Genomic DNA, 53,591 nt, shown 5'->3' with positions numbered 1-53,591 from the left:
CCCTTATAGTCAATACCGCCTGTGCTCTTGACTGTGAACTGCTCACTGGCTCTGAGTGTCAGATTCAGCGAAGTTGCCGGGGACATGAGTTTGAATGCGTCCTCATCGAGGATGCGGAACGGAATCTCCAGTTCCATGCTTCCGAACTGTCCGATGATTACTTCCTCGATTTCTCCAAGGATACCGGGACCGCTCAGTGTCTCGGTCATTCCCTCGAAGTCCGGCAGGGAGATTTCCCCTGTCAGACCCACGAGTGCTGTTCCGTTGTTGTAAAGGTTGAAGTTATTAATAACTCCGGGAATACCTAATGCGCCCATTCTTATTCACCTCCGTTTAATGCTGCGGATAACATATCCGGGTCAAATTCCAAAATGTTGAGGATATCCTCTGCAGGTACATACGGTGCGAGGTACTGGTGGAACTGGATCTTGCCGTTGAGGATGTCCGTTACCGGGTTTTCGTCCTCGCTGAATTCAATTCTCGCCCCTGCACACTTGCCCTGTGATACATAGGAGTTTCCTCTGATGTTCTCGCTGTCTACGATGGACTCGATGAGACGGTAGTTGCCCGGTTCATCGACCTTCTGCTTGTAGGTCAGAATGAAGCTGTTGCCCCACCATGAGAAAAATCTACGGCAGCAGAACCATCTGTCTTTCGGGTCTGTATTCGCCGGATAGCACGCTGTGTTGTTGCCCCATGACTTCCATCCGGAATCATTGATTGCGGTAATGATTCCCTGTCCGTTTAAGAGGTTCGCCTGCGGCTGATCCAGTGTTACCTCTGTTCCATCTTCCAGACAGAGACCAGTAATTCCGATCAGCTTATTGGAAGGGGAGAGGTTCGGCACATCATCGTTGCTTGCGTCTGTGTACGCTGTCAATGCTCCGAAGATAGCGGAATATGCATACTGCTTCGTTCCGACCTTTACCTGCGGCCAGAGAAGTGCTGCGTGCTTGTTGGTGTATCCGTTCTTATTCTTCCAGTCATTGCAGTCTGTGTACTTGGTTGCTTCTGCGGTGTCGATATCGAGGATGCATTCGCAAGTGAATACTCCGTTGATTTCCTCGCACTTTGCTGCAAGGGCGATACCTACATTCGGCTTCTGCGTCCATCCTGGTGCTAAGAGCAGACCCGGTGTCATGCTGAATTTCGGATAGATGTGGCGGATTAACTCCATACCAGTCTCTGCTCCGGTGCTTGCATTGTATCCACCGATGATGTCGCTCTCTGTTACGGCAGTCGGGTCGATGCTTGTGCTATTGACTGTGAGGGTCTTGGCTGATGCACCCTTGCCTCCTGCGGTTAATGTGATCACAAGGTATCCGTCATCATCGAATGTCGTGATGTAGTCCGTTCCGGCTGTGAGTGTGGCTTCGTTTGCCTTTACCTCTACGGTATCTGCGAGGATGCCTGCCACCTTTACTGTTGCCTGCATTTTCTCCACATTCACGGTCTGTTCCTCGTTTGCTTTCTTGTGTTTCTTCGGGTCGAGCACATTGATTAAGATAATCGGTGCGACATTGAGAACACGGAAGCAAGCGTCCATGCTCTGGCAGAGCGTGTAATTCTTGAAATCGTCACTGTATCCAACCTGCTCCACGGCTTCACTGAAACTGTAGGCGATCATCGGTACATTGGTTGCCTTGTACGGGTCGGCTGCGAGGTTCACAGGTGCTGTTCCGATGATTACCTGCAGTCCGGCTGTTCCTGTAACGGGTGCGACCAGGCTCGTTGCCTGCTCTTTTACCCTTACTCCATGATTGTAAGCCATTGCTTTTCTCTCCTTCCTTAAGCCTTATACTCGGCTGCTTTTTTATAAAATACATAAGCGGCACCGCTCTGTGATGCGATGTCTGCGTTCACGGCCGCCAGATTGCTGATCGGCACGACCAGATTGTAAATCGCAGGTTCTTTCTCCATTGCGGTTTTCAATCCGTCCGGCAGTCCGTTGTTGAAGAACTGATTGTGTGTTGCCACTCCCAGAATTGTTGGGCCGGCATACACCATCGTTTCCTGTGTCTTGGCTACCGTCTTTGCTTCCTGCTTGGCTTCCGCCTGCACTGCTTTTGTCTTTGCTTCGCTCATGCGAATCTATCCTCCTTCCTTATTGCTGCTGTTGCAAATGTCATGCTCGCTGCTCCGAAGAAGTAAGGGAATGATTCTTCGTCCTGCAGTGCCCAGTCGAATGGGTGCTGCTCATCATTCATAAAATAGAATTGCTTTGCGAGCATTGGTTCTTTCATGAACCGTTCCTGTATCTTCTGGATGATTCCAAGGACACCCTTGTGTCCGTTGTTTCCTGCGTCATCGTCAAAATATCCGATCAGCAGTGTGACGAACACTTCCTGCGGTTCTACACCGCCCTTGGCTTGCCCTGTTTCCACTCGGACGATCACATACGGAATCGGGTCCGGTGCATCTTCGTCCTGTCTGATGGGGAGGTTCTGCTCATAGACATTCATCTTGATGTACTCCCCTGCGGAATCCTTGAAGAGGTCATCCCTAAAAATAACCCCTATTTCCTTTACAAGTTCTTCCTGTAAAATCTGCGCCGTCATTTACTTGCCTCCCAGTATTTTGTCGATCTGCTTCTGGATGTTCTTCTGCAGGTTCTTTTCTATGTTAGGCTTTACGATGCCATATACCTTGGCTTCGTTTCCTACCATGGTAGGAATGGACGGACTGAGTAATTTCTTAAGTGGCAGCCTTGATGTTCCTTTTCTCTGAACTACAGAAACATGACCACTTCCGAATTTGGTAATAAAAGCCTTGAGGTTACCCTTTTGCAGACTTTTCAGTCCACTTGCTTTCAGTACCTTACCTCTGGCCGCATCTGTTGAAGTATTGTCTTTGTACTTGAAGTCCGCCAACTCATTCACTGCCCCTGTAATTTTCAGAGTGGCTGTCGGATTGGATGCCGTTGCGTTCTTCTGGGCGATAGCTTTCTTAAACCTTGGACTCTTTACCGCATAGGTTTCCTTGGCTTTGTCAGCCAGATCCTTTTTGGCATCTCTGGCGGTAGCATTCACGGCATTCTTCAATGCCTGCGGTGCTTTCGCTTTCATGTCCTTCAGTTTCAGTTCTATCCTCTGGAGTTGAGTCTGGTCGACTTCAAACTCTATCATTCCGCTCTGCAATCCCATTACTTCGTCCTGTTAGCCTCCATGGTTATTGTGTATACTCCGCCCTCGTCTGTGGAATCGGTTACCATGTACCTCTTTCCATCAAAGACAATCTGCCGACCGATGGCAGGCAGTGATCCGAAGTCATCCGCCTTGACATAGATTAGTTTCTGCTTCACATACACACCGTCCATGTTGGATTTCATCTTCTTTTCTCTTTCGATGATTTCATTGTCATCTACGAGAACCGGGATTTCTTTTCCGTCCACGGTGTGCATATCTGCGAATTCATCCACATTCATGAAGGTGTTATTCACATCGTCCTTCATGACTTCTTTGAATGATTTTCTAACCATTCTTTTTCGCCCCTTTACTTCGGGTCGGTGTCTTTGGCACTCTGCCGACTACATTCTCCGGGGTTTCTCCGTTCTTGGATTCCCCTGCCAGTCCTGCTGTGGCGGTGGCAGGAGTCGCTTTCGCTTTCTCCTGCTTGCCTTCGCTCCACACGGCTGTTCCTGCGTCAAGCCATGCCTGCACCATTGATTCATCGTCTGCCGGGAGGCTGTCTCCGACTTCATACTGGTGTGATCTGTAAAGGATAGGGTATGTTGCTACCAGTTCCATGGCTGCACCTCCTTATCCAATTTTTACAAGTACCTTTGCGTCTCCTGCGGCCGCTGCCTTGGCTGCGAAACCTGCAGGTGTGTATGCGACCTTGCTTCCGCTAGTCTCTCCGTTGTTCGCTGCGTCTGTGATGCCTGTCTTGTCGAAATAAACAGGCTGTCCGAATGCGATCTCGTTCGTTCCAGTCTTATCGAACTCAAAAACACCGCACACATGAAGGTCGCCTTCTGCTCCGGGTGCGATGTCAGTTCCTGCGATACCCACTCTGCCAGTAAGTTCTACGACTGTATTGGCTTCGATGGTGGATGATCCAGTATTTTTATAATCGAGGGTTTCCCCTCTCTGCCAGTAACTTGCTTTGCTCATGGCTGCATCCTCCTTCTGTTATGCTAACTCAATCGGGTTCTTTACTTCGATACCAGGGTTCTTGATTGCTCCACGGTAATCCATGACGCTGATACCCCAGTCGAGGTAGATATCCCATACGAATCCCAATGTGCCCGGAGTCTCCATTCTTCTGATTGTCGGGATCTCCTGTCCGTTCAGATAGTCAACCTCGATGAAGTCTGTGTCGTCCTTTGCTCCAAGTAACCACCAAGGCATTACATTTCCAAAACCACCGCAGAGTGCGTTGATTGTAGGATCTTCCACTACCGTGATGCTGTCCTTGTATCTGTAGAGCGGGTTCACTGCCTGTGTGTTGCCGGATGTGCTGATTGTCGGGCTGTAGAACAGCGTGTACATATCGAACATATATCCGCTCGGCACGATAATGATTGCAGGTCTGATGATAGTTGCTTCTCCGAACTGGTCTGTCTGGTTCTGGAGTGCGAGGATCATTCCCTGCACGGCTTCCTTCGTGATTCCTGTACCCTTTGCCAGTAAGTTGGAGTGTGCGCTGCTGAATAATGCAGTACCGTCATAAATCGCCGGGTTGTTTACGAGGATCTGGTAACACTGCTTATTCTGGGTCTTTCTTGCGCTCGCTGCGTACTTGGCAGGAATTCTGGTTACAAGATCGATATCATCGTTGATGAATGCCTGTCTTGTAAGCGTGAACTGGCGGCCGTATGTTTTCAGCTTTCTGGTCGGGAGTTTCTCATCTCCGAACACATCATGCTTTAACTCTCCACCCTCCGGCACTTCGAGGAACTCGCCTACCGGTCCTGCTAAGTAGTTGTTGTCGTGGGTCTTGAAGTCCTTAAGAGTTCCCTTCTTTGTCCACTGGTCGAATGTTACGGCTACAGTCTTGTGTCCTTCCACATATGCCTTGTTGATGGCATTGTCGAGGATAGCAGGGAACGCTGCTGTCGGATTGTAGAACTGTCTCTGTAACATACCGTAGAGTTCATCAGAGGATCTTCTGTTGAGTCCGGACTGTCCTTCATTGGTCAGACACTCAATGGCTAAGTCACGGAGCGTCATTCCCATCATCTGTCTTGCACCGTCTGCCGGTTTCTGGAGTTCCATCCCGCTTCTCATCACGATAGCGTCTGCTGCTGCCGCTCTGAACTTGTCCTCGGCACTTTCTGTGATACTCACTCTACCGTTTGCCGGAATCGGTGCACCGTGCTGTCTTACGTGCTCCAGTGCTGCTTCTCTTACGGAGTCCAGTGTCGCACCGCTCTCGATATAGCTTCTGGCTTCCATTCCGAACTCTCCGCAGAGTTCTGTGATGGAGCGGATTCTGGCTCTTTCTTCCTGGATTGCTCTCTGGGTGTCTGCTTCCGGGTTTGCCGGATTCTGCGGAGGTGCGTTTGCAGGCGGATTCATACCTCTCTGCTGCTGTTCCTCTGCTTCAATCTCTCCGTTCAGTCTCTCGATTTCTCTCTGAAGGGAGTCGAACTCTGTCTGCTCCTCCGCAGTAAGATCTCTGCCTGCTTCTTTGGCGGCATTTACGATTTCCTGCTGACGGAGCATTTTCTGCTGTCTCTGCTGCTTTTTGTTCATCGTCTGTTACCTCCTTGGTTGATGATATTTTTATTTATTTGAAGTTGCCTTTCGAACCAGTCTGTAGAGCGGCTCTGCGTTCCCTGCTCGGTTTCTTCCTCCAGTTCCCTGCCTACACCGACCGTTGGGTCCGCAGGCACGCTCACGATACTAATTTCGTAAGGTGTCCACTTTCTTGCGATGTCTGCCGGTCCTGTGAACCTGCCATCTGCTGACTGTTTGTTTGGCATTACTTCCTCCCATGAGTCTATCTGATAGCCTACGGACGTTGTTTTCAGCGTTCCGCTTTTGACTTTCTGATAGATGAGGTCTGCATCTTCATCGCTGTCGAATTCAACCTCTGCCATTCCACGCAAGTCCTCAATCCATGCCCGGTTTACTTTTCCAATGACACGGTTGCGGTCGTGGTTAAAGAGCAGCACACCAATTTCATTTAATCGTGTAAGGTCTACTGCTCCATCTGAGTGGTCGAGGATTTCTGTTCCCCACCATCTCTCGTATGGTTCTTCAGAGGAAAAGGAAAGAATGAACTTTCGCTCATTCCCCTCTCCTTCCATGGCTCTGATAGAATTAACTGTCAGTTCCCTAGTCGTCTGTTTTTCCTTCTTCCTCTGCTCCATCGCCTTCTTCTGATTCCTGCCCTGTTTCTTCTCCGGTTTGGTTTCCGTCTGTCTGCTGAGGATTGTCGGCAGGTGTTTCCTCATCCTCGTAGAGTTCTGCTGCTGTCTGGTCAAAAATCACACCTCCTAAATCGATACCCTTATCCTTTGCGTATTCGAGTACCTCTGCCATTTCATCTATCTGCTCTTTCCAGTCACGACCCTGTTCTGCGGCAATCTGCTTGAAGGTCTTTTGTCCTGTGTTCAGAGCAATCTTGTTTGCGTTTGCTTCCTTCTGAGGGTCAATCCATTTCTTCGGTGCTGTGATCCATGCGTGCTCGAAGTATTTATCCTTGTTATCCCAGAAGTCCTTTGCGTCCAGTTCCCCTGCGAGCCACAGCGAAATAATAAAAGTTTCATATATTTCGTCCATGACTTCCATCAGCATCTCTTTTTCCTCTGCGTAGGTCATGTCATCTTCGATGATGCCCTGTCTGGTTGAGGAGTAATTGCTCTCTGACATATCACGGCTTGTGGCTTCGTAACTGATGCCCTGTCCTGCTCCGACAAGTCTCTGCTGCAGCTTGATGTAACTCGCCGCATCCGTTGCCTGTCCGGTCGGGTTTACGACCTGTATCTCATCTCCGGCATTCAGTTCCTTTATCATGCCGGGTGCGATGGATTTGCCCTGGTAGTCCTGGTGCGGTCCCGGTACGCTGCCGTTCTGACGACCGATTCCGGTTGTCGGTAACTGCTTTTTGATGAATACTGAAAGACAGGCCGCTATTCGCTCTTTGACCGATACGGCTATCATGAATTCGTTAGCGTCTCGGATTCTTGTGATTGTCGGACTCATATCGGACATCTCACGCACCTGCGATGGGCGGTGTTTTGTGTATAAAAAAATGACATCTTTCGCATCCACATATACGGGATTTGAGAGTGCCATTCCGTCCACGGAATACTGTCTGATCCAGTACCCCATCGGCTTGTTATACTCATTCATTTCAATACCACCGACTACCTTGTTCCCCTTTTTCTTCGGGAGCATCTGCGAGTTGTCCAGTTCGTCCACCTCGAATGTCTGAAGCTTGAATGGGAGGTATCCGTCCTTGGTGTATCTCTTTATGATAAGGATTCCGCCATCAACCTTCTTTCGCTTCACGCACATTCTCATCATCTGCGTGAAGGACTGCGTTCCGGTCACATCGCAGTTCTGTTTCTTGCACCATTTCTTCCAGGCGGTCTGGATAATCTCGTTGGTCTTGTCGCTGCCTGTCTTTGCCTGCAGTGCGTAACCGCCGCCAATGACATTTCGCTTGTATGCCCCGATGACTGAATTCATCATGTCGGAGTTTCGCTCCAAGTCTCTGGCTCTGGCTCTGACATTGTCACGGCTGTACCGGTCCGTAAATTCTGCCGACTGGTTGAGTACCCTCCAGTTTGCATTGCCCCTGTCATAGTTGCCTGCATCGTAGTTCCTCATCTCAGTCAGACTCTGCCGCCATGCTTCCCTGCGTGCTCCCCACTCCGGGGATATAAAACCTATAATTCCATCTAACCAGTTCATGTTCTACCTCCCATCAAATACTGCGACATAGGTATCATCCAGTAAACTGGTTGAACCCTCTGCTGCAATCTGCGCTGTGAGGTCGTTCCTTAACTTGTAGAGCAGACTAAGGTCGGCACGGGTGAGCTGTCTCGTACCAATCTTGTAAGACTGGCCGCCTACGAGCACTGCGTAAATGGCATTATTTACTTCGGTCAGCATTTCCGAAGCATTGTAATTGGATTCTACTGCTGCCATGCTCTGCCTCCTTTATACCCATGACCCTTCGTTCTGACTGATCCAGTGTTCTTCCGGGGTGTACTGGGTTGTTTCCTGTTTCTTTGGTTGCTCATTTTCCTGTATCTCATTCAGATGCAGGGTTCGTACTCCGAGGATGTCTGCCGCTGCTGTTGCGTATACCTCGCAGTCCAAGTAGTGGTTGTCTGCGTGGGAGGTTTTCTGCTGCCATTCCTGTTTGACCTTGCCGTTTCCCATTTTGACATTCACTTTATGTTCCGCAGTTACCTGCTCTGCGTACTCTCTGTCACATCCCTGGTAAACCATCCATGATCCGCTGCCGTTCTTTTTCTGCATTCGTCCGGCGATCATGTCCTTATATTTTCCGGTGTCTACCAATACCAGATTCATGCCGTATGCCTTGCTGTCGCTCTTATTTACCTTGGACAGTTTGTAGTGCGACAGCATCGGGTTTGATGAACCCTTGCTTGGCAGTGCCCATTCTGAATTGTTGGCGCAGAAATCGTACACCGTATCTGCGTCATTACCGGAGTCGATCAGTGCCAGTGCTACGACCAGTGGTGTGCTGTCCGGCATCTGGTATTCGAGGTTCATGATTCTCTCTACTTCCTGGAATGAGAAAGCCTGTCCATGTGCTATGTTCTGGCTTGTGAGGTAGTTGCCCCACGCTCTGATGCTCCAGTACAGGCAGTTCTCCTGTACATCGACTCCTGCCGTGAGCAGTTTCGCCCACTCCGGCACTACCAGTTCCTCGTACTCGGTCTGTCTTTCCATGACGAGGTCTGCGTTGGTCTTTAGCTTGGTATCCTCCCACGGCTCTGCAAGCCATGAGTTGACGAAGTTCTGCAGCTTCTCCGGGTCGTCCTTACTGTCCAGAAATTCTTTTACAATCTCCGAAAAGCGAACAAATGGAGAGTACAAAGTGTTCATCCAGAATGCTACCTTGCGGACGAACTTGGTGTTTTCCTTGACCGTCCGCCACTCTCCCTTGCGGAGCATCTCCGGCTTGTCCTGGTCTGTGATTACGCATCCGCACTCCTGGCATACATAAGTTGCGAATTCTGCACGGTCTGCGTAACTCATCCCTTCCTCTTTGGGGAAGTGTATCTGCTTCCACTTGAGTTCGATGTATTCCCCGCAGTGCGGACATGGAACGAAGTAGTGCTTCTCTATGTCTGCATCTTCCTTGGCTTTCCAGATATGCCCTGTTTTCAGTGTCGGTGTGCTTGTGATGAATATCTTCCTGTTGTGGAATGTCTTGGTTCGTTCCCTTGCCAGACTGACAGGGTCGGCTTCCTTTTTGGATGCCCCCGGATATTTATCCACCTCATCGAGAAACAGGAATCGGATTGCCTTACTCGCAAGGCTTGATGGGGAGTTCGAGCCTGCCAGTGTCAGATACATTCCATCAAACTGTAATTCCTGCAACTGCGAGTTCTCATCAAACCTCTTTCGGAGTTCCGGTGCCGCTTTGAACATCGGCTGCAGTCTGTTCTCCGATATGGATTTTGCGAGCGTATCTGTCGGATATACGATCATGGTCGGCGCAGGGTCCTGTTGGACGATGTAACCTACCATGTTCTGGAGGCACTCTGTTCCACCTACCTGCGTAGGCTTCACGTAGACGATTTCCTCTGTCTCATAATTGTTGAACTCATCCATGATGCCTTTAAGGTATGGGGTGTGTTCTGTCCGCCATGGTCCCGGCATTGCAGAGGTCTTGGCATCCAGTACCCTGTACTTGTCTGCCCACTCCGATACCGTGATGTCCTCTGGTGGCTGTAGGAACTTTAAGGCTTCCTTCTGGTATTCTGTGACCTCGTATCTACGATACGGATTTCTTGCCACGCTTTTTCTTTTCCATTTCTTCCGGTGTGCAGCCTGCCACCACAAAGCTGTTTAATAACCGGATGATTTCTGCGTTCAGATCCTTTTCTATCGAGCGAATCTCCATCGGGTCGCAGTGACCGCTGATTCTGCCGGATAGTCGGCTCGGCAGGGATAATGCAAACTTTTTGAATGAAACAAAAAATCGGCTATAGTCCATCTTCACTTCCTCGATGTCGATGTACTTACCCGATGCGATTTCTGTCTTTAATCTATGCATTTCTCCCTGGGATTCCTTGAGGGCGATCTCTGCCTGCAGTTTCTGTTCCCTCAGTTCGGCTTCCTTTTCGGACTTGCTTTTTCCGTATGCCTTGTCTGAAAGGTATTTGACATACCTCTGAATGGTAGGTGCTAATTCATACCGATTCCCCTCTTTGGTCTTGGTTGTTGATATGATGCCCTCTTGAGTAAGCTGCTGCACCCTTCGCACCGTTACTCCGAACAGAGAAGCGATGACCTCTACACGGTAGAAGCCGCCCTGCTGTTCCTCTGCCATTCTACTTTACATCCTCTGCCGGGATTCGGACTGCCTGCTGCCCGGTGTAATCTTCCCACCGTTTCACGATCACATCACAGAATCTCTCATCCAGTTCCATGATGAATGCCGTCCTTCCCAGTTGCTCTGCGGCCATGAGGGTGCTGCCGCTTCCACCGAACAGATCCAGTACATTCCATCCGGACTTACTGGAATTGGTTATGAATTTTCCGACCAGTGCGATTGGCTTCATGGTCGGGTGTATGTCATTCCTTGTCGGTTTGTTCTCGTAAATAACAGAGGTCTGATCTCTGTTTTTCCTGCGGAGTTCTTCCAGATATGCCACAAGTTCGTTTTTCTTCATGGCACTGAAATCTATATCATCTTCCAGAATGACGGTATCCTGTGTCCTGTCATTGATGAAGTAATGCGCCGCACCCTCTTTCCATCCATACAGACACGGTTCGTGTCTCCACTGGTAGTCCTGTCTGCCGAGGACGAATGCGTTCTTTTCCCAGATTAAGCACTGGGCGAGTTTCAGTCCTGCGTCAAGGAATGCCTGTCTGAATATGTGCCCGGTACTCTCTGCGTGGAATACATAGATTGCTGCCCCGGCTCTCATAAATTCATAGGCACTCTGATAGGTTGCCAGTAAGAACGAATAGAAACTCTGGTTGTCCATATTATCGTTCTTGATGTGATTGATGTTGCGGTGTCCTTTGGCAGGGAGGTACTCATCGAGCATCTCTGCCTTGTCTCCGTAGTTGACATTGTATGGCGGATCAGTGACGACAAGGTCTGCGATTTCTCCATTCATCAGAACCGCCATGTCATCCTGCGATGTACTGTCTCCGCACATGAGCCTGTGTCTGCCCAGTAGCCACACATCTCCGAGTTTGGTTACTGGTTCGGCTTCCGCCTGCTCCAGTGCTTCGTCCTCATTGAAGTCATCGTCCACTGCTTCCGGCTCGATAGCGAGTTTGTCCACCAGTTCCGTGAGGTCGTTCTGCTCGAAGCCTGTCAGTGATATGTCGTAATCTCCGAGGTCGAGGTCAAGCAGGAGGTCTTTCAACTTCACTTCATCCCATTCGCCTGTAATCTTATTCAGTGCGATGTTCAGAGCCTTCTCTCTCTGCTTGTCCAGAGCCACCACGACCACGTCCACTTCCTGGTATCCGAGGTCTTTGAGGACGGTTGCCCTCTGATGGCCGCCTATGATAGTTCCATCCTCGTTTATGATGATGGGGTCAACGTATCCGAATTCTTCAATGCTCCGCCTTATTTTCTGGTATTCCGCATCGTCCGGGGTCAGTGCTTTTCTTGGATTGTATTCTGCTGCCTTTAAGTCAGCCAGTTTCCTGCGTTCAGTTCTCAGTTTCTGGTCCATTTCCAAGCCTCCTTCCCGCTTTGCGTAACGAAATGGTTAAAAATTTTTTTATTTTATCGGCAAAAAAGCCGCGCCTTCCTCGCCCCGCATTGCATTTTGGGTCTGGGTAGTACCTACGGCGATGCCGTGCCCCGCCTGCACGCAAAAGAGGACACAGCGCAGGCTCTGATGCCTTGTGCCATGTCCTCTCTGAGGGGAGCAAGTGGAGTGGTTGGGTGTGACCGTGTGGTCTGTCCCCTTGTGCTCCACGCTACTACTATAGCACACCTCGATGTACTCTTGTGTACTCTCTTGTTCTTTCTTCTGTGTGCTGTGCTTCTGTGTGGTGCTGTGCCCCTGTCCTGTGGTGTGCCCTGTGCCTTGCCTGCCCTGCCTGTGGTGTGGCTGCGTGGTGCTGTGTCTGTGGTGTGCGGGTGCGTCCTAACCCTGCTCTCCCTGCCCCTGTGGGTGTGTGCTACGGTGTGCCCTGTACTCCCTGTGTCTTGCCTGCCTTATTTTCTTGGGGTAATACCTGCCCTATATATGGGGTGCTATATGCGGGCCTTGTACACTCCCTATATACGTGCCCTATTTTTTTAGGCTTGCTATTTATGATCCGTTCTGTACATACAGTAAAAGCCGGCCCTTGGATTCCGAATGCGGATTTCCAAAAGTCGGCTTGAATTTTCGATGTTCTGTTTTTCTTTTTGCGGAATTTTCCCGGTAAAATTTCCGGCTTGATATTCTGCAATATATTAGCCTTGAATTATTCCACCTTTTCCACATCTCCTGTGTTTTTATCCACATTGTATTCTGCGTACTTAGTGCCTGTGAATAAATTCTCCGCATACTGTTCTTCGTCTTTGATGTGCTCGTATATTCTAACATTGAGCGTATCTCCTACGCAGGTTATGCAGGCTGTGGTATTAAGCGTGAAATTGACGACTGCATGGACTTCATTATCCGCCTTGAAATATTGCTTATAATAATCCGCTGCGTATTCCTCTGCTGATTTATCCCCTGTAACTTTTGCCAGTCTCCAATTTCCTGTCTTGTCATTTCTTACTGTGTCAGAGAATATGATGTCTACTCCATCAATTTCTGCGGGTTCGTCTTTTTCCTCTGTTTTTGGTTCGGTAGTTTCCGAAGCCTGTTCCGTGACCTCAGTATTCTGCTGCTCTGTCTGCTTTGGATTGCCATCATCCTTTTTATCATCGCTTGGCGATGCAATTATTCCGATGATGCATAAAACAATGATTGCGATCAGTACAATGCCGACCTTTTTTCGCTTCTTCTCTTTCATAAGAGACCTCCTTTTGGGGTAGAATTTTGTTTGTGCTAAATTGGCTATAAATAAGCCTTTTTGCAACTACAATTCTACCCCCCCCCCTACTCCGAAGTCAAGCAATTTCAAGGCTTTGAGGGTTCTTGGGAGGAGGCGAATTCCTGTAAAATTGACTGTACTTTTTTGTATGTAAGCAGCTTGTCAATTCCTGCGTTGTAGTATTTGTTGCACGGGGTCCTTGTCATGTTTGCTTCCTTGCACACCTGCTTCCAACTCAAGCAGTCAATGTGTCTGTATTCCAGTATGCTTCGTTCCGTGGAGTCCGTTGGTAAAAAATCCATGATCTTCATCACATTCAGCATGGTCTTTGCCATCTCTGCTTTCTGTGATTCGATTCTGTCCTCGATCTCCATTGCACGGATGACCTGCGTTGCCGGTCCGTCTCCTACGCTGTTGGTTTGGCTGCGTGGCACTGGGGAGTATTGCATCCCCTTTGTGCCGAGCATATTTTCTCTGAAAGTACGAAGTCTGGCTTCCAACTGCTTCTTTTTCATCTTGGCATAATAATATTGTCCGAGGTACTGTTTGAGAAGCAGTTTTTGTTCTTCTACCTCATTTGCCATGCTGTCTGGTGTCATAGTTTTCCTTCTTTCTAATCCCTGGGTTTGTCCTCCGCAAGGAAGTATGCTTTTCCGCCGAGTATCCTTACCTGCTTGAGTACCCGGTCTTTGTTCTCCCAGTCTCGTATCTCTACTCCACGCTCCTGCAGGATGTTTATCTGCATTTCTATGGATGAGAGCATTGCCGACACCGGAAGTTGTCTCATTACCTGCGTTGCGTCCGCCAGACTGGAATTCATCCCGAATGGCTTACGCTTTGGTTTACCTTTTGCCATTGTTTCCACCTCTTTTCCACCAGACTCCTCTTTTCATGCATTCACATCTCACGATGTAATACCAGAGGAAAAATCCGATGATTGTGTCCTCGTTACTCGGTCTGGTTGCTCCATAGAACCACAGTTCTAATCCTTGCCATAGCATACCGATCAGCAGCCACTTGAATGTTGCTTTCATGAGTGCGTACTCACGGATTTCGTTCTCGTTCATTTCTTGCCACCTGCCATTTCATGGATTATTGTGCGGACGACATGACCGATTACCTTCGGCTCATCCCAGTCGTCCGGTGCGCTTAATACGCACCCGCATATCTTATGCTCCCCGAACTTCTCCACATTGAATGGGCAGCCACCACATGATGGGTGTGTATACTCATAATCCGTTCCCTTGCCTTCGATTACCTCATGCGTGTACTTCCTGCAGATGGTCGCCGCTTCTGTCATAAACTTTGCCCAGTAGAATGCCCACTTTGCATTGATTGCCTTTTTGAATATCTTACTCTGCCTGCTGATTTTCTTTTTCAGTCTCATCCTCTGCCTCCTTTAATTTCTGCCCACACCACGGACAGTGCGGATATAATTCCCTGTCTTTTCTGTATGGATTGATTTTTCTGTATGGATTGATAACGGCTGCGTTTTCGCAGTTTGGGCATACCATCACAATATCTCCGAATGCTGCTTTCTGTATGAGTGGTTTCGGGATGTCTTTCTCGCTGATCGTTCTGTAGCATCTCAGCCTTCTCTTGATGATATTATGATTAAATTCCACACCGCAGCCATTGCCATCCCCGTACCATACTCCATGCAAGAACGGAATTCCTGCCCATTGCCCGATTTTGTCGCACATCACAATTCCGTATGCTTCCTCATCCGGACACCACACTGGCTGTCCTGCCATTTCCTTTAATTCCTCGATTGTCAATGGTTTCTGCTCCATCATCGCTCCTCCCATTCTTCACAATCCTTGCCGTCATTGTATGCCGTTTCTAATGCAAAGCCTTCTGCACTCTCATTGAAACATTGAAACTCTCCACAGCATTTTTTGTGCCAGTAACAGGTGCCGCAGCACTTATTCTCATTGTCCATCCTGTATCCCTCCTTCCCAGTTCCACAATCCCTGCTTGCCCCTTGCCGAAATTGGCTTGTTGAATAATATTGCATCTGCCATTACCCATGCGTACCTGCCGATGGTATAATCTCCGAATGCTAATTCTGCCGGATTCTCTCTTTGCAGTTTTCTTCGATAGGCTTCATCGATTTGGAAACAGTCCACGAGGTTTGCTTTTCCAACGATTACTCCTGTTGGTAGCTTATTGACCACTCCCGCTTTCTGGAAGTGTTTCAATTCTTCCATCGGGATATGTAGCAGGATTCCACTGTGATCTGTTTTGGCTGCGTGGATGAGGATTTCTCCACGATAGCTTGTTTTCCATGACCGTGTTTCGTTATGTTTCTGCCCAGTCGCCAATAGCGTTGCCCATGGTTGCCATACTGTTATTGCTTTCACGATTCTTTCACTTCCTTCTTCTGCATTCTTCTGTAATATGCCTTGATAATCTGTCTATATCTGCGCTTTGGCTTTTTGAGGATTATGATGTTGAGGTGTTCGTCAGACACCGCCATATCATTGACTGGCTTTATTTTTACTCTCATCTTCCGCTCACTCCCTTCTTTAAAGCGCACATGGTGCAGAGTCCTTTTGCTCCCTGCTCCTTGGCTACTTCTGCCAGTGGCAGTTCCCAACACTGTGCACCGCACTCCGGGCACTTGGTCAGCTTCCAGTCCTTGCGTCCTGTTGGCACATTTACCTTCAGCGGCATACAGTAATATCCGCCACGGTCAGTTGCTTTTCTCGGTTCGATTGCTACTCTCATTCTGTTTGCTCCCTTGCTATTTCTGTGTCAGTTCCGGCAGCAGGATTTCTGCTACTTCCTTTTCCGAAGTGACTACCCATGCCCTACCGCCTGCCTTGCGGATCTGCTTTATCGTCTGCTCCTGCATCTTACTCAGTACCCCGATGAATGGCCGCTTGACCTCGAATCCGTAATACCTGCCATTGATGATGCAGGTAATGTCTGGGATTCCCTGTCTGGAGTACGGGCCGGCTGCTTCTTTCCATGCGATGGCATTTGGTGCGTTATCCTTTATCCAGTCGAGGATTTTCTTCTGGAAGTAGCTTTCCTTTGGCATCTTCTCCCGGATGAATTTGTCGGCCGCTTCCCTGGTGCTTATGCCCTTATTATGCTCTATGGTATAGTCTTGCAATTCTTCGTAGGTTCTGAAGGAGGTATAATCCAGTTTTCCTCCACGCATTACATGGCGGATTGCTTCCTCTGCTGTTGGGTCTGGATACCCTTCTGCGTTCTTTGCTGTCATCGTCTGCCTCCTTAAAATCTGGCGGACACTCTCCCTGTGATGTGGAGTTTTCCGTTTTTCTCTACTGCATTGAAGTATCGGTGTCCTTTTGCCACCTCTGCCGCCAGTTCGTCTGTGAGTGTGACGATTCTACGGTAATTGCCGCTCTTGGTTGTGATGAGTACTCTTTCTCTATCCCACACTGGCTGATTGTTTTCTCCCATGATGACTTTCTCTACTCCATCTTCCACTACCAGTTTCGGTACTGCTTCAATCTTGATGATCATGTCTCTCCATCTCCTTTTCGATTTCTTCTTTATGTTCCTCGTAAACCCTGCACTCAGTACAGGGTTTTTCCGGCTCTACGCATTTGTCCGAAAGAATGATACAAAACCACGGCAGGCTTCCTTTGCGCTGCTTCTTGGCTCTGGCTCGCTCTCTCATCTGGGACAGCAGTTCCATCATGCTCATACTGGTGTCGCCTCCTCAAATACTGGGGCGGTTGCCTCCTGCATGGTCGGCTGATCTGCGTATTCCGCTGATCCGTTGTCTGCGTATGCCAGCTTGTTCCCCTCATTGTTTTCCATGAAGTGACTTGCCTGTGTGTCTGCGGAATGCAGTGCCCAGATCATCGGGTATCTGTCGATTGCATTGTTGAATGATAAGGTGTCGGCTTCGGTGTATCCCATGTGCCATCTGATTGCATATCTTTCTACTGGCTGAAGCTTCATATATTCCTCGATCATCATTACAGACTTTTCTCCGTGACCGTATGGAATCTTGTCGTCCACTGCGAATGCTTCGTACTGCTCCCACTTCCCACCTACCTTGCGGTTTCTGATTTCCGTTGTGTAGAAGTAGGTCTTGCAGATGTCATGGAGCAGTGCCATGATGATCACATTTTCCTCTGTCACTCTGGCTGCCGGAACTCCTGCGACCTCGTATGAGTATGTGCCGTCATCGTTCTTTGTGAGGTTCGCCCTCAGTGCATCCAGTACATTGAGTGAGTGCTGCAGCAGTCCGCCTGTCACTGAAAGGTGGAATCTGGTACTTGCAGGTGCTGCGTACATATCACTCTTTCTGATAAATGCCATCAGCTTGTCCACTCCGTCTCTTGTTACCTTTGTCATCTCTGCTTCAAATCTGTTGATGTTTGCCTGTCTGTTATCCATTGTTTTGCTCCTCCTGTTCTACTGCATCTGGTCCTTCGCCGTATTCTTTGGCACATCTTTTACTGTCTGGGTGTAAAAACATACACGCTCCCTCTGTTATTTCGCACTCCCATCCGTGGTACTCATCTGTTGGTATCGCTGCTTTGCATCCCATCTGCTTCCTCCTTATTCTTTAATCCCTCAGCCAGAATGTGGCACGCTCCGGCTGTGATGATCATTCTGCTTTCTGTTTCCCACTCTGGTTTCTTCTCCCAGATGTTCTGTTCCTGGTCTACAAGGAACTCTTTTGTCAGATCGTTATAAATCTTCGGTGGCGGTCCGTCCTCATCGAAGCACTCCGGTGCTGCGTATAAACAACAGTGTTGTTGCCAGTAAGGTATCCACAGATTCCAGACTGCTATTCTGATTTCTTCCACCACCTGTAGAAATTTCTCGACACTGTATTCCTTGTAGAGTGTCCTGCCGAGTTCCTTGCCTGTTCCGGCTCTCCGTTTTTCCTCAAGCATTTCCTGTATCTGCTTTATGAGAACTTGTCCGGCATCATCGTTTTTTATAACGATGTCCTGTCTGATTCTCCTGCCGGAGATCTGATCCGCTACTTCCTTGATGCTATCCTTTAGTTCCCGGTACGGTTTCTTGTACTTGGTCTTTAGGAGTTCCTCTGGCACATTCTCGTCATTCTTTTTCAGTGTCTCCAGTAGCGATTTCAGCTTTTCTTCATCCTTTTGGATGCTTTCATCTTCCATTCGCACCACCCTTTCTGTCTCCGAACACCTAATGCTCCATTTTTCTACCGCACACCTACGTGTTCATTTAGGTGTGCGGTGTGAAACCCTTGATTTTACTGGCTTTATCGGGGTTACTAAACACCTAACACCTAATTTTTGAAATACACCATGTTTTTTTAGTGATTTCTGTGACTAACCCTTCATGCAGTCACACAATTTTCCGTAAATACAATAAAAATAGTGATTTAGGTGTTTTAGGTGTTTAGATGTTATTAAAAGCCTTGATTTTACTGGGTTTTTTACTAAACACCTAACCGAACACCTAACTAAACACCTAATTTTAGGTGTGCGGTTTTTTAAGGTTTTTTATAACTTTTTAGCGATTTTGGTCACATAATTTCCAGTCACACAATTTTTTCTGCTCCATGGTTTTTGTGACTAAATCGCAAATTCTGTGACTAATTGAACGGCAGCTTATCTGCTTCCTCATCGGGTATGGTCTGCCATCCGTCATTTGTTCCCGGCAGACTCATCTGCTGCGGTTTCATCTGCTCTGCGATTTCTTCCTCCTCCAGTAGCGGGTCCTTTTCCTCTGCGAGGTCGCCCAGGTGGAATTCCACGAAGCGACAGTTTCGGTTGTTGAACCATTTTGTCACTGAGTTCTTGGTGCTGCCATCCTTAAGGACTGATACTCCGATCAGACCCTTATCTGCGAGGTATTTCAGTGTCTTTCTGGATGAGTACCCTGCTTTCGTGAGTGCCTGCGTCAGCATGGATGGGAAGATGTATGCGTTCTTGTTCTGGATCATGCCAAGGCACGTTCCGAAGGCTTTCTCCCCGAAGCTGTCCTTGTTTGACAGTATCCAGTCCACGATGTACTGCGTGGCATTCTCGTTTACATCTCCGGTGTCTGCGTTCATCTGCTCCTGCAGGATGTTCCTTGCCATCTCTTTGGCTCTTTCCCATGATTCCGGGTCGATTTGCAGGTTTTCCGTGTTTGTTTTGGCTGATTCCGTATCAAATTCTCCATTTTCGTACCGTTTCAGCCATTCTCCGTTATTAAATACCCATGTGTCGATGATTGCGTCTGCCAGTGCCACCGCTGCGATGCCCGCTATGTGTGATCCGCTCTTTCCTTTGCTGATCTGGTATACATACTGCATCATTTCATCGTATTTTTCCGTGATGCTTCTTTCGTCTGTGTGCAGGAGCATTCCGATGTAAGCCGGCCCTGCCCATCCGCAGTTCATTCCAGACTGCTGATGCATGACAGAGGCTTCCCTCTCATCGTCAAATGGTCCGCCGTATATTTCAAGCACACGGGTGCTTACACCTGTCTGCGATGTTTCTGTTGATAGTGGTTCTTCTCCGGTTGCCAGTGCCACGGTTCTCCATGTCTGTGTTGCCTGGATACCGCCGCTCTTTGCACCTCGTATCTTTCCTGTACCACTGGCGATCATGTACACGATTTTCTCCAGTGAGTTCTGGTTATTTCCTGCCAACTGTCGCTCATCAATTCCGAGCGGAAGGTCGCAGTAAAAGGATGCGGTTCTCTCCAAGCCTACCTGTGTTGCGTTAAAATTTACCATCAGTCTTTCCGGGTCGCCCCATACGGAGAGTGCTGCCTTAAGTGCTGCGGTCTTTCCGCCTTTTGAACCGCCCCAGTTGTACACGAAGAATATTCGCTGCTTTATGATCCGCAGGAGCGGTGCTGTGAAACTGGCCGCCAATATGAACCGGAACTTGTCTCTGCTTCGGTGTGGCTTTATCATTTTGAGCCAGTCCGCCATTGTTCCGTTCTGGCAGTATGCCGCTGCCATGCCCCTCTGCGATGGGTCAATGTCCAGAACGATATCCTTGTCATGCCCCGGCACGAACCGCTTTCCGGATTGCCATCCGAATGTACTTGTGGAGTCTGCTTTCTTTATGATGTCTATGTTCTCGGCTTCCAGTGCCGCCAAGAATTTTACGATGTGCTTTGCATTCTCCGATGTGACGGTGCATCCTAAGTCTGCCAGTGCTGTGATGGCTCTGGATGTGAAGATGGTGCTTCGTGGGTAGATTGCCTTGTGCCACTGCCCATCCCTCTTGAATGCTACCTCTATCTTCTCCTCTCCTGTTTCCATGCTCCGCAGTCGCTGCGTGATAATGATCGGGGTTCTGCATACCATGACTGGTGCATACTTCTTTTCATCGATCACACTGATTCCCTTTTCTGAATAAATCCAACCTTCCGGCTGCCTTAAGTTCACAGGTGCTCCCTCGACCGCTTCTGGGATGTTATCTTCCTCGATGTCTATCTGCTCTGCGTTGCTGATTGCTTTTCGGATCTTCTCGGCCGCTTCCTCTTTGCCATACTTCATATAAACTTCCGATGGGTCCTTGCATCCGAGTGTTCGACAGCTCCATTTGTATACTTCTCCTACGAACTTTCCTTCCCGGAGTGCCCTTGTGACTTTTGCGAGGAATGCTTCCCCACCCTTGTCCGGCTCTACATGGATGTAAAGTTTCAAATCCTGCAGGACTCCTGCCCAGTCTGCTCGCATCATGGACGCTCCCGGTATTCCGAGTGTGCTGATTCCCATGTACCACATGGACTGGGAATCGCTCTCGCCCTCGACCAGTGCTGCGTATCCGATATTCCTTATGGCTTCTATCTGCCATAATCCATACATACACAGCCTGTCTGTCTTTCCATATTCCCACCGGAACTGCTTTCCGCCGTATCTCTTACGGTGCAGTGCCAGATTTCTTTCTGCATCAAAGTATGGTATGTATAAATACTGGACTCCGTTTCGGTCTTTCTTTGTCTGCAGGCAGCATTGCTCTTTCAGCCAGTCCTCTGGGAGACGCTTCTCGAATGAATACTGGGACACGGTGTAGTGATCCAGTCCTGGTTTCTTCTCTTTTGGTTTCTCCTGCGGCTCATTCAATGCTCCATACTTTTCCAGTATCTGCTTATAGGCTTCCTTGGTATCCAGTCCATTCAGCTTTGCATAAAATGTGACGAAGTTTCCGCCCTCATCCTCTGCGAAGCAGTGCCACATTCCGGTCTTTAAGTCTACCGAGAATGAATTTGCACGGTCGTCATGGAACGGACACAGACCTGTGAGGTTGTCGCCTGTGATCTTGTGCTTTTTGATAACGGAGCAGTATTCAGTTTTATAATCTACCAGACGGTCTAAATCGACCTCCGCTGCCTGCTGCATATTATCGCTCCAATCTACTAAGTATTACCTGTTCCAGTCCAAGTCTTGTGAAATTGATTGACTTGCCCTGCATCATGAGTTTGTTCGTCATGTAGTCGATCTCCTCATTCATTCCCTCGCTGATCACATTATCCACGGTCACTACAAGGAATTCCTTGCACTGCATCATCAGACGCTTGCCTGCTTCCATTCCGAAGTATCTCTCTCCGGCGATGGAGTCATCCATAAATCGTGGAAAGTAAAGGTGTGGTGCAATCGGTATCTTTCCTTCACTGACTACCTTATTTGCTGCCCACTTCGCCACTCTGATGTTTTCTTCCAGTTCCTCTCTGGTATCTGCCCTGTATCTGCTGCAGATATAGCACATCGGCATGAGTGCCGGATTTCTATTCTGTAACTCTCCCGGATAGCACTGTCCTGCGTACTTCCATGGCGAGTATCTGTTCTCTTTGTATATGGTGTCATAGATTGGCAGATTGCCTACGATGTCTGCGACCTCGCTCATCTGGATCATAGTATCCGTCTGGTTTCCTGCGTTCTCTCTAAAGTTGTAAACCATAGCCGCTTCCACGATATCTCCCGGCATTAAGCATTCGTCATCGTATCTGCCGGTCCAGTTATCAAATAATATCTGCATACTGTGCCTCCTTTGGATAATGCCAGGAGCGTTTCCGCTCCCGGCTTAGTCTGCCTTAGTTGAACGGCAGGTTTGCGTCTCCGTCTACGCTCTGGAAGTCTGCTGCATCCACGGCAGCTCCGGTGTTGTAGTCTGCTTCGTCAATATCCGGGATATTGTCCGCCTGTGCCTTGATCATCTCTACCATTGCCTTTGTTTCGGCTCTCTGTTCGTCCGTCAGCTTACTCACAAATGCGAAGGCTGCTCTGGAGTACGTGATGCCGTCTGCTGACTTTTCCTTCTTCAGCGTGATCTTGGTTACGGCATCGTAGCAGCGGAGTCCTTTGAGGAGGATTCGCTTGCCGATGTAATCTCTGATGTATTTCAGAGAGGTTGGCGGTAAAGCGAGGATAATCGGTACAGGGTTGCCTTCCTGCAGGATGTAACATCTGTGAATGTTCTTGCAGGCTTTTCCAGATCCGTTCTTTCCGCTTCCGAACTGGTTATGCGGACACTTGCTGCAATCATGGATTTCCCCAGTCTCACGCTCCACTCCCTGCTTTCCGTCATGGCTTGAGCAGTCCGGCTGAACATTGCCGCCTGCGTATTCCTCTTTCCAGTATGCGTTTACCGGATGATGATGGATAAGAACTCCGGTGAGGTCTGTACTCATTACAGGCTCATCCTCAGTCTCTCCCGGCAGTTCAAATGCCAGACCGCCACCGCTTGGGATCTTTGCTCTCTCAAATGGAAGAGTGCCGAGACCATCCAGTTCTTCTGCTACTGCTTCCTTCAGTTCTCCGGTCAGCGTGACCAGATTGAAATTCTTTTCTGTTGTTGCTACCTCATTCTTTGCCATGTCTTATTCCTCCATTTCCTCTGCATCTTCTTTGTTATTGTCTGCTTCCTCGAAGCCATCATCCTCTGACGCTCCTGCTTCCTGCTCGTCCATGTATTCTTCCATCGGTGTCGGCTTTCCGCTCTCTCCGTAGTAGAGGTCGTCCATGATCCTCTGTGCCTGTGCTGCCAGTTTGATGGACTCCACAGCTACCTCAACCGCTGAATTGTAAAGGCTGCCGATTACATTGAGGACATCGCCGTCTCCATTCGGCAGGAGTTTTAAGAGGTCATCCATATCTGTCTTGGTGGATTTCATCTTGCCCTGCAGGGACGCATATCCCTCTGCTGCGATGCCGTATCCCTCATGGCGGTTCTTTACCTTGGTCGGGTGCTGATACTCCATAATCTGCCCCAGTGCGAACTTGGCAGTCGCCTGCATATTCTCTTTAAGGTCACGGTCACTTTCCAGTGTGATGTCAATTTCCATCTGTTCGTAGTCCATCTTTATACCTCCTGTGCTTTCTTTGCTCTGTTCAGAGCCTTGGTGTTGGCTTTTCTCTTGGATACCTTAAGTTCCGAATAAACGGAGAGTACCTCTGCCATTTCTTCCGGCAGTTCTCCATCGTTCTCGGCCGCCAGATTATTCATCGCAGAGTCGAGGGTTCGTGAATCTACTCTTTCCGTGATGAGGTGTCCGAATCCCTGCTCTCTCAAGACATCGAAGAATACCAGACCTTTTTCCATCAGCTTTTCTTCTGAAATCTTGGAGTATCTCGTTTTCTCCTGCAGGCTGTACTTGAAGCCATCCACCGTAGTATCCGGCTTTTCCTCGTCCACCATCTGCTGTGCGATTTCCTGTTCGAGGTTTTTGAGTTCCTCATTGTTTGCCTTGGTCTGCTCTGCTAATTCATCTTTCTTGTCGAGCAGTACCTTGAAGGCTCTGACCTTGTCGTCTAATGTTGTGACTGTTTCCATGTTGTTGCTCCTCCTTTTGTTTTATAATTCATTTCCCCACTGGTCCCAACCGTCACGCTCCGCCCTTGCGAAGAGTTCCAGTTTCTTTGCTTGTGGGAAAAATGTTTCTAACATCTGATAGGCACATTCCGGCTTCTGGCTGTGATGCCGTTTGCTGTTTTCTCTGAGTACCGTGGAGAATGCTCCACGCTTGTCCTTGTCTGGGAGGATGATATTTCCCTTCTTGTAGAACCAGAGCAGGTACTCATGTGCGAAGCGCACCGTGTAGGCGGGTGCCGGTCCGTTGCCCTTATCCCATATCAGCCTTGCGTGGAGTTTATATCCAAGCAGGCTCATGATTTCCTCTGTTTGCGGCAGGTACTTGTCTATCGTCCACATGAATACATTGTGCTTTTCATTCATGAGTTCGTTTGTGACATAGCGGTGCAGTTCCATAATTCCGGGGACGTCCATTGTCTCGTATGGTACTGTTGTTCCGCTGCTGTTCGGTCTGGCCGCTTTCTTTCCGCCCCTGCCTTGCTGCCACGGTGGGTCCGTGTAGAGGATGTCGTATTTTTCTTCTGCGTTGAAAATATCAATCTTCATTGTTCAGTCTCCTGTTAGTGTATAATCCGCTCCGATTTCGTGAAGCCAGTCATCTATTGTCATCTGATTCGGATCTGTCTTATCTTCCATCCACCATCTGAACACAGACTCTGCGTCAGTCCATCCGCACTTGTTTTCGAGCCCTGCCTGTTCCCTGGCTATCAACATCTTTTCAAATGCTTTTATGTACGCTCGCTTATATGCAGGATATCTTTCAAACTCCCACGCTCGATGCTTTCCTGCCATCGGGCATCCTATACACCCGACTCTTTCCCATCCACAGCCATACAAGGGATTGATTTCTATTCCTTCGTGCTTGATGTACCACCACAGGAATTCGTCATCCCAATCTATCAGAGGATTGATTAACACCTTTTGTGTTCGATAGCAATGTTCGACCAGTCGTCTTTTTTCATCATTATCTAAGTTTAGAATGACCACCCCCCCTTGCCTGTTAAATGAAAATTTTCATCGTCTACCATTTCTCTCACATTTTTGTGCGGCTTTGGGAATGTAACTACTCCCTGGTTCTTTGCTCGGTTTACACTCTCCGCCTTCCGCACTCCTGTAACCATTTTCTTTCCTGCGCCATAGCTTTCCTTTAACTCTGAACAGCAATACCGTATCAGCCTTGTCGGTGGTGTCTTTTTCCTTACGATAAGCTGCCACATTGTTTCTTTTGGCATAACGATTTCTGCTTTGATTCCGGCTGCTCTCAGTCTCTTGAATTTTTCACGAATGAAATATACCGTCTCTGGTGCATCAACTGTTGTGTGGTTATGGACCACCTCAAACGGGCATCCTGCTTTCATGGCAATATGTGTCAGAACGCTACTATCTTTTCCACCACTATCCGCCACTGTAAAACCGTTATTGCTTCCGATCATTCTCAGGATTTCTATGGCATTCTTTTCGTAATCCATTAGAAATAATCCCTCCATGTATCCACGACTGTTTTTGCCAGATCCTCTTTTTTCGCCAGTGCTTTCAGCACCACTTCGTCTATCGTTCCCTCTGTGATGAGGTGGATATAAGTGCAGGCATTCTTCTGCCCGATACGGTGGATTCTGGCAAGGCTCTGACTATATGCTGCATAGTTGAAGTTGACCGAATAATACACACAGGTGTCTGCGGCCGTGAGTGTGATTCCCAGTCCTGCAGTATCGATCTGTGCGAGGAATACCATCGTTTCCGGGTTCGTCTGGAAGTCCTTGACGATGTCGCCCCTGTCCTCCAGTTTCACATCTCCATAGATTTCTCCGTAGCGGAGTTTCTTCTTTTTCAGCATCTGCCCGATGATGTCTATCTCCGGTCTGAAACGTGCGAAGATTACCAGTTTCTTTCCTGCGTCCACCACATAATCGTCCACGATTTCTTCCAGTGCGTTCAGCTTGCCCTTGCTGACCAGTTCCGGCTTTTCCTCGCCGTCTGCCACTAAAAATCCGCCAGTGAATTGCTGAAGGCGAAGCAGCTTTGTCAGCACTGTCGTTGCGCTGATCTGCCCGCCGCTTTCCAGTTCTGCGAAACTCTCACGCTTGATGCGGTCGTAGATGTTCTTTTCCTTTGCCGACATCGTTATGTATCTCTGCAGGAATGTCTGCTCCGGCAGGTCGAGTGCTTCGTCCTTGGTCACTCGGTATGCGATGGAGTGCTCTTTCTGGATTAACTGGTCGAGGTCTTTGTATCCCACGATCTGGTGTCTGTTAAATCCGCCCATGATGGCATATCTGTTTCGGAACTGATAGAAGTTCGTTCCGAAGATTGTCGGGTCAAGGAAGCGGTACTGGCTATACAGGTCGATTGCATTATTCTGTACCGGAGTTCCGGACAGGATAAGTTTGTACTTTGCCTGGTCGCCCAGTTTGTGCATTGCCTTGGACTGCTCTGCATCGTGGCTCTTGATTCTCTGGCTCTCATCGCAGATGATCATGTCTGCGTTCCATTCATACAGTGCGTCAAAGATGCCTTCTCTCCATGTGGATTCGTAATTGATAACGGCTACCTTTAATGCCTTGAATGGGAAGTTGTCGAGATCGTTTAACAGCTTCAGCCTGCGGTTCTTGTCTCCGAGCAGTACCTTGATGTTTGCCTTGAAGTCTGCAAATTCTGCGAAGTCCTTGGGCCATACGGAGCAGACGGAGGTTGGTGCTACCACCAGTACCTTTTCCACCTTACCCATCTGGTAAGCCGTGCCTGCTATCATGATTGCTGTTAGCGTCTTTCCGCATCCCATTTCAAAAAGCAGACCGAAGCCTTTATGCGTTTCTGCCATTGGTTTTTACCTCCTTCCTGTGATTTTCTTTTGCTTTGCGGTGCTCCAAATCTCGCACCATCCTGTTCCAACCTGCCTCCTGCTGCTTGGTTGCTGCGGGGTTGCGACAGGATATGTAATCTCTGTTATTTCTGCTCATCTGTATCCTCCCTGCTTAGTATCATGGCGATACCTTCCATCACAAACATTGCACACGGAAGTGCTATGCCGTTGCCCCACATCTTATATTTGGCTGAGTCGCTCTCCGGGTCTTTCAGCCATTTGCAGATCTGGTTGTCTGTCTTTTCCTTTTTGCTCTCGCCCATGGCTTCCATCTGCGTTCGGAACACCTCTCGCCAGTGATCGATATCTTCCTGCGTTGGCTCTGTTATCCCCAGTTCCTCTGCCCAGTTATCTGGGAAACCTTGCAGTCTGCAGCATTCCAATGGTGTGAGCCTGCGGATGATGTACTCCCAGAGAATGAGGTCGGTGCTGTCCTTATAATCCCTGCGTTTCAGACAGGAGGCTTTCTCCGATTCCTCATATTCCCCGATTGCTTGTTGTGCGAAGCAGGCTACTCCGTGCCTGTCTGCGGCCGTGAGTGTGTTGGCAGGTGCTCCCGGTTCTCCGATACCAAGTCCATTGGCAGAGCCGTCATTGTTTCTGGTGCTCCCACCACCCTTGTATCGGGTCGCCTTATCTGCTATCGGAATAGCGACTCCAACTGTCGCTTGTCCGGTCTTTGGATTGCCCTGTGTAAGGCATGGAGCTTTTCCTTCGAATACAGTCGGGTCTTGTGTGATATGAAGTGCCATTGGTTCGATGATTGTTCCAACCGAACTCCCATGACCGCTTCCATGGAGCGTCTCCGATTTATCGTTTCCCAGTGAGAGGTTTCTCTGATCCACTGCTCTAACTTCATTCATTATCATTGGCACATTGCCCCCCCCCTGTTCCCATTCGACTGGTCAGCGTTGGTACATTGCCGTCCTCTGCTATCGTCACTCTGCTGTCCTGTGGGTGGTTTTCTAATACGATGGGTACATTGTTACCGCCGGTCCCCATCTTTGTTGTGAGCGTGGGCGATACCTCGCTCTTATCAGCTACCCTGCGTCTGTCGCTGATGTCATAGCACTCGACATCATCTGTGCCTGTCTTATGAGTGCCAGTCTTAATATCTCCGGCAGTTCTTTGCCACGCTTCTCGGCTCTCCGTAAAATTCCCAGACAAGCCTTCTCGCTCAAATAATATTTTTGGTGCGGTGTTTCCTCCAAAATCTGCGACAAGGTAGATACGCTTTCTTCTTTGGGGCACTCCCCAGTATTGGGCATCAAGCACTCGCCAAGCGATGGTGAAATGGTCGCCCATGATGCATCCGGCTGTCTGCCATTTTCCCTTCGGAGGGAGAGGTACATTGGATTCTTCATCTGTGATGCTGACGATTTCTTGGAGGACTGCCTGGAAGTCTTTGCCCTTGTTGCTACTGAATGCTCCAGGCACGTTCTCCCAGACCATGTATCTCGGTCTGATCTGCGTTCCTGTTCTGCCTGCTGCTCTGTCACTTTCTCTCATCTCCTTTATGATCCGTATCTGCTCACGGAACAGATTGCTTCGTGAACCGTCCAGACCCTCACGCTTTCCGGCTATGCTCATGTCCTGGCATGGAGAGCCGCCTGCGATGATGGTCACTGGCTCTAAGTCTGCGCCGTTTAATTTATTGATGTCTCCGAGGTGTTTCATTTCCGGGAAGTTCTTTGTGGTTACCAGTATCGGGAATGGCTCTATCTCGCTTGCCCATATTGGTCTGATTCCGAATATCGATCCTGCCAGTTCAAAGCCACCGCTCCCGGAGAACAAAGACCCCATTGTTATTTCCTGCGTCATTTGTTATCCCTCCCCATTTGCCACAAAAATTGAAAGGACTTGCTTTCCGTCTGGTCGTGAACCATCGCTGACACGAGCATTGCTGCCATGCGGAGTGAAAGGTTGATATTGCCTTTTGTGTACTTCATTGCTCTTTCATACGCATCGAAGAACAACTGCAGTATCGTTTCCTCGGCTTCTATTAATTCTTTCTTTTCTCGATCTGTCATCTTTACCACCCTAGTTTCTTTCCGCACCAGTGGCAGTGCGTATGATTTCGGGAGGTTCTCTTTCCGCAGGCAGGGCAACAGTAAAAGTCCATACCTCTCTTTATTACTGGTGCTTCTGTCTCGTATTTTTCGACCATCCGCTTATGCTCATCTGCCATGCTCTGGTAGTCATATATGATGTCCATCGCCTGCGTGAGTGCTTCCTCGACCTTTTCCGCCAGTTCGACTTCCATTTCGAGATCCCCCTCGCTGATCATCTTCGTATATCCTGTCTGTGCAGTCTTAAGGAATGGGATGATTTCTGTTTCCTTGATATGTATCACTTCTCCGCCTCCTTTGGTTTCGGTGGGTCTACCAGTCCGAATGTCATGAGTGCCATATTATATCCTCGCACCTGGTGCGTGAATGGCGACACCTTGACTGGTGGTGGGATGAGTGGCTCTGGCTTCGGGTTCATGCGTTCCCGGTCGACTGCTGCCATTACTTCGTTCAGCTTCTTTCGCTCTGCTTCGATGGACGGTGGCAAGTTTACCAGTCCTGCCAGTCTGTTCAGCAGCTCGATGTCAGCCGGTCCGCTTAGCGTCTGCGTCTGCCTGCTCCACTTCATCTTTCCCCAACTCTTTATGATTGTGAACTGGACATTGTCTGCTTCCTTTATGAGGATCTGTCCGTCCTTCATTGCCATTTTCATTGTTGGTTACTTCCTTTCGGTGTAGAATGTGTGGTTGCCGTGTGTGAATAATTTTTTCAGTGTGGTGTTGTGCCATGTGGCTTCGTCCGTGGTTCTCTCGAAGTATGTCGCTCCCTGGCTCTCATCCCAGTGTTCTACCTGCACCATTTCCAGTGCCCGGTAGCAGTCTGTGTCCGGCTCTACCCTGTCGTATCTGCCGTTTCCGTATGCTGTGAACTGGGTGTCCTCCGTGATCACTCCCTCGATGGTATCTGGGAACTCATCGCTCCATACTCGGTTCAGCACCACCAGTATGACCAGTGCCTTGCCCTCGGTGTCCTCGCCCTCTGCTTCTGCCATGGCGATTTTCGCTAATCTGTAGGAGTCATCCGCATCCCAGTCCAGACTGCCGATTGCTGCGGTTGTTGTCGGTACTGGTGTCTCAGTGCTCTGGAGGATTGCGTTGTAGTAGGATTGTTCCTCTGCCTGCTCTGCTGCCCTGTATGCGTCACGCTCTTTGCACATCTGCTCATATTCTTCCTGCGTCAGCCATGTGTCCGAGCCTTCCACCTGCACCATGCCTATGTGGTTTTCCTCTATGTACTCGCTCCAGTCCGGCATCGGTTCGTTTGCCCATGCGATAAGCAATCCAACAAACATTCCCGCTCCCACTAATACCGCTACTGCATCCCCTGCTATGCGCTTCAGCTTTCTTTTCAGAATTCGCTTCTGTCTCCTACTGAGTTTCAAATCGTCATGCACCTCCTGCTTACTTCTCGACTGCTTCCAGTCTCTTTTCTTTCCTGTTGTAGAGGATCATCTCTTTCTCATCCTCTGAATGGAGCATATAGTCATCCGGGTTCATCCCCTTCTTGACCAGTATCTCTTTCTGATTCCTTGTCAGTTTCTTTGGCTGTTTCATATGCTCTCTCCTTTATACTTACTTGACTTTTACCAGTACCTCATTATGCTCTCTAGGCTTCTTGGGTCTGGCATGGAACAGGTTCTCCAAGGCTTTGAAGAGTAACTGTTCCGTTCATGCTCCCTGAGTATTCTTTGGGGTAGCTGTACTAGTCGCCTGCAGTGCGGTCTTTTTCATTCCCCGCTACCGAGTGTTAAATCGCACCCACGCATCCATGCTCTCGGTATTCTCTCTCTGCGTGTTTCTCATCTGCCTCCGAACCGTTGTTGTTTTACTTGGGTCTGCGTTCCCTACCCCAATTACGACAGCCATTCATGCAGGCTCATGTCCTGCTGCCGGAGCGATTTACTGCGGCGGCTCGCTCCTACCTATCGGTTTTTATTCTGGTCGATGCTTGCCAGTGTGTTTCTTCGATATTCAGTTTTTAGGTATGATGCATACGCATCGTTCTGTTTTCTTGGTATCTGTCGCCTGCACCGGGCAGGTGTAGTTGATCTTGCCATTGTCAGTGCTGCTTCGGAGCATTCCGCTTTCGTACAGGTGCTTCCTTGCGTATCTGGCACTCACTCCCTTTGTGCTACAGAAGTGATTAAACTCTGGAACTCTGATACGGTATTCTCCGTCCTCCAGTTCCTTGCCCTTGGTCAGTTCTGTTACAAAGGCATCTGTGTCAATCAGTGCGGCCTGCTTATCCAGTGCTCTCCATTCCGCCAGTTCATCAAGTCCGTTGATGTCAACCTGCGCCTTGCTGAATACATCCAGTATCATGGGGATTCTTTCATCCGGGGCCGCTGCCAGTATCTTTGCTATCTGTATGGCAGTCTTGATATCCAGTTCTTCCATTCCACTTGCTCCTCTCTGTTAGATGGAATGCTGTGCGACCTCTGCCTTGTACGGTTCTCCACCTCTGGCGAGTTCACGGTACATGGTAGCCGAGTGGACACCGATTGCCATCGCCATCTCATCTACTGTTTTGCCCTGTGCGTTCAGTGCTTCGATTTTCTTTCTGTCCTCGAATCCGATGCGCTTGTACGCTTTTCTCGGTCGCTTATTGGTTGCCATTGCTCTCCACCTCCTCTGTTTTTAGGCAAAAAAATAAATGCGCCAGAGTGATTATTCACTCTAACGCATTTATCAATTTCTTATAAAAATTAAAAATGCGAAGTGAGTTATATCACTCATTTCGCATTTATCTTATTACTTCACGAATTTCTGACACATCTGACACATTTCGGATTATATTCTGAAAATACTTTCTTATCATGCACCCGGTCACTATTATTTCACAGTAATTTAATTGAACTCATACTGATTATATTTTATAATTATTACATATGGGCGATAAGCAATATTTATGGTATTTATCATTTACAGAATGGGGCTGTAAAATTACAAATTATATATGACAAGGAGAAGAGGCATGAACATTTTATTTTTTCTTACACCTAAGAGCGATGTAGCATATATTGAGGACAGTTTTTCACTCAGACAGATACTTGAGAAGATGGAGATACACAGATATTCTGCAATACCGATACTATCCAACACCGGTGAATATGTCGGCACCATAACGGAGGGCGACATTCTCTGGTACTGCAAGCGCAATTCGATGAACGCGCTCAAAACCGCAGAGAGCATCTTCCTTAATGATATTCCAAAGAAATTCGAGTACGCCTCCGTATCCATCAGTTCCAACATGGAGGATCTCATAGCCAGAGCCATGGTCCAGAATTTTGTTCCGGTGGTTGACGATCAGAACAAGTTCATCGGCATAGTTACACGAAAGGATATCATCGGTTACTGCTATAAGAAACTTAAGACCAGCGAATCATAAAAAACACCCGGATATGTAAGCATTTCGCCTGCACATCCGGGTATTTTAATGTAATTCAATATATCTTAATCCCTAATTTAATATCTAATTGAGATCTCCCGTTCTGTTGACGGCGCTCACGAGTGCATGTACAGATGCGTCTATGATATCGTTCTTTATTCCTGCGCCCCATGTAACCTTACCATCGACAGTCTCGACTCCGACATAGGCAACTGCCTGTGAGTTTGAGCCAGTCTGGAGTGAATGCTCCTCGTAGCATACGACCTTGAACTGTATGTCAAAGTGCTTCTTTATAGCGTTGCTCACGGCATCCAGACGTCCATTTCCCTTGCCGTGGTAAACCTTCTTCACACCGTTCTTCAGAATAGTTATCTCTGTGGATATTCCATCTCCCTGTACGAAGTGATTCTCAAGCATCTTGATAGGGCCATCTATATTGACATATGTATTCTGGAATATATCCAATACTTCCTTTGGACTGAGCTCCTTGTGCTCCTTATCTGACACATCCTTTACTGTGTAGCCCAGATCCTCTCTGAACTTTGCAGGAAGGTCAAAGCCGTACTTTGTCTGGAGGATGAATCCAATTCCACCCTTTCCTGACTGGCTGTTTATTCTAATAACATCGCCATCATACTTTCTTCCGATATCCTCAGGGTTAAGCGGCAGATATGGACAGGTCCACATTCCGTCACCTTGCTCTTTTCTGAACTTCATTCCCTTGGCAATGGCATCCTGATGTGAGCCTGAGAATGCGGCAAATACAAGCTTTCCTGTATATGGTGAACGCTCGTAAACCTTCATTCCTGTAACTCTCTCATACATCTCTGTGAGCGATGGTATATCGCTGAGATCTATCTCAGGGTCAACTCCATGGGTGAACATGTTCATGCAGAGTGTGATCACGTCCACATTTCCTGTTCTCTCACCATTTCCAAATAATGTTCCCTCTATTCTGTCTGCGCCGGCAAGGATACCAAGCTCTGCATCTGCCACTCCACAGCCTCTGTCATTATGAGGATGAAGTGACAGGATAATATTCTCCCTGTCGTGGAGGTTCTTGCTCATATACTCTATCTGGCTTGCGTAAACATGCGGAAGTGACATCTCGACTGTTGCAGGGAGGTTGATTATAACCTTTCTGTCCGGTGTCGGCTTCCATACATCGATAACTGCGTTGCAGACCTCAAGTGCATAGTCAACCTCTGTTCCGGTGAAGCTCTCCGGTGAATACTCAAAACGATATGGAACGCCGTACTCATCAGCCATCTTGTTGAGCAGCTCTGCTCCATCCACTGCTATCTTAAGTATCTCTTCCTTTGACTTTCTGAACACCTGCTGTCTCTGGGCAAATGATGTTGAATTGTACAGATGTACGATCACGTTCTTTGCACCCTCTATAGCCTTAAATGTCTTCTCTATGATATGTGGTCTTGCCTGTGTAAGTACCTGTATCGTGACATCATCAGGTATGAGATCCTGCTCTATAAGTGTTCGGCAGAACTCGTACTCAGTCTCGGACGCTGCAGGAAATCCGATCTCTATCTCCTTGAAACCGATCCTGACAAGCTCCTTGAAAAATTCCAGCTTCTCATCAAGGCTCATAGGTACGATCAGGGCCTGATTACCGTCTCTCAGATCCACGCTGCACCAGATAGGTGCTTTGTCAATATACTCCTTGTTTACCCAGTCTGTGCACTGTACCGGCGGCATGTAATAGCCACGCTTGTAATTCTGATAATTCTTCATTGATATAACCTCCTACTTAAGCAAAAAAAAACTCACATCTCCTAATCACTATAGAGACGTAAGTTACGCGGTACCACTCTATTTCATACAATAATGTATGCTCTCATCGCAGATACAGATGAACGATATACTTACCGCCGTCTTATACCCTCCTGCTGTAACGGTCAGGCTCCGTCCCTTCCTACTTCACACGATCATCTGACGTGCCATTCAGCGGGCTGCTCCAAGGCGAGTTCAAACCCTATCGATCACCGCCTCACACCAACCGGCGGTTCTCTGAACATCTCCAGAATTCTACTGCTCCTCTTCATCGCATTATCTAGGCTGACTCTAACACATACAAGTGTCAGATGTCAACCCCTTTTAGCTATAATCCTATATATATTAACAGTTCTACCAGACAATAAATCTCTTGTTCTTGAGAGATCTTCCGCCTGCTGTAAGCATCAGTATACCCACTACAAGACCAGTAACTATCGTTATAACCCCAAGTGCTATGTTGAGTGCTCCAACCTGCTTCATAGTCTTATATGCTTTCTCCATACTCATATGCTCCTTTCTATAAGTCTTTATCAATTCTCAGATATAGTAAGTATATCATGTGATATTGCTTCTTACAACTTAAAACTTGAATTAGTTTATTTTACTTTGCACCCCGCCCGTGATAAAATAACTGTGTTTCGGATCATTATATTTGTATACAAAAAGGAGTATCAATATGCCAGCAATAACAAATGACTGGGCTGAATATCTTAAGCCTGAATATAAGAAACCTTACTATAAAAAGCTGTTTGATTTTGTGGGACAGGCATACGCAACGGAAACTGTCTACCCACCAGCCGATGATATATTCAACGCATTTCACACAACGCCGTTATCCCATGTAAAATGTGTGATAATCGGTCAGGATCCATATCATGAGCCAGGGCAGGCACACGGTCTGAGTTTCAGTGTGAAACCAGGTGTCACCATACCACCATCGCTCGTCAACATATATCAGGAGCTTCACGATGATCTGGGATGTAAGATCCCCAATAACGGATATCTTGAGAAGTGGGCCGACCAGGGAGTCCTCATGCTCAATGCCGTGCTGACCGTTCAGGCTCACAGAGCCGGTTCCCATCAGGGAAAGGGCTGGGAACATTTTACCGATGCAGCGATCAGGATCCTGAACGAGCAGGACAGACCTATCGTGTTCATCCTGTGGGGTGCATACGCCCAGAAGAAGGCCGCATTCCTGAACAACCCACACCACCTGATCCTGAAGTCCGCACACCCAAGTCCACTGTCTGTATACAGGGGCTTCTGGGGAAGCAAGCCGTTCAGCAAGACCAACGATTTCCTGGTTGCAAACGGAGTCGAGCCTATCGACTGGCAGATCGAGGACATTTGATTTTGGAGGACTGTACACATGGAGATTTATATTGTAAGACACGGTGAAACCGTATGGAATAAAAAGAAGCTGCTTCAGGGCCGGACTGACATTGAGCTCAGCGACAAAGGACGAGAGCTCGCCAGGATCACAGGAGAAAATCTGAGAGACACACACTTTGATATGGTGTTTTCCAGTCCGCTTAAGAGGGCTTACGAGACAGCCAGCCTCATTGTCGGCGGCAGGGACATTCCAATTGTGAAGAATGACCTCATAAAGGAAATGTGCTTTGGTGACTGGGAAGGGCAGAATATGTCAGAACTTCTGGCAGACGGAGGTCAGGATTTTCAGTATTTCTTCAAGCATCCTGAGCTCTATCACCCGGTTGGAAACGGTGAATCATTTGAGGAACTCTGCCAGCGGGCGGCCAGATTCATGACTGAGTATGTGGAGCCACTCTCCTCAAAATATTCAAGGATCATGATCGTTGCCCACGGTGCGATAAACAAAGCAATGATGATGCATGTAAAAAAGCATCCGCTCGAGGATTTCTGGTCAGGCGGGCTGCAGCAGAACTGCAACGTGATAATGCTTGACTACTCAGACAACGTATATACGATCATCGACGAGACAAAAATTTTCTATTAGACAGTATAATAAAAACAAAGAGCACTGTCCCGGCTTCATCCATGATACAACCTATCATGAATGTTTCAGGTTCAGTGCTCTCTGCACTTCCAGTATCTGCTCTTCTATCTTATCTGCGAGCATATATATCTGTTCATTATATCTTCCGTCTATTCTCCGCATAGCCTCGGGAAGGGGATTGAGAATGTCTGTATACGACTGCTTTATCTTCTTCTGTATCCACCTCACATCAGGCATGTAAACTATCGTTCTGAGATTGTGAAGCCTGTCCGCAAGCTTCACGATCACCGTCTGGTACGAACACTGGGAAAATAACCTCCTGGCATATACGGAAAACGGTTCCCCCTGTATCCTAGTCAGAAGTCTTACCTGTTCGCGTATGTCCGCGCCAAATGCACTCTCTATATCGTCAAGTGTACATTCTGTATCTTCAACCGTGTCGTGAAGGAGTGCAGTTATGAGGATATCCTCGTCGGTTATCCCGCACTCTTCTCTCAGGATATTGTATACGCCAAGTATATGCTCATCATAATAAGGCTTCATACCGCCATTTCCCCGGCGCATCTGCCCTTCATGAAATGCTTTTGCCATATCCATAGCCTGCTGTATGCGTTCTGAAACCTGTACATCCGGTCCAACCATATCATCAACGCCTTTTCCCAGTGTCATGTCAGCCATCTTCTTATCCCTTTCAGTACATCCCAAACTACACAAAGTATAACATAGCAGCCTTGAATAATCTATCCATTTTTTATATACTTAACAAATGTGCTTCTATTAAATTTTACATTTACAATGAAATATTTTTTACTTTGCACATCACACTTTACAAAAGGAGTATATACATGGACATAATCAAGAAAATTGCTCAGGAGATAGGCTGTCGTGACATCCAGGTTGAAGCAGCGGTAAAACTCATCGACGAGGGCAACACAATTCCATTCATCGCCAGATATAGAAAGGAAGCCACCGGCTCCCTCAACGACGAACAGCTTCGTCTTCTTCACGAAAGACTTGTATACCTTAGAAATCTCGAGGACAAAAAGGCTCAGGTCATCGCAAGTATAGAGGAGCAGGGAAAACTTACAGATCAGCTCAGGGCGGACATTGAGAAGGCCGAGACCATGGTTCTGGTCGACGATCTCTACAGACCATACAGGCCTAAGCGAAAGACAAGGGCAACCATCGCCAAGGACAAAGGGCTGGAGGGGCTTGCAAACATCATCATGCTGCAGATGACCAGAACTCCGATAGTCAAGGAAGCTGAAGCTTATGTGTCTGAGGAGAAGGGCGTTGCAGACACCAGCGAAGCCATCGCAGGCGCAATGGACATAATCGCTGAAAATATATCTGACACCGCCGATTACAGGACTCACATAAGAGACCTCACCACCAGACACGGTGTGCTGAGAACAACAGCAAAGGACCCGGAGGCTGAATCCGTATACGAGATGTACTACGACTTCTCCACCCCTGTATCCAAGATGACCGGATACAGAACCCTCGCCGTTAACCGGGGTGAAAAGGAAAAGTTCATCACAGTAAAGATCGAGGCACCGGTCAACGACATAATATCATATCTGAAAAAACAGATCATCGTCAGAGACAATCCTGAGACCGAACAGATACTTTCAGACGCGATCGCAGACAGCTACGACAGGCTCATAGCCCCTGCCATCGAGAGGGAGATCAGAAACGCCCTCACAGAGACCGCTGAGGACGGTGCCATCAAGGTATTTGCATCGAATCTGCAGCAGCTCCTCATGCAGCCTCCTATCGCAGGACAGACCGTGCTCGGCTGGGATCCGGCGTTCAGAACCGGCTGTAAGCTCGCAGTTGTGGATCCGACCGGAAAGGTTCTCGACACCGTTGTCATATTCCCAACGGCACCTCAGAAGAAGGTTGCAGAGGCTAAAAATACTGTGAATGCTCTTATAAAGAAGTACGGCATAACTCTCATATCCGTGGGAAATGGTACGGCATCCAGAGAGTCAGAGATGGTGATTGCCGAGCTCATCAGTGAACTTGACACACCTGTACAGTACGTGATAACCAACGAGGCAGGAGCTTCTGTCTACTCCGCCAGCAAGCTTGCAACCGAGGAATTCCCTCATTTTGATGTTGGTCAGAGAAGTGCGGCTTCCATCGCCAGAAGAGTACAGGATCCTCTGGCAGAGCTGGTCAAGATCGATCCAAAGGCTATCGGAGTCGGTCAGTATCAGCACGATATGAACCAGAAGAAGCTGACAGAAGCCCTGGACGCAGTTGTTGAGGATTCTGTAAATAAAGTCGGCGTCGACCTCAATACCGCTTCTGCCCCACTCATGGAGCACATTTCCGGAATAAACAAGACGCTGGCCAAGAATATCGTGGATTACAGAGAGGCAAATGGACGCTTCAAAACCAGAAAGGAACTCCTCAAGGTTGCCAAGCTCGGACCTAAGGCATTTGAACAGTGCGCAGGTTTCATGAGGATAAGCGGCGGCTCAAATCCTCTGGATGCCACATCTGTACATCCTGAGAGTTACGATATAGCCACTGCCCTGCTGAGCCACATCGGCTACACAACCGATGACATTGCATCCGGCAGGCTCAAGGATCTTTCAAAAGCCGCCGGCAACATCAAAAAGCTAGCTGAGGAGCTGGGAACAGGAACGATAACTCTCAACGACATCATAAAGGAGCTTGAAAAGCCTGCCCGTGATCCCCGTGACGAGATGCCAAAGCCGATCCTCAGAGGAGATGTCCTTGAGATGAAGGATCTGACAGAGGGAATGATACTCAAGGGAACCGTCAGAAACGTGATCGACTTCGGTGCATTTGTGGATATAGGTGTTCATCAGGACGGACTTGTCCACATCTCAGAGATGTCCGACAAATTCATAAAGCACCCTCTTGACGTGGTGAGCGTCGGCGACATTGTCCAGGTAAAGGTCATCGGCATAGACCTCGCCAAGAAACGCATACAGCTCTCCATGAAGGGTATTTAACACACGACAAAATACAGTAACATATTTAAGCCTCCAGCATAGTTTATACAGAGAAAACTTATGTATGGAGGCTTTTATAGTGGAACAAAACAGAAACTGCTGCCGTAACGGCCAGAATCGATGCTACTATAACCAGGGAACCTCTGTTAAATACACCGCCTCATCCGGCTCCAAGCCACGCTCCTGTGACTCCGGCACTGCCACTTCAGTGAGAACCGACAGGCCGCTCGGAATGGCTTATATCCCTGAACAGCTCTTTGAAAATCTGTACGATGCAAAATGCGGACTGATGGAGGGCACCATGTTCAAGGATCTCAATCTGATATTCTGCGGGGTAAGGGGGAAATAGCCATGAATAAAATGAACAAAAAACAGCTTCTGCGCTTTATCACAGAGGTCTCTTTTGCACTTGACGATATTGCGCTCTATCTCGACCTTCATCCCGACTGCACCAAGGCACTTTCGAGCTATGACAACTATCAGAGCATGCGCACCCAGGCTATAAATGATTACGTGAACATGTATGGGCCGCTGAACAAATATCAGGTCACTGACAACAACTATTTCAACTGGGTCAATGACCCTTGGCCATGGGAAGGAGAGTGTAACTGCTAATGTGGGTTTATGAGAAAAGATTACAATTTCCTATAAATATAAAGGAAACCAACGCAAAGCTGGCTCAGGACATAATCAGTCAATACGGCGGTCCGGACGGTGAAATGAGTGCCTCGATGAGATACCTGTCGCAGAGATATTCCATGCCTGACAAGAAGGTCAAGGCGGCTCTGACCGACATCGGAACCGAGGAACTTGCCCATCTCGAGATGGTTGCGACCATCATTTACCAGCTCACAAGGGATCTGAGCATCGAGGAGATCAAGGCATCGGGCTTTGACAAATATTATATCGACCACACCATCGGCATCTGGCCCCAGGCGGCAGGAGGAATTCCATTTAACGCCTGCGAATTCCAGTGCAAGGGCGACGCGATAACAGATCTTTTTGAGGATATGGCCGCTGAGCAGAAAGCCAGGTCGACCTACGACAACATTCTCAGACTGTGCAAGGATCACCCGGACGTATATGAGCCTATCAAATTCCTGCGCGAGAGGGAGGTCGTGCACTTCCAGAGATTTGGCGAATGCCTTGAGGCTGTAAAAGATACCCTCGATCACAAGAATTTCTATGCATTCAACCCTTCATTTGACACCAAGGCACCTTGTTTAAAGAATAATTGAAAATTAGAAATATCGGTGGTAAAATGATGTCACTTTTAACAAGAGAAGAGGCGGTGTTATGTCAGAAAAACAGATCAACCACTCACAGAGATTCGGAATCATACTGGTTCTGTCATGCGGAATCATGTGGGGCATAAGCGGAGTCCTTGGACAATACGTGTTCCAGTCGTCAGATGTAAATGCCACACAGCTTTCCATAATCAGACAGTTTATATCCGGTGTCGTACTGCTTGTCATCGCCGCCGTAAAGGGAGATAAAAGGGCTTTGACCATATGGTCAAAGCCTAAAAGTGTCATATCTATGCTGTTCTTTGCACTCTCAGGTGTCATGGGCGTGCAGTTCACATACTTCGCTTCCATCGAACATTCCAACGCCGCAACCGGCACAGTGATCCAGTTCACATACATAATCATGCTGCTGTTGTACACAACAATATTCATGCACAAGAGACCTCATATATATGAAGCCGCCTCAGTCGTATGTGCATTTGCAGGTATCTTTCTGATCGCCACACACGGCAGCCTGAATTCCCTTGCCATATCCAGGCCGGCGCTCATATGGGGACTCACCTCAGCGGTATGTTTCACTATATACTGCCTTTATCCTCAGAAGCTCTACAATGAATATGGTCTGGTAAATATCATAGGCTGGTCATCACTCATAGCCTCCATTTTCCTTGCGCTGGTCACGAAAACATTCTCACTGCCTCACATGGATGGAAGGATAATTGCAGCCTCACTTGCGGTAGCCATTGTGGGCTCCCTCATCCCATTTACAATATGCGGTCTCGGCATCAGCATCCTCGGAAGCGTGAAGGCGAGTCTTTTTGTCACAGTCGAGCCCGTGTCAAGTGCCCTGCTGACGTGGATCTTTCTGGGAACCCAGTTCACCCGTATGGATCTGATCGGTTTTCTCCTGATTCTTGGATCCATACAGGTTGTTGCCATAATGACATTTCACAATGAAAAACACATAGTAAAAGCTGAACAGACCCATCTGTCATGATGAAAGTCCATCCAGTTCATCTATCGCACATCTCATAACCCGGATCTCCTGAAGCTTTTCATCAAGAAGCTTCTCCCGGTGTGTGAGTTTTTCGTATATATCTCTTCTTCGTCCGTCAAGGCTTTGCAGCCCGGTTCTGCGGCTGTGTATCTCATCCCGCTGTGCACAGAGCTTATCAAGTTCCGCCCTGCTTTCCTCAAGCTCCGCTGTCAATCTCTTTCTTCCACTCTTCTTCCTGAGTCCCCAGTATTTTGACAACGCATATCCAATATAGTATGCAAGTCCCGCAGCTCCGACAGCAAAGAGCATCGCATACACAAGTCGTCCGTCCGGGAGAATATTATCACCCCGTGCGACCAATGCATACATTATAACTATCGACAATATTCCAAGTACCATGAGCGGTACAAGTGCTGTTCTTACTCCAGTCCTTATCCAGCTTCGTCTGTACTCCTTAGGAAGCTCCTCCAGATGACGTCTGAGCGTCGTGATCTCAAGTTCGCTTTTCCGCTCCTGTGCCCATACCGAGTTAAGCTCACCCAGAACATCAGAGCTGACCTCGTAGTCATTTTGCAGGCTCATATATTCCCTGACCGCAGCGTCCGCCTCGTATGTCTGACATTTCATCCTGAGTATCTGTCTGACCTGTCTCAGTGTATCGTGATAAAGCTCCCTGCCCATTTTTCTGCCCGATCTTGCATACAGCCCCGACACCTCTATCATCATGTCGACCGCAAGTTTTATTCCGTCTCTGCTTTCAAGATCGGCAACATTCAGTTTATCGAGCAATCGGCCAAATTCTGTATTTTTGTTGGCTCTGGCGTATTCACTGTAGTCGGATCGTTCAAATCTCTCACCTTCCACCGCCAGGATTCTGTAATCCTTCAGCATGGATGATATATCGAAGTTCTTCTCACAGCCCGCCATACGGTTCAGGCATATGGAATATATATTGTCACGTCCCTCAAGCTCCAGGATACCCAGAATGGCCTCCGTCAGAGCACCGTCCCTTGTATCGTTATCCACCGGATAATCAATTCTTTTATATTCTCTGACCGCAGCAGGCACAAACTTAGTCGAAACCACTCCGTCAGACATTTCCCCATAGATATATCCATGTGCGCCTGTTGACTCTCTCGACACAGCCTCCGGACTTCCAGAATAATAAGCCTTGCCCGGAATCTTCATCTGATACTTCTGGCGGCCGCCAAACGCAATGTAATTAAATCCACTGGCACGCAGCCTGTTCCAGTCAACCGGCATCCGTCTCCGGTCACCCCCACATGCGATCAGCACATTACATACCGCTTCATCCTGCGGTTCTGCATCATCCACCACCCTGGCATCCATCTTCCTGTCAAAATAGCTCACGCCGTATATATCAACGTCCTTGTCCGGAAAATGAATATGATCCAGTGCCATGGTCGCCTGCTCATCCCTGACCGCTGTGTACCCCATATCTCCAGTCTGTTTGTCTCCAATCTGTCTTATTCCAGGGCTTCCGATCACACACACACGGGATTTGAAACCATAGTCAAGAAGCGGCGCATCACTTCCCAGATTATCCTGAAATCCAGCAGCATATATGACCACTGTATGCTTTAAGCTTCCAAATATCTCATCAAGCCATACAAGCTCTTCCTCAGATGGCTGATGGTCAAACAGATTGCCTGCAACCAGAAGAAAATCCACGTCAAGCTCCCCGGCACGTGCCACCACAGCCTCAAATGTCATGTATATTTCGTTTTTCCTCTCGCCGCTCCATACACACTCCCTGTCAGGCAGCGCGCCGAGCAGCACATCGGATATATGTATAAACGTTATCTTTTTCATCAATCTGTATATTCCAATCCCAAGCATGAAAATGCATTATAATCCGTATTTGTTATGTGTGAGCATGACGCACGCCCCACATTTACATACTCTTTTATAATTATATTAGTATATGTCGATACACGCAAGTGCAACGACATAATGTATGTCGTGCACAGGTGCGACAGCCTTCACGCATCAGTGTGCTTCATTATTTCATGTCATCTGACCCTAAAACGTTCATTTCAACAGCCAGAGCATTATTTTGCCAAGTTTAATTTGTTTTTAGCTTGTTTTTCTCAATTGACTTTTAGATATGGCTTGCTTATAATATGTTAATGTAGTTTTTTGAAGTATTAATGGAGGATATAATTATGGCAGTCAAGTATGTGTTTGTCACTGGTGGTGTTGTATCTGGACTCGGTAAGGGTATTACTGCTGCTTCTCTTGGACGTCTTCTCAAGATGAGAGGATATAAAGTCACAAGCCAGAAGTTCGACCCTTATATCAATATTGATCCGGGAACAATGAACCCTATCCAGCACGGCGAAGTTTTTGTCACTGACGACGGCGCCGAAACAGATCTGGATCTCGGTCACTATGAGCGTTTTATAGACGAAAGTCTCAACAAGAATTCTAATGTAACAACCGGAAAGGTATACTGGAGCATCCTTCAGAAGGAGCGCCATGGTGATTTCGGAGGACACACAGTACAGGTAGTGCCACATATCACCAATGAGATAAAAGACAGATTCTACAGAAATCCCGATGCAAAGGATACTGAGGTAGCGATAATCGAGATCGGCGGAACCGTTGGAGATATCGAAAGCCAGCCATTCCTTGAGGCTATCAGACAGTTCCAGCATGAGGTCGGTCCTAAGAACTGCATCATGATCCATGTAACTCTTATCCCTTATCTGAAGGCTTCAGGTGAGATCAAGACCAAGCCTACCCAGGCGAGCGTTAAGAATCTTCAGGGAATGGGTATTCAGCCCGATATCCTCGTATGTCGTTCCGATCTTCCTCTTGATCAGGGCATCAAGGATAAGATCGCACTGTTCTGTAACGTGCCGAGCAGAAACGTTATACAGAATCTTGACGTGGATGTTCTGTATGAGGTTCCACTTGCCATGGAGAAGGAGCACCTTGCCGATGTAGTATGTGAGTGCCTGGATATGGAATGTCCTCCACCTGCAGAACAGGCATGGCTCGAGTGGACAAGCATGATAGATGCATGGAAGCATCCTGAGAAGAATGTAAGAGTTGCTCTGGTCGGAAAGTACGTATCACTTCACGATGCCTATATCTCAGTAGTTGAGGCATTGAAGCATGCCGGCGTTGCCAACAAGGCAGAGGTTGAGATCAAGTGGGTCGACTCCGAGCTTGTAACAGAGGAGAATGTCGCTGAGATCCTCGGCGATATAGACGGAATCCTTGTTCCGGGCGGCTTTGGCGACAGAGGTATAGAGGGAATGATCACTTCTATCAATTACGCCAGAACACACAAGGTTCCTTACCTTGGACTGTGTCTCGGAATGCAGCTCACGATAGTTGAATTTGCAAGAAATGTACTTGGATATTCAGACGCCCACAGCTCTGAGTTCAATCCAAACTCATTCCACCAGGTAATCCACATCATGCCAAACCAGCACGATGTAACCGATCTTGGCGGTACCCTCAGACTTGGTTCATATCCTTGTGTGCTTGCAAAGGATTCAAAGTCATACCAGTTATACGGTACAGAATATATCCACGAGCGTCACAGACACAGATACGAGGTCAACAATGACTATCGTCAGGCTCTGACTGACAACGGAATGGAGCTTGTCGGACTGTCACCTGACGGACATATCGTCGAGATGATCGAGATTCCTGAGCATCCTTGGTTCATCGGGACACAGGCACATCCGGAATTCAAATCAAGACCAAACAAGCCACATCCTCTTTTCAAAGGATTTGTAGCAGCTGCACTTGAGCATATGGATAAATAATATATAGAGACAGGGAGTATATCAACTGCTGATATACTCCCTGTTTTTCTGTTTATTATGTTTTATAGCAGGTCTGTAAATGACCTTCCGGATCACTCCACCACGTCAAGAAGTTCCGCAAATGTATGGATCTCCGCATCCTTATCCTTCACACTGCCAAACCCGTATGCCGCGTGAATGAACTTTATCCCGGCAAATCTGGCACTGTCGCAGTCGCCCTGGATGTCGCCGACATATGCAGCATCCTCTATTCCATTCTTCTCCATGAGTATCTTTATACTCTCGCCCTTTGATACCTTTGTATCTCCCCAGCAGAGTATATCCTTAAAATACTTTCCAAACCCGTAATAATCAAGAAATGCCTCTATATATCCACTCTGGCAGTTGCTGACTATAAACAGCCTGTGTGATCCCGAAAGCTTCGCAATGGTATCCTCTACACCATCGTACAGAACGCCACCATGTTCACGGAGATACTCGTTCTCATAGTCTCCGCAGGCATCTATAAGCTGAGTCATTCTGTCCTCCGAATACGCTCCGAACAGCTTGTCGGCAATGGCATCCATAGGCATACCCATAACAGATTTGATATCGGCCTCTGTCACCTTCATGTCCACATCAGCCTGTCTTTCGAGGACTTCACTCCAGGACGCAGCCACATTTGCCGCGCTGTCCCACAGAGTTCCATCCATGTCAAATATAAGTGATTCTACCTTCATATTCTACCTCTCGTATATTCTATTCAAGTATATGGTCAACACCCTGTTTGATGATGGTCACAACGTGCTCATCGGCCAGGGAATATATTATATTCTTGCCCTCTCTTCTGCTTTTTATCAATTTGGCCTGCTTCAGCACCCTGAGCTGGTGTGAAATAGCCGATGCATTCATCTCCAGACGCTCTGCGATGTCTCCGACACTCAGTTCCTGCTTAAGCAGGGCGAACATGATGGATATACGTGTCGCATCGCCAAACACCTTGAACAGGTCTGCCAGATCTGCGAGATCCGACTGTTCCAGTTCATAACTGTCAAAAAAAATATTTTTATCTTCTGCCATATCTATGGTCCTTTCTGCTCCCAAACAAGCAACTCACGTGTTCCATTTGAACAAGTATTCATATGTAAATTTACTACACTTACTTTTTTGTGTCAAGTCACCTGAATCTCATGAATATTTAAAATGATAACTGCACACAATTACATCATACTGAAACGCCGCATTTGGCGCGATCATATTGGAGGTCAAAAATGAAAACATTAAATTGCATATGTCTCACACTGACCATAATCGGTGCTATCGTATGGGGCATTATAGGACTGTTCAGCTACAACATAGTGGACGGCATCTTCGGTGCCGGAACTGCATTTTCCAGAATAATCTATACTCTGGTGGGTGTTGCCGGACTGTATGCCATCTCCTTCTACTGGTTACTCAACAGGGATTAACGGCATTAATATGCAAATGCCCGCACCTATAAAAGTGCAGGCATTGTATTACATATCATAAAACAAATTCTGTTATTATCATAAATCCTATGCATACGCACAGTGCCAGAACAAGCGGCACAGATATGATCCTCGGTCTCTTGACCTCAGCGTTCCTGTTTCTTCTGAACATCGCCAGCATATCCATATGCCTTCCATTCAGGTACGCCAACAACACTATCATCGCCACAGCCGCACACAATCCCATAAATGCAAATGGAATATATATCAATATCGTCTGCTTGAGCTGATCTGCTGCTATTCCCTCAGAAGCCTGTTTCTCCACCATCTGCTTTAGCACGCTGACATGTGATGCTATATAGCTGATGATGACGGATATCTCATTAAAGCAGAAATGGGCATACATGGTCGTAAATATACTTCCTGTCGCCTCGGCAAGAAATCCCAGCATCATTCCCAGAACCATCGCATATGCCATCTGATTGAAATTCATGTGCATGGCTCCGAACATTATTCCTCCTATGATTATAGCCGCCAGTCTGCTGCCATATCTGTAGCTTCCCATTATGACGCCTCTGTAGGCAAGCTCCTCCACGATTCCCGGAGTGACCGCCATGAGAAGTGTTGACACCCACAGCTTATGATTCGACACAAGACCTGTTGCAAGCTCGGTAGTGGCACTCTCCACCCACAGAAGACTTATGGCATTTATGAGTGTCATAAGAGGCTCAAGAGCCACGACGAATGCCGGAACGATGATTATCGCCAGCCAGTGCGTCTTTTTCAGTCTGAGCGTTTCGCGCAGATCACATTTGCTTATAAGAATATATATGATCGTCGGCACGAATATCATGCTCTGGCTCAGGATCAGATTCTGAACCATGGTTATATGTGAGCCGATATTCGTCTTCCACAGGATCATAACAACACACAGATACACACATATCAGCGACAGGAAAAACCATGACGCTCCGTGTACCTTTCTCTGAACATTGTCCTGTCTCATACGCTTACTCTACTGTAGCGATGGCTTCTATCTCTATAAGCACATCCTTAGGGAGTCTTGCAACCTCCACGCATGAACGTGCAGGGAAATCGCTTGTGAAGAAGTCCTTGTAAATATCATTTATCTTGCCAAAATCATTCATATCCTTGATAAATACTGTTGTCTTCACTACCTTATCCATAGATGAGCCTGATGCCTCTATGAGATTCTTGAGATTGCCGATCGCCTGTCTTGCCTGTACAGTAACATCTCCCTCAACCAGTGTATTTGTCTCAGGATCGATAGGTATAACTCCTGATGTAAAAAGCATTCCATTCACGAGAACCGCCTGTGAATATGGTCCTATTGCCGCTGGTGCCTTTGGTGTACTTATTATTGTCTTCATGTTTTGTTCCTCCTGTTTTTACTATTATATATGATGAACTATTACTCCTCATCCATCTCGCTCAGCTCCGCCATGAGAGCCTTTCTGTTGTTGCGCCTTCCGCCATTGCTTCTGGTAAATTTCACAGTGCCTTTTCTGTCTGGCACGGGCTCCGGTGACCGTCTGGATACCGGCTTCTTCGTCTCAGGCTTTGCACGCTTCACAACATCGGCTTTGGTTGTTCCTTTTTTCGCAAGCTCTGCCCGCTCTTCCTCGGACAGTATCTCAATGTTCTTCTCTGTGATCCTTATCTTACCGTCCTTGAGGAGCTTGCCAACCGCCGTCTTAAATGCTCTCTTGCTTATTCCAAATTCCTTCTCTATCACCTTTGAATCTGCCTTGTCATTGAACGGGAGCACTCCATTATATGAATCGATGATATTCAATATCATCTCTGCATTCTCCCTGATCTGCATCTTTATCGGCTTCTGCATGGTGAGGTTCAGCTTGCCGTCTTCCCTGACTGACGCAACCCTGCCCTCAACGTGGTCGCCGGCATATATGGCACTGTGTATCTCCTTCTTCGGGATAAGTGCTGAATATTTGTTGTCCACAGCGACAAATGCACCATACTCGGAGCTGTACTCTATAACTATTCCCGATATAGCATCTCCCTGCTTATATGGGGAATTGCTGCTCAGATACTCATAAACCTTCATGGACACACACAGTCTGTCCGATTTGTCAGTGTACATTCTGACCAGATATTCATGGTTCTCTCTCACCGGGCCAACCTGCTCCTTAAACGGAAGCAGAATATCCTTTTCAAGTCCCCAGTCCATGAATGCACCGATCTTGGTAGTTCCCACACACCTGAGAACAGCCATCTTACCCATAGTTATATATGGAACATTCACAGTTGCAATGAGTCTGTCGTCAGAATCCCTGTATATGAACACGTTGATGTGCTCGCCTGTCTTTATGCCATTCGGAACCTGCTTTCTCGGAAGAAGCACCTCACTGTCAGAATCCGCACATCCAAGATACACACCAAATTCCTTTTCTCTCTTTACTATAAGATCATTCCATTCGCCTATCTTTATCATCGTCATACCGTCCTCTTAATTTTTTCTGTCGACACAGTATATCATATATCCTTACTGCTCCGTTCAAACTGGACAACACACCTTGTCCTGTCCTCTTCATCTGCCAGGATTATCTGAACATATCTGTCGTCAATAAACCTCTTTACTACTATAACATCATCTTTCACATATTGCATCTTATATTCCGCTCTGACGGCAATAATATCCGCAACATCATCCACGTATTCCTGGGCAAGAGCAATATACGCTTCATTATTCATATGATTGTTGGAGTCTATCTGATAAGACATGACCTTTCTGGTATCTATAGTCTCCGCATCGCCCAGCAGTTTTACCTTACGCGGCGCATACTCCATGTCTATGGCAGGCTCCATCGGATATGCGTCTGACACCTCTTTGTCTATCTTGACAGGTCTCAGCCTCTCGGTGTCCATATAGCTCCAAATGGATGCCGCCTTAACTATGCGTTCTCCATTCTCGTCCAGTATATCTATATTTCTGAATCCCAGAGATGCCTTGAAATCATATGCCCACGTCCTGACCTTGATCTTCTCTCCCATCGCAGGATATCTGACCACCTCTATCTGCCAGGAAACCAGGAACCATGCTCTGTGGTGTTCTGCCAGATAATCCAGCCCTATGCCGACCTCCTCCGACTGCAGTATAGCACAGTCCTGGAAATAGTTCGCTATGGTCGCCATGTTGGATATCTTATTTCCACCAGTCTCACTATACCTGACTATTGCTTCATATGAATACATTACGCCACCTCCATGATGCTCATTTTACTATAATTTTATACCCTATTTAGAGGGCTATCGCAAGGTGAAAAATTTTTTTGAATTTTTTTTAAAAAGTGCTTGCATTATTCTGAGCTTTAGTATATACTATCATTTGTTGAGGCAATGGGCTATCGCCAAATGGTAAGGCACTGGACTCTGACTCCAGCATTTTCAAGGTTCGAATCCTTGTAGCCCAGCTACTAAGACTTGAGATTTATCTCAAGTCTTTTTTATTTCATAAACCGCTTCATATAATGATACTTACAGTGGGCAGTCCGCTCCACAGCACATAAAAAAGACATGTCGTTAGGCTCCGACATGTCTTTCGTGTATTACTATCTGTGAAAAATTTCATTGGCGTAACAAAAATGTAACACATTTTTAAAACATTATCAATAGGTTTTCGCGTATTTTTTCTAAAAATTCAATTTCAATCCAAGCAATTTTCGCGCATTATTCTCAAATATATTGTTTTTGTCCACATCTTCCAGATCAAGGGTCTCTATGTCCGCACATGACTGTTCCTGATCAGACCATGGGCTGTCCGTTCCGAACAGGATCTTGTCAGACCCGTGAGCTGCCACTATCTTCTTAAACATGTCACCATCAAGAAGCTGCCATCTGTGCGGTGCCCCCTCCCGCCAGTCTATCTGTCCATAGGAAAATGCCGTATCAAAATACACATCTCTTCCGCAAAGTCTGTTCAGCACGTCATCCCACATCTGCCATCCACCCATATGGGCAAGCACAAGCTTGTCAGGCCCAACCTCATCCAGCACCTCCTCCGCCATTGCAGGAGTGCAGTGAGTCACATCAGGAAGTCCTATGTCTGTTCCCGCATGTGTCACCACGATAAGCCCAAGCTCTGTGGCATAGCTGATTATCCTTTTATATCTTATATCGTTGAAAAAAGCCCCCTGGTAGTCAGGATGGATCTTTATCCCCTTCAGACCTTTGTCGCATATATCCCTGAGTATCTCTTTGTAATTGTCATTGTCGGGATGTATCCCTCCAAACGACCACACATGTGTCTCTGAAAAGCGCTCATTCTCCTCAACTGCGAATTCATTTATATGCTTATATTGTTTCGGAGACGTTGCCACCGGAAGTACCACAGACACATCCACATGTCTGCTCCTCATGTCATTCTCCAGTCCGTCAAGTGTGCCATCCGAATGTGCCCTTGTACCGGATCTGCTCTCCAGAAGCCCTACCGTCTTGGCTGCTATCCTGTCGGGATACGTGTGTGTGTGAAAATCTATTATCATAAATATTCCTCCTGTACATTTATACTGCGTAAGCGCAGAACACCTCTGCTGCGGCCATGCTGTTCACGTTCTCCATATCCCCAGTTGAAAAACATCGGATTTTGAGGTATCTTTATCAAAGATATTTCCACGAAGGAGAAAACATGAGCAAACGAAAAAAGAAAATGACGCTGAAACAGATGCGTTCCCTCGTCGTCTTTTTGGTCGCCATAAACATCATACTATTATTGTGCATACTTGTCATGGGATTTTTTCTGGCAAAGGCACAGATCACCAAGGGGAAAGGACAGACTGTCATGCTCCAGAAGGCCAACGACACATACACGGTGTGTGTGGATGCTGGTCATGGAGGAAGCGATGTAGGCGCTGTGGGACTTGACGGAAGCTACGAGAAGGACGACAATCTCCGTCTTGCGCAGGAGGTTGCCAAAGCCCTGAAAAAGAGCGGCGTCAACGTCATAATGACCAGATCCGACGACAGCGACACACAGCTCGACTCCCGTTCAAAGATAGCAAACAAGGCCAAGGCTGATATCTTCGTTTCGCTACACCGCAATTCAACAGCCAACCCAAACACCACAAAGGGCATTGAGATATGGATACACAGCTCAGGATCTGAGCGCAGTTATGCGGCCGCAGATGACATTCTGAGCAATCTCGAGGAAGTTGGTATAACCGCCAACCGAGGGGTGCGAATCGGAACCCAGGGAGACAGCGATGATGACTATGCGGTCATCAGAGACACCGATATGACAAGCATGATCGTTGAGATGGGCTTCATGACCAACCAGGACGATCTGGACTATTTCAATGAAAATCTTGAGAACTACGCCAAGGCAATATCCAACGGTGTGGTTCAGTGGCTGAACGATTATGTCCAGTAACGCCGGACATATCATAACATTTGAATAATTCCATAAAAAAATAACACATTGAGCACAGCCCAATGTGTTATTTTTTATTCACTTATAACTGTTCTGTTTCTTCCTGATTCCTTCGCCTTATAGAGTGCTGAATCCGCTCTGTTGAACCATGCCTTGGAACTCTCTCCCTTGGTGTACTCAGCGACACCACAGCTACATGTTATTCCATCCTTGTTCATAAAGTGGAAATAGTAGCATCTGAACTCTGTTCTTATGTCCTCAACAACATTCATGACCTTGGACAGTTCCACATCATGGAACAGTATCACGAACTCCTCACCGCCGTATCTGAAGGCAAGTCCCATATCCTTCGACTTCTCCTTCATCATCTTACACAGCGCCTTGATAACTATATCTCCATTGCTGTGGCCATATGTATCGTTGACTTCCTTGAAATGATCTATATCAAATATGGTGACATAGGACTTCGCCCCAGTCTGCTCCACATTCTCGATCTCCTTATCAAGGCTCTCCTCAAATGATCTTCTGTTGTACAGGCCTGTCATCGGATCAACCATAAGCTCACTCATCAGTGTTACCTGTCTGTTGTAGCTTCCGGCAATCGATTCCATAAGTGCCTTCGTGTGCTTGTTGACGACCATAACCATCGCACACATAACAGATACTACCAGTATGTATATGAGCAGTGCTCCAACCCAGTTCATCTGTGTGGCAAGCTCACCGACATTCAAATGTAATCTCACAACATTGATGACCATGAGTGCAAGCACCGCAACTCCCGACCATACCGTCAGCTCCTGATCTGCAAATAACGCCGTGGCAATTATGGTGACACACGGAATAAGTATAAGCGGGTATATGGTGCAATATGTAAATGCTATAACACCGACACATACATATATCATACCTGTCACGACATAATTCTTGTGCTTTATGTCCGCCTCATCGTGCTTCATATAAAAATAGCAAATTGTGATCGCTATAGCCTGTACTATCATCGGCAGCACGATATACTTTACTATATATGCGCCTGCTCCTATGCTCTTATCTACTCTGTATACTCCAAATAATATCCATGCAATAACAAAAGAAATACTGCATATAACTATCATCATACGCCATACCAGCATATGCCATCTTGCGTCAATCTCATCCTTGTTAATATCATTCATGTGTACGCACCCCGCAAACCATCATATGTGTTGATTTTACCATATGAGGGTCCTTTTTTCCACCATTAATCAACAAAAGACGGACTTTTTTTATGCCAAAATCCGTCTTTTGTACCAAAAATCGTCAAATTACTTAAGGTTGTAGCCAACCTCAAATGCCTCAAGATTCTTCTCCACTGTCTTAGGTGGAACTGTGTTCTTGATAACCTCAACCCATGCATCATGTGAGAAATCCATGTGCTGTGCCGCGATTCCTATGATGACTGTGTTAAATACCTTGTTGTTGCCAAGCTTCTTTGCCTCGTCCATGGCATCAACTGAGATAACCTTGTACTTGCCGCTGAGCTCCTCGATGATTCCATCAGGATACTGTGCTGCGCCTGTAACTACAGTGATAGGATCTATTCTCTGGTCATTTACGATGATAACTCCATCCTTCTTCAGGAAGTGTGCATATCTGAGCGCCTCAAGTCTCTCAAATGCTATGAGGACATC

General features: G+C 47.5%; 74 protein-coding genes, 1 tRNA gene, 1 pseudogene and 1 other annotated feature (2 of these 77 cut by a window edge). Of the genes and pseudogenes, 12 read left to right on the top strand and 64 right to left on the bottom strand.

The window, feature by feature from the left end; genetic code table 11:
• The 51 genes and pseudogenes from GT575_RS12905 to GT575_RS12670 all read right to left on the bottom strand — a co-directional run.
• Positions 1-317, bottom strand: partial view of a phage major tail tube protein gene (locus tag GT575_RS12905; RefSeq protein ID WP_008396663.1) — the 5' portion only. The gene continues 208 nt to the left of window position 1, outside the view; only the first 317 of its 525 coding nucleotides appear in the window; the start codon lies at positions 315-317; its stop codon lies beyond the left edge, outside the window.
• 2 nt (positions 318-319) lie between these two features.
• Positions 320-1,771: a phage tail sheath family protein gene (locus GT575_RS12900; protein ID WP_008396664.1), complete on the bottom strand. Its 1,452-nt coding sequence runs from the start codon at positions 1,769-1,771 to the stop codon at positions 320-322.
• 17 nt (positions 1,772-1,788) lie between these two features.
• Complete coding sequence (locus GT575_RS12895; RefSeq protein ID WP_008396665.1) at positions 1,789-2,085, bottom strand: hypothetical protein; 297 nt, start codon at positions 2,083-2,085, stop codon at positions 1,789-1,791.
• Complete coding sequence (locus GT575_RS12890; RefSeq protein WP_008396667.1) at positions 2,082-2,558, bottom strand: hypothetical protein; 477 nt, start codon at positions 2,556-2,558, stop codon at positions 2,082-2,084. The genes GT575_RS12895 and GT575_RS12890 overlap by 4 nt, the downstream gene beginning before the upstream one ends.
• Positions 2,559-3,143, bottom strand: coding sequence for a phage tail protein (locus tag GT575_RS12885; protein ID WP_008396668.1), 585 nt, complete (start codon positions 3,141-3,143; stop codon positions 2,559-2,561).
• Positions 3,143-3,478: a hypothetical protein gene (locus GT575_RS12880; protein WP_008396669.1), complete on the bottom strand. Its 336-nt coding sequence runs from the start codon at positions 3,476-3,478 to the stop codon at positions 3,143-3,145. Before GT575_RS12880 ends, GT575_RS12885 begins: the two co-directional genes overlap by 1 nt.
• Positions 3,471-3,746, bottom strand: a complete 276-nt coding sequence (locus tag GT575_RS12875) for a hypothetical protein (RefSeq protein ID WP_055180314.1) — start codon at positions 3,744-3,746, stop codon at positions 3,471-3,473. The genes GT575_RS12880 and GT575_RS12875 overlap by 8 nt, the downstream gene beginning before the upstream one ends.
• A gap of 12 nt (positions 3,747-3,758) precedes the next feature.
• Positions 3,759-4,112, bottom strand: a complete 354-nt coding sequence (locus GT575_RS12870; protein WP_008396671.1) for a DUF2190 family protein — start codon at positions 4,110-4,112, stop codon at positions 3,759-3,761.
• A gap of 18 nt (positions 4,113-4,130) precedes the next feature.
• Positions 4,131-5,696, bottom strand: coding sequence for a phage major capsid protein (locus tag GT575_RS12865; protein ID WP_161172171.1), 1,566 nt, complete (start codon positions 5,694-5,696; stop codon positions 4,131-4,133).
• On the bottom strand, positions 5,693-6,400 hold the full coding sequence (locus GT575_RS12860) for an HK97 family phage prohead protease (protein ID WP_243147899.1): 708 nt from the start codon (positions 6,398-6,400) through the stop codon (positions 5,693-5,695). The genes GT575_RS12865 and GT575_RS12860 overlap by 4 nt, the downstream gene beginning before the upstream one ends.
• Positions 6,282-7,865, bottom strand: coding sequence for a phage portal protein (locus GT575_RS12855; protein ID WP_161172170.1), 1,584 nt, complete (start codon positions 7,863-7,865; stop codon positions 6,282-6,284). The genes GT575_RS12860 and GT575_RS12855 overlap by 119 nt, the downstream gene beginning before the upstream one ends.
• A gap of 3 nt (positions 7,866-7,868) precedes the next feature.
• Positions 7,869-8,102 carry a hypothetical protein gene (locus GT575_RS12850; RefSeq protein WP_055180308.1) on the bottom strand — a complete coding sequence of 78 codons (234 nt, stop codon included), beginning with the start codon at positions 8,100-8,102 and terminating at the stop codon, positions 7,869-7,871.
• 12 nt (positions 8,103-8,114) lie between these two features.
• Entirely contained in the window at positions 8,115-9,950 is a 1,836-nt protein-coding gene (locus tag GT575_RS12845) for a phage terminase large subunit family protein (RefSeq protein ID WP_008396678.1), read from the bottom strand.
• Entirely contained in the window at positions 9,928-10,485 is a 558-nt protein-coding gene (locus GT575_RS12840; protein ID WP_008396679.1) for a hypothetical protein, read from the bottom strand. Before GT575_RS12840 ends, GT575_RS12845 begins: the two co-directional genes overlap by 23 nt.
• 1 nt (position 10,486) lies before the next feature.
• Complete coding sequence (locus GT575_RS12835; RefSeq protein ID WP_008396680.1) at positions 10,487-11,851, bottom strand: site-specific DNA-methyltransferase; 1,365 nt, start codon at positions 11,849-11,851, stop codon at positions 10,487-10,489.
• A 745-nt stretch (positions 11,852-12,596) separates the two neighbouring features.
• On the bottom strand, positions 12,597-13,133 hold the full coding sequence (locus GT575_RS12830) for a hypothetical protein (protein ID WP_161172169.1): 537 nt from the start codon (positions 13,131-13,133) through the stop codon (positions 12,597-12,599).
• 107 nt (positions 13,134-13,240) lie between these two features.
• Complete coding sequence (locus GT575_RS12825; RefSeq protein WP_055180297.1) at positions 13,241-13,753, bottom strand: hypothetical protein; 513 nt, start codon at positions 13,751-13,753, stop codon at positions 13,241-13,243.
• 14 nt (positions 13,754-13,767) lie between these two features.
• Positions 13,768-14,010, bottom strand: coding sequence for a hypothetical protein (locus GT575_RS12820; protein WP_008396686.1), 243 nt, complete (start codon positions 14,008-14,010; stop codon positions 13,768-13,770).
• A complete protein-coding gene (locus GT575_RS12815) occupies positions 13,997-14,221 on the bottom strand; it encodes a hypothetical protein (protein WP_008396687.1) in 225 nt (74 codons plus the stop codon). The genes GT575_RS12820 and GT575_RS12815 overlap by 14 nt, the downstream gene beginning before the upstream one ends.
• Positions 14,218-14,541: a hypothetical protein gene (locus tag GT575_RS12810; RefSeq protein ID WP_161172168.1), complete on the bottom strand. Its 324-nt coding sequence runs from the start codon at positions 14,539-14,541 to the stop codon at positions 14,218-14,220. The genes GT575_RS12815 and GT575_RS12810 overlap by 4 nt, the downstream gene beginning before the upstream one ends.
• Positions 14,507-14,950, bottom strand: coding sequence for a hypothetical protein (locus GT575_RS12805; protein ID WP_161172167.1), 444 nt, complete (start codon positions 14,948-14,950; stop codon positions 14,507-14,509). The genes GT575_RS12810 and GT575_RS12805 overlap by 35 nt, the downstream gene beginning before the upstream one ends.
• The gene (locus tag GT575_RS12800) at positions 14,947-15,096 is read right to left on the bottom strand and encodes a hypothetical protein (protein ID WP_161172166.1); all 150 of its coding nucleotides are present in this window, start codon (positions 15,094-15,096) and stop codon (positions 14,947-14,949) included. The genes GT575_RS12805 and GT575_RS12800 overlap by 4 nt, the downstream gene beginning before the upstream one ends.
• Positions 15,086-15,517, bottom strand: coding sequence for an ASCH domain-containing protein (locus tag GT575_RS12795; RefSeq protein WP_161172165.1), 432 nt, complete (start codon positions 15,515-15,517; stop codon positions 15,086-15,088). Before GT575_RS12795 ends, GT575_RS12800 begins: the two co-directional genes overlap by 11 nt.
• Positions 15,514-15,663: a hypothetical protein gene (locus GT575_RS12790; protein WP_158576213.1), complete on the bottom strand. Its 150-nt coding sequence runs from the start codon at positions 15,661-15,663 to the stop codon at positions 15,514-15,516. The genes GT575_RS12795 and GT575_RS12790 overlap by 4 nt, the downstream gene beginning before the upstream one ends.
• Positions 15,660-15,884, bottom strand: coding sequence for an alanine racemase (locus GT575_RS12785; RefSeq protein WP_161172164.1), 225 nt, complete (start codon positions 15,882-15,884; stop codon positions 15,660-15,662). The genes GT575_RS12790 and GT575_RS12785 overlap by 4 nt, the downstream gene beginning before the upstream one ends.
• Before the next feature lie 16 nt (positions 15,885-15,900).
• Positions 15,901-16,386: a VRR-NUC domain-containing protein gene (locus GT575_RS12780; RefSeq protein ID WP_161172163.1), complete on the bottom strand. Its 486-nt coding sequence runs from the start codon at positions 16,384-16,386 to the stop codon at positions 15,901-15,903.
• Positions 16,387-16,397: 11 nt separating this feature from the next.
• Positions 16,398-16,652, bottom strand: coding sequence for a hypothetical protein (locus tag GT575_RS12775; RefSeq protein WP_161172162.1), 255 nt, complete (start codon positions 16,650-16,652; stop codon positions 16,398-16,400).
• The gene (locus tag GT575_RS12770; RefSeq protein ID WP_008396701.1) at positions 16,636-16,836 is read right to left on the bottom strand and encodes a hypothetical protein; all 201 of its coding nucleotides are present in this window, start codon (positions 16,834-16,836) and stop codon (positions 16,636-16,638) included. Before GT575_RS12770 ends, GT575_RS12775 begins: the two co-directional genes overlap by 17 nt.
• Positions 16,833-17,537: an HD domain-containing protein gene (locus tag GT575_RS12765; protein ID WP_161172161.1), complete on the bottom strand. Its 705-nt coding sequence runs from the start codon at positions 17,535-17,537 to the stop codon at positions 16,833-16,835. Before GT575_RS12765 ends, GT575_RS12770 begins: the two co-directional genes overlap by 4 nt.
• Positions 17,530-17,691, bottom strand: a complete 162-nt coding sequence (locus tag GT575_RS14965; protein ID WP_182426837.1) for a hypothetical protein — start codon at positions 17,689-17,691, stop codon at positions 17,530-17,532. Before GT575_RS14965 ends, GT575_RS12765 begins: the two co-directional genes overlap by 8 nt.
• Positions 17,660-18,283 (bottom strand): hypothetical protein, encoded by a 624-nt coding sequence (locus tag GT575_RS12760; RefSeq protein ID WP_161172160.1) that lies wholly within the window; start codon positions 18,281-18,283, stop codon positions 17,660-17,662. Before GT575_RS12760 ends, GT575_RS14965 begins: the two co-directional genes overlap by 32 nt.
• Before the next feature lie 440 nt (positions 18,284-18,723).
• Positions 18,724-21,474 carry a DUF927 domain-containing protein gene (locus GT575_RS12755; protein ID WP_161172159.1) on the bottom strand — a complete coding sequence of 917 codons (2,751 nt, stop codon included), beginning with the start codon at positions 21,472-21,474 and terminating at the stop codon, positions 18,724-18,726.
• Position 21,475: 1 nt separating this feature from the next.
• Positions 21,476-22,111, bottom strand: coding sequence for a DUF7768 domain-containing protein (locus GT575_RS12750; RefSeq protein ID WP_161172158.1), 636 nt, complete (start codon positions 22,109-22,111; stop codon positions 21,476-21,478).
• A gap of 55 nt (positions 22,112-22,166) precedes the next feature.
• Complete coding sequence (locus tag GT575_RS12745; protein WP_055180269.1) at positions 22,167-22,949, bottom strand: hypothetical protein; 783 nt, start codon at positions 22,947-22,949, stop codon at positions 22,167-22,169.
• Positions 22,950-22,952: 3 nt separating this feature from the next.
• A complete protein-coding gene (locus tag GT575_RS12740; RefSeq protein WP_055180267.1) occupies positions 22,953-23,432 on the bottom strand; it encodes a hypothetical protein in 480 nt (159 codons plus the stop codon).
• Between the two features lie 2 nt (positions 23,433-23,434).
• Positions 23,435-23,905 (bottom strand): gp33 family protein, encoded by a 471-nt coding sequence (locus GT575_RS12735; protein ID WP_161172157.1) that lies wholly within the window; start codon positions 23,903-23,905, stop codon positions 23,435-23,437.
• 21 nt (positions 23,906-23,926) lie between these two features.
• Positions 23,927-24,490 (bottom strand): MT-A70 family methyltransferase, encoded by a 564-nt coding sequence (locus tag GT575_RS12730; RefSeq protein WP_161172156.1) that lies wholly within the window; start codon positions 24,488-24,490, stop codon positions 23,927-23,929.
• A 3-nt stretch (positions 24,491-24,493) separates the two neighbouring features.
• Complete coding sequence (locus tag GT575_RS15235) at positions 24,494-24,736, bottom strand: hypothetical protein (RefSeq protein WP_243147902.1); 243 nt, start codon at positions 24,734-24,736, stop codon at positions 24,494-24,496.
• A gap of 57 nt (positions 24,737-24,793) precedes the next feature.
• A pseudogene (locus GT575_RS15585) lies at positions 24,794-24,862 on the bottom strand (hypothetical protein); the annotation flags it as partial.
• Positions 24,863-24,918: 56 nt separating this feature from the next.
• Positions 24,919-25,413: a phosphoadenosine phosphosulfate reductase family protein gene (locus GT575_RS15230; RefSeq protein WP_279284656.1), complete on the bottom strand. Its 495-nt coding sequence runs from the start codon at positions 25,411-25,413 to the stop codon at positions 24,919-24,921.
• The gene (locus tag GT575_RS12720) at positions 25,413-26,762 is read right to left on the bottom strand and encodes a DEAD/DEAH box helicase (protein WP_008396717.1); all 1,350 of its coding nucleotides are present in this window, start codon (positions 26,760-26,762) and stop codon (positions 25,413-25,415) included. Before GT575_RS12720 ends, GT575_RS15230 begins: the two co-directional genes overlap by 1 nt.
• Positions 26,746-26,901, bottom strand: coding sequence for a hypothetical protein (locus tag GT575_RS12715; RefSeq protein ID WP_008396718.1), 156 nt, complete (start codon positions 26,899-26,901; stop codon positions 26,746-26,748). Before GT575_RS12715 ends, GT575_RS12720 begins: the two co-directional genes overlap by 17 nt.
• Positions 26,888-27,673 carry a DNA cytosine methyltransferase gene (locus tag GT575_RS15480; RefSeq protein WP_161172155.1) on the bottom strand — a complete coding sequence of 262 codons (786 nt, stop codon included), beginning with the start codon at positions 27,671-27,673 and terminating at the stop codon, positions 26,888-26,890. Before GT575_RS15480 ends, GT575_RS12715 begins: the two co-directional genes overlap by 14 nt.
• Positions 27,660-28,625: a DNA cytosine methyltransferase gene (locus GT575_RS15475; protein ID WP_161172154.1), complete on the bottom strand. Its 966-nt coding sequence runs from the start codon at positions 28,623-28,625 to the stop codon at positions 27,660-27,662. The genes GT575_RS15480 and GT575_RS15475 overlap by 14 nt, the downstream gene beginning before the upstream one ends.
• On the bottom strand, positions 28,622-28,834 hold the full coding sequence (locus GT575_RS12700; RefSeq protein ID WP_044930855.1) for a hypothetical protein: 213 nt from the start codon (positions 28,832-28,834) through the stop codon (positions 28,622-28,624). The genes GT575_RS15475 and GT575_RS12700 overlap by 4 nt, the downstream gene beginning before the upstream one ends.
• Positions 28,835-28,836: 2 nt before the next feature.
• A complete protein-coding gene (locus GT575_RS12695; RefSeq protein WP_161172153.1) occupies positions 28,837-29,157 on the bottom strand; it encodes a hypothetical protein in 321 nt (106 codons plus the stop codon).
• Positions 29,154-29,525: a hypothetical protein gene (locus GT575_RS12690; protein WP_161172152.1), complete on the bottom strand. Its 372-nt coding sequence runs from the start codon at positions 29,523-29,525 to the stop codon at positions 29,154-29,156. The genes GT575_RS12695 and GT575_RS12690 overlap by 4 nt, the downstream gene beginning before the upstream one ends.
• A gap of 6 nt (positions 29,526-29,531) precedes the next feature.
• On the bottom strand, positions 29,532-30,254 hold the full coding sequence (locus GT575_RS12685; protein WP_243147898.1) for a cell wall hydrolase: 723 nt from the start codon (positions 30,252-30,254) through the stop codon (positions 29,532-29,534).
• A gap of 19 nt (positions 30,255-30,273) precedes the next feature.
• Positions 30,274-30,426, bottom strand: a complete 153-nt coding sequence (locus GT575_RS12680; RefSeq protein ID WP_008396729.1) for a DUF6906 family protein — start codon at positions 30,424-30,426, stop codon at positions 30,274-30,276.
• 417 nt (positions 30,427-30,843) lie between these two features.
• Positions 30,844-31,269: a hypothetical protein gene (locus GT575_RS12675; protein WP_161172151.1), complete on the bottom strand. Its 426-nt coding sequence runs from the start codon at positions 31,267-31,269 to the stop codon at positions 30,844-30,846.
• A gap of 18 nt (positions 31,270-31,287) precedes the next feature.
• The gene (locus GT575_RS12670) at positions 31,288-31,488 is read right to left on the bottom strand and encodes a helix-turn-helix domain-containing protein (protein ID WP_008396733.1); all 201 of its coding nucleotides are present in this window, start codon (positions 31,486-31,488) and stop codon (positions 31,288-31,290) included.
• 358 nt (positions 31,489-31,846) lie between these two features.
• On the opposite strand from GT575_RS12670, the gene GT575_RS12665 reads away from it, so the two are divergent.
• The gene (locus tag GT575_RS12665) at positions 31,847-32,260 is read left to right on the top strand and encodes a CBS domain-containing protein (RefSeq protein WP_015533413.1); all 414 of its coding nucleotides are present in this window, start codon (positions 31,847-31,849) and stop codon (positions 32,258-32,260) included.
• Between the two features lie 84 nt (positions 32,261-32,344).
• Here GT575_RS12665 and GT575_RS12660 read toward each other — a convergent pair whose 3' ends face one another.
• Together GT575_RS12660 and GT575_RS14960 are read right to left on the bottom strand one after the other, a co-directional pair.
• Positions 32,345-34,009, bottom strand: a complete 1,665-nt coding sequence (locus GT575_RS12660; RefSeq protein ID WP_015533414.1) for a 2-isopropylmalate synthase — start codon at positions 34,007-34,009, stop codon at positions 32,345-32,347.
• A 49-nt stretch (positions 34,010-34,058) separates the two neighbouring features.
• Positions 34,059-34,329 (bottom strand) — a binding site (T-box leader).
• Between the two features lie 73 nt (positions 34,330-34,402).
• Entirely contained in the window at positions 34,403-34,552 is a 150-nt protein-coding gene (locus tag GT575_RS14960; RefSeq protein ID WP_015533415.1) for a hypothetical protein, read from the bottom strand.
• 175 nt (positions 34,553-34,727) lie between these two features.
• Between GT575_RS14960 and GT575_RS12655 the strand changes: the two genes are divergently transcribed.
• Together GT575_RS12655 and GT575_RS12650 are read left to right on the top strand one after the other, a co-directional pair.
• Positions 34,728-35,402, top strand: a complete 675-nt coding sequence (locus GT575_RS12655) for a uracil-DNA glycosylase (RefSeq protein ID WP_015533416.1) — start codon at positions 34,728-34,730, stop codon at positions 35,400-35,402.
• 18 nt (positions 35,403-35,420) lie between these two features.
• Complete coding sequence (locus GT575_RS12650; protein WP_055147975.1) at positions 35,421-36,029, top strand: histidine phosphatase family protein; 609 nt, start codon at positions 35,421-35,423, stop codon at positions 36,027-36,029.
• Positions 36,030-36,083: 54 nt separating this feature from the next.
• On the opposite strand, the gene GT575_RS12645 is transcribed toward GT575_RS12650, so the two are convergent.
• Complete coding sequence (locus tag GT575_RS12645; RefSeq protein WP_243147897.1) at positions 36,084-36,707, bottom strand: HD domain-containing protein; 624 nt, start codon at positions 36,705-36,707, stop codon at positions 36,084-36,086.
• A 167-nt stretch (positions 36,708-36,874) separates the two neighbouring features.
• On the opposite strand from GT575_RS12645, the gene GT575_RS12640 reads away from it, so the two are divergent.
• The 5 genes from GT575_RS12640 (at position 36,875) to GT575_RS12620 (ending at position 41,263) form a co-directional block, all read left to right on the top strand.
• Positions 36,875-39,019 (top strand): Tex family protein, encoded by a 2,145-nt coding sequence (locus GT575_RS12640; protein ID WP_161172150.1) that lies wholly within the window; start codon positions 36,875-36,877, stop codon positions 39,017-39,019.
• Between the two features lie 79 nt (positions 39,020-39,098).
• A complete protein-coding gene (locus GT575_RS15470) occupies positions 39,099-39,368 on the top strand; it encodes a spore coat associated protein CotJA (RefSeq protein WP_022216734.1) in 270 nt (89 codons plus the stop codon).
• Between the two features lie 2 nt (positions 39,369-39,370).
• Entirely contained in the window at positions 39,371-39,634 is a 264-nt protein-coding gene (locus tag GT575_RS12630) for a spore coat protein CotJB (RefSeq protein ID WP_022216733.1), read from the top strand.
• Positions 39,634-40,257, top strand: a complete 624-nt coding sequence (locus GT575_RS12625; protein ID WP_015533421.1) for a manganese catalase family protein — start codon at positions 39,634-39,636, stop codon at positions 40,255-40,257. Before GT575_RS12630 ends, GT575_RS12625 begins: the two co-directional genes overlap by 1 nt.
• Positions 40,258-40,315: 58 nt before the next feature.
• On the top strand, positions 40,316-41,263 hold the full coding sequence (locus GT575_RS12620) for a DMT family transporter (RefSeq protein ID WP_161172149.1): 948 nt from the start codon (positions 40,316-40,318) through the stop codon (positions 41,261-41,263).
• Here GT575_RS12620 and GT575_RS12615 read toward each other — a convergent pair.
• On the bottom strand, positions 41,258-43,096 hold the full coding sequence (locus tag GT575_RS12615) for a metallophosphoesterase family protein (RefSeq protein ID WP_117875352.1): 1,839 nt from the start codon (positions 43,094-43,096) through the stop codon (positions 41,258-41,260). The genes GT575_RS12620 and GT575_RS12615 overlap by 6 nt on opposite strands.
• 353 nt (positions 43,097-43,449) lie before the next feature.
• Between GT575_RS12615 and GT575_RS12610 the strand changes: the two genes are divergently transcribed.
• Positions 43,450-45,066: a CTP synthase gene (locus tag GT575_RS12610; protein ID WP_015533424.1), complete on the top strand. Its 1,617-nt coding sequence runs from the start codon at positions 43,450-43,452 to the stop codon at positions 45,064-45,066.
• Between the two features lie 92 nt (positions 45,067-45,158).
• On the opposite strand, the gene GT575_RS12605 is transcribed toward GT575_RS12610, so the two are convergent.
• Positions 45,159-45,785 (bottom strand): HAD family hydrolase, encoded by a 627-nt coding sequence (locus GT575_RS12605; protein ID WP_055147963.1) that lies wholly within the window; start codon positions 45,783-45,785, stop codon positions 45,159-45,161.
• A 19-nt stretch (positions 45,786-45,804) separates the two neighbouring features.
• Positions 45,805-46,125, bottom strand: a complete 321-nt coding sequence (locus GT575_RS12600) for an ArsR/SmtB family transcription factor (RefSeq protein WP_022216728.1) — start codon at positions 46,123-46,125, stop codon at positions 45,805-45,807.
• A gap of 191 nt (positions 46,126-46,316) precedes the next feature.
• On the opposite strand from GT575_RS12600, the gene GT575_RS12595 reads away from it, so the two are divergent.
• Positions 46,317-46,514 carry a DUF378 domain-containing protein gene (locus tag GT575_RS12595; protein WP_015533427.1) on the top strand — a complete coding sequence of 66 codons (198 nt, stop codon included), beginning with the start codon at positions 46,317-46,319 and terminating at the stop codon, positions 46,512-46,514.
• Positions 46,515-46,569: 55 nt separating this feature from the next.
• On the opposite strand, the gene GT575_RS12590 is transcribed toward GT575_RS12595, so the two are convergent.
• Genes GT575_RS12590 through GT575_RS12575 form a run of 4 tightly spaced genes read right to left on the bottom strand, consistent with a single transcriptional unit; the run spans position 46,570 to position 49,751 of the window.
• The gene (locus GT575_RS12590; protein ID WP_161172148.1) at positions 46,570-47,520 is read right to left on the bottom strand and encodes a CPBP family intramembrane glutamic endopeptidase; all 951 of its coding nucleotides are present in this window, start codon (positions 47,518-47,520) and stop codon (positions 46,570-46,572) included.
• A gap of 4 nt (positions 47,521-47,524) precedes the next feature.
• The gene (locus tag GT575_RS12585) at positions 47,525-47,905 is read right to left on the bottom strand and encodes a RidA family protein (protein ID WP_015533429.1); all 381 of its coding nucleotides are present in this window, start codon (positions 47,903-47,905) and stop codon (positions 47,525-47,527) included.
• 41 nt (positions 47,906-47,946) lie between these two features.
• Positions 47,947-48,996, bottom strand: coding sequence for a CvfB family protein (locus GT575_RS12580; protein ID WP_308936789.1), 1,050 nt, complete (start codon positions 48,994-48,996; stop codon positions 47,947-47,949).
• A 35-nt stretch (positions 48,997-49,031) separates the two neighbouring features.
• Entirely contained in the window at positions 49,032-49,751 is a 720-nt protein-coding gene (locus GT575_RS12575; RefSeq protein WP_015533431.1) for an acyl-[acyl-carrier-protein] thioesterase, read from the bottom strand.
• A gap of 145 nt (positions 49,752-49,896) precedes the next feature.
• Here GT575_RS12575 and GT575_RS12570 point away from each other — a divergent pair.
• Positions 49,897-49,969: transfer RNA gene (locus GT575_RS12570), tRNA-Gln, on the top strand.
• Between the two features lie 219 nt (positions 49,970-50,188).
• Here GT575_RS12570 and GT575_RS12565 read toward each other — a convergent pair.
• The gene (locus GT575_RS12565) at positions 50,189-51,040 is read right to left on the bottom strand and encodes an amidohydrolase family protein (protein ID WP_161172147.1); all 852 of its coding nucleotides are present in this window, start codon (positions 51,038-51,040) and stop codon (positions 50,189-50,191) included.
• Between the two features lie 143 nt (positions 51,041-51,183).
• Here GT575_RS12565 and GT575_RS12560 point away from each other — a divergent pair, with 143 nt between their 5' ends.
• Positions 51,184-51,924, top strand: coding sequence for an N-acetylmuramoyl-L-alanine amidase family protein (locus GT575_RS12560; protein WP_015533433.1), 741 nt, complete (start codon positions 51,184-51,186; stop codon positions 51,922-51,924).
• 74 nt (positions 51,925-51,998) lie between these two features.
• Here the strand turns inward: GT575_RS12560 and GT575_RS12555 are convergent, their stop codons facing one another.
• Positions 51,999-53,096 carry a GGDEF domain-containing protein gene (locus tag GT575_RS12555; RefSeq protein ID WP_015533434.1) on the bottom strand — a complete coding sequence of 366 codons (1,098 nt, stop codon included), beginning with the start codon at positions 53,094-53,096 and terminating at the stop codon, positions 51,999-52,001.
• A gap of 129 nt (positions 53,097-53,225) precedes the next feature.
• A protein-coding gene (locus tag GT575_RS12550) for an indolepyruvate oxidoreductase subunit beta (protein ID WP_015533435.1) crosses the window boundary here: on the bottom strand, positions 53,226-53,591 show its 3' portion. It continues 207 nt past the right edge of the window; the window shows 366 of its 573 coding nt (coding positions 208-573); its start codon lies beyond the right edge, outside the window; the stop codon is at positions 53,226-53,228.

The organism is Coprococcus sp. BIOML-A2 (assembly GCF_009875795.1).
GTDB classification, from domain to species: domain Bacteria; phylum Bacillota; class Clostridia; order Lachnospirales; family Lachnospiraceae; genus Coprococcus; species Coprococcus aceti.
This window is presented reverse-complemented; position numbering and strand designations above follow the sequence as displayed.

Bases quoted from the DNA above. Each gene is read 5' to 3' on its own strand.
- GT575_RS12790 (WP_158576213.1), bottom strand. From the start codon at position 15,663: ATGAGAGTAAAAATAAAGCCAGTCAATGATATGGCGGTGTCTGACGAA.
- GT575_RS12770 (WP_008396701.1), bottom strand. From the start codon at position 16,836: ATGAGCATGATGGAACTGCTGTCCCAGATGAGAGAGCGAGCCAGAGCC.
- GT575_RS12580 (WP_308936789.1), bottom strand. From the start codon at position 48,996: ATGACGATGATAAAGATAGGCGAATGGAATGATCTTATAGTAAAGAGA.
- GT575_RS12780 (WP_161172163.1), bottom strand. From the start codon at position 16,386: ATGACAGCAAAGAACGCAGAAGGGTATCCAGACCCAACAGCAGAGGAA.
- GT575_RS12565 (WP_161172147.1), bottom strand. From the start codon at position 51,040: ATGATAATAGATTTTCACACACACACGTATCCCGACAGGATAGCAGCC.
- GT575_RS12755 (WP_161172159.1), bottom strand. From the start codon at position 21,474: ATGCAGCAGGCAGCGGAGGTCGATTTAGACCGTCTGGTAGATTATAAA.
- GT575_RS12745 (WP_055180269.1), bottom strand. From the start codon at position 22,949: ATGGCAAAGAATGAGGTAGCAACAACAGAAAAGAATTTCAATCTGGTC.
- GT575_RS12900 (WP_008396664.1), bottom strand. From the start codon at position 1,771: ATGGCTTACAATCATGGAGTAAGGGTAAAAGAGCAGGCAACGAGCCTG.
- GT575_RS12835 (WP_008396680.1), bottom strand. From the start codon at position 11,851: ATGGACCAGAAACTGAGAACTGAACGCAGGAAACTGGCTGACTTAAAG.
- GT575_RS12620 (WP_161172149.1), top strand. From the start codon at position 40,316: ATGTCAGAAAAACAGATCAACCACTCACAGAGATTCGGAATCATACTG.
- GT575_RS12820 (WP_008396686.1), bottom strand. From the start codon at position 14,010: ATGGCAAAAGGTAAACCAAAGCGTAAGCCATTCGGGATGAATTCCAGT.
- GT575_RS12750 (WP_161172158.1), bottom strand. From the start codon at position 22,111: ATGCAGATATTATTTGATAACTGGACCGGCAGATACGATGACGAATGC.
- GT575_RS12850 (WP_055180308.1), bottom strand. From the start codon at position 8,102: ATGGCAGCAGTAGAATCCAATTACAATGCTTCGGAAATGCTGACCGAA.
- GT575_RS12875 (WP_055180314.1), bottom strand. From the start codon at position 3,746: ATGGAACTGGTAGCAACATACCCTATCCTTTACAGATCACACCAGTAT.
- GT575_RS12630 (WP_022216733.1), top strand. From the start codon at position 39,371: ATGAATAAAATGAACAAAAAACAGCTTCTGCGCTTTATCACAGAGGTC.
- GT575_RS12720 (WP_008396717.1), bottom strand. From the start codon at position 26,762: ATGGCAGAAACGCATAAAGGCTTCGGTCTGCTTTTTGAAATGGGATGC.
- GT575_RS12650 (WP_055147975.1), top strand. From the start codon at position 35,421: ATGGAGATTTATATTGTAAGACACGGTGAAACCGTATGGAATAAAAAG.
- GT575_RS12815 (WP_008396687.1), bottom strand. From the start codon at position 14,221: ATGAACGAGAACGAAATCCGTGAGTACGCACTCATGAAAGCAACATTC.
- GT575_RS12865 (WP_161172171.1), bottom strand. From the start codon at position 5,696: ATGAACAAAAAGCAGCAGAGACAGCAGAAAATGCTCCGTCAGCAGGAA.
- GT575_RS12625 (WP_015533421.1), top strand. From the start codon at position 39,634: ATGTGGGTTTATGAGAAAAGATTACAATTTCCTATAAATATAAAGGAA.
- GT575_RS14965 (WP_182426837.1), bottom strand. From the start codon at position 17,691: ATGGGATGCAAAGCAGCGATACCAACAGATGAGTACCACGGATGGGAG.
- GT575_RS12555 (WP_015533434.1), bottom strand. From the start codon at position 53,096: ATGAATGATATTAACAAGGATGAGATTGACGCAAGATGGCATATGCTG.
- GT575_RS15230 (WP_279284656.1), bottom strand. From the start codon at position 25,413: ATGGATTACGAAAAGAATGCCATAGAAATCCTGAGAATGATCGGAAGC.
- GT575_RS12840 (WP_008396679.1), bottom strand. From the start codon at position 10,485: ATGGCAGAGGAACAGCAGGGCGGCTTCTACCGTGTAGAGGTCATCGCT.
- GT575_RS12785 (WP_161172164.1), bottom strand. From the start codon at position 15,884: ATGAGAGTAGCAATCGAACCGAGAAAAGCAACTGACCGTGGCGGATAT.
- GT575_RS12680 (WP_008396729.1), bottom strand. From the start codon at position 30,426: ATGAAACAGCCAAAGAAACTGACAAGGAATCAGAAAGAGATACTGGTC.
- GT575_RS12810 (WP_161172168.1), bottom strand. From the start codon at position 14,541: ATGAGACTGAAAAAGAAAATCAGCAGGCAGAGTAAGATATTCAAAAAG.
- GT575_RS15235 (WP_243147902.1), bottom strand. From the start codon at position 24,736: ATGGCAGGAAAGCATCGAGCGTGGGAGTTTGAAAGATATCCTGCATAT.
- GT575_RS12830 (WP_161172169.1), bottom strand. From the start codon at position 13,133: ATGAAAGAGAAGAAGCGAAAAAAGGTCGGCATTGTACTGATCGCAATC.
- GT575_RS12615 (WP_117875352.1), bottom strand. From the start codon at position 43,096: ATGAAAAAGATAACGTTTATACATATATCCGATGTGCTGCTCGGCGCG.
- GT575_RS12740 (WP_055180267.1), bottom strand. From the start codon at position 23,432: ATGGACTACGAACAGATGGAAATTGACATCACACTGGAAAGTGACCGT.
- GT575_RS12700 (WP_044930855.1), bottom strand. From the start codon at position 28,834: ATGACAGATCGAGAAAAGAAAGAATTAATAGAAGCCGAGGAAACGATA.
- GT575_RS12675 (WP_161172151.1), bottom strand. From the start codon at position 31,269: ATGGAAGAACTGGATATCAAGACTGCCATACAGATAGCAAAGATACTG.
- GT575_RS12665 (WP_015533413.1), top strand. From the start codon at position 31,847: ATGAACATTTTATTTTTTCTTACACCTAAGAGCGATGTAGCATATATT.
- GT575_RS12605 (WP_055147963.1), bottom strand. From the start codon at position 45,785: ATGAAGGTAGAATCACTTATATTTGACATGGATGGAACTCTGTGGGAC.
- GT575_RS12890 (WP_008396667.1), bottom strand. From the start codon at position 2,558: ATGACGGCGCAGATTTTACAGGAAGAACTTGTAAAGGAAATAGGGGTT.
- GT575_RS12880 (WP_008396669.1), bottom strand. From the start codon at position 3,478: ATGGTTAGAAAATCATTCAAAGAAGTCATGAAGGACGATGTGAATAAC.
- GT575_RS12575 (WP_015533431.1), bottom strand. From the start codon at position 49,751: ATGTATTCATATGAAGCAATAGTCAGGTATAGTGAGACTGGTGGAAAT.
- GT575_RS15480 (WP_161172155.1), bottom strand. From the start codon at position 27,673: ATGATAATGAATGAAGTTAGAGCAGTGGATCAGAGAAACCTCTCACTG.
- GT575_RS12595 (WP_015533427.1), top strand. From the start codon at position 46,317: ATGAAAACATTAAATTGCATATGTCTCACACTGACCATAATCGGTGCT.
- GT575_RS12670 (WP_008396733.1), bottom strand. From the start codon at position 31,488: ATGGCAACCAATAAGCGACCGAGAAAAGCGTACAAGCGCATCGGATTC.
- GT575_RS12765 (WP_161172161.1), bottom strand. From the start codon at position 17,537: ATGGATAACAGACAGGCAAACATCAACAGATTTGAAGCAGAGATGACA.
- GT575_RS12775 (WP_161172162.1), bottom strand. From the start codon at position 16,652: ATGATCATCAAGATTGAAGCAGTACCGAAACTGGTAGTGGAAGATGGA.
- GT575_RS14960 (WP_015533415.1), bottom strand. From the start codon at position 34,552: ATGGAGAAAGCATATAAGACTATGAAGCAGGTTGGAGCACTCAACATA.
- GT575_RS12895 (WP_008396665.1), bottom strand. From the start codon at position 2,085: ATGAGCGAAGCAAAGACAAAAGCAGTGCAGGCGGAAGCCAAGCAGGAA.
- GT575_RS12735 (WP_161172157.1), bottom strand. From the start codon at position 23,905: ATGGAAACAGTCACAACATTAGACGACAAGGTCAGAGCCTTCAAGGTA.
- GT575_RS12640 (WP_161172150.1), top strand. From the start codon at position 36,875: ATGGACATAATCAAGAAAATTGCTCAGGAGATAGGCTGTCGTGACATC.
- GT575_RS12590 (WP_161172148.1), bottom strand. From the start codon at position 47,520: ATGAGACAGGACAATGTTCAGAGAAAGGTACACGGAGCGTCATGGTTT.
- GT575_RS12655 (WP_015533416.1), top strand. From the start codon at position 34,728: ATGCCAGCAATAACAAATGACTGGGCTGAATATCTTAAGCCTGAATAT.
- GT575_RS12600 (WP_022216728.1), bottom strand. From the start codon at position 46,125: ATGGCAGAAGATAAAAATATTTTTTTTGACAGTTATGAACTGGAACAG.
- GT575_RS12855 (WP_161172170.1), bottom strand. From the start codon at position 7,865: ATGAACTGGTTAGATGGAATTATAGGTTTTATATCCCCGGAGTGGGGA.
- GT575_RS12870 (WP_008396671.1), bottom strand. From the start codon at position 4,112: ATGAGCAAAGCAAGTTACTGGCAGAGAGGGGAAACCCTCGATTATAAA.
- GT575_RS12760 (WP_161172160.1), bottom strand. From the start codon at position 18,283: ATGGAAGATGAAAGCATCCAAAAGGATGAAGAAAAGCTGAAATCGCTA.
- GT575_RS12885 (WP_008396668.1), bottom strand. From the start codon at position 3,143: ATGGGATTGCAGAGCGGAATGATAGAGTTTGAAGTCGACCAGACTCAA.
- GT575_RS12645 (WP_243147897.1), bottom strand. From the start codon at position 36,707: ATGGCTGACATGACACTGGGAAAAGGCGTTGATGATATGGTTGGACCG.
- GT575_RS15475 (WP_161172154.1), bottom strand. From the start codon at position 28,625: ATGACGCAGGAAATAACAATGGGGTCTTTGTTCTCCGGGAGCGGTGGC.
- GT575_RS12805 (WP_161172167.1), bottom strand. From the start codon at position 14,950: ATGATGGAGCAGAAACCATTGACAATCGAGGAATTAAAGGAAATGGCA.
- GT575_RS12610 (WP_015533424.1), top strand. From the start codon at position 43,450: ATGGCAGTCAAGTATGTGTTTGTCACTGGTGGTGTTGTATCTGGACTC.
- GT575_RS12660 (WP_015533414.1), bottom strand. From the start codon at position 34,009: ATGAAGAATTATCAGAATTACAAGCGTGGCTATTACATGCCGCCGGTA.
- GT575_RS12800 (WP_161172166.1), bottom strand. From the start codon at position 15,096: ATGGACAATGAGAATAAGTGCTGCGGCACCTGTTACTGGCACAAAAAA.
- GT575_RS12860 (WP_243147899.1), bottom strand. From the start codon at position 6,400: ATGAGGAAACACCTGCCGACAATCCTCAGCAGACAGACGGAAACCAAA.
- GT575_RS12560 (WP_015533433.1), top strand. From the start codon at position 51,184: ATGAGCAAACGAAAAAAGAAAATGACGCTGAAACAGATGCGTTCCCTC.
- GT575_RS12730 (WP_161172156.1), bottom strand. From the start codon at position 24,490: ATGAAGATTGATATTTTCAACGCAGAAGAAAAATACGACATCCTCTAC.
- GT575_RS12690 (WP_161172152.1), bottom strand. From the start codon at position 29,525: ATGAAAATGGCAATGAAGGACGGACAGATCCTCATAAAGGAAGCAGAC.
- GT575_RS12715 (WP_008396718.1), bottom strand. From the start codon at position 26,901: ATGAGCAGAAATAACAGAGATTACATATCCTGTCGCAACCCCGCAGCA.
- GT575_RS12825 (WP_055180297.1), bottom strand. From the start codon at position 13,753: ATGACACCAGACAGCATGGCAAATGAGGTAGAAGAACAAAAACTGCTT.
- GT575_RS12585 (WP_015533429.1), bottom strand. From the start codon at position 47,905: ATGAAGACAATAATAAGTACACCAAAGGCACCAGCGGCAATAGGACCA.